The sequence below is a fragment of the Niveispirillum sp. GW835-FHT14G11 genome, assembly GCF_058793615.1.
The window spans coordinates 55,998-112,443 of sequence record NZ_JBXAFZ010000011.1; the positions used below are offsets into that span (position 1 = coordinate 55,998).

At 64.5% G+C, this 56,446-nt stretch carries 53 protein-coding genes (2 of these 53 only partly in view); 27 read left to right on the top strand and 26 right to left on the bottom strand.

Features of this window, described 5'->3' with window-relative positions:
- Both trxC and AC1Q7F_RS20105 read right to left on the bottom strand, forming a co-directional pair.
- Positions 1–409 carry the 5' portion of a thioredoxin TrxC gene (gene trxC / locus AC1Q7F_RS20100; protein WP_492510156.1) on the bottom strand. 38 nt of this gene lie to the left of the window's left edge, so only the first 409 of its 447 coding nucleotides appear in the window; it begins with the start codon at positions 407–409; the stop codon falls past the left edge of the window.
- Positions 410–414: 5 nt separating this feature from the next.
- On the bottom strand, positions 415–1,689 hold the full coding sequence (locus tag AC1Q7F_RS20105; protein WP_492510158.1) for an NAD(P)/FAD-dependent oxidoreductase: 1,275 nt from the start codon (positions 1,687–1,689) through the stop codon (positions 415–417).
- Positions 1,690–1,921: 232 nt separating this feature from the next.
- Between AC1Q7F_RS20105 and AC1Q7F_RS20110 the strand changes: the two genes are divergently transcribed.
- The 10 genes from AC1Q7F_RS20110 (at position 1,922) to AC1Q7F_RS20155 (ending at position 10,556) form a co-directional block, all read left to right on the top strand.
- Positions 1,922–2,269, top strand: coding sequence for a rhodanese-like domain-containing protein (locus AC1Q7F_RS20110; RefSeq protein ID WP_492510160.1), 348 nt, complete (start codon positions 1,922–1,924; stop codon positions 2,267–2,269).
- Positions 2,270–2,280: 11 nt separating this feature from the next.
- Positions 2,281–3,273 (top strand): efflux RND transporter periplasmic adaptor subunit, encoded by a 993-nt coding sequence (locus AC1Q7F_RS20115; protein WP_492510162.1) that lies wholly within the window; start codon positions 2,281–2,283, stop codon positions 3,271–3,273.
- Positions 3,270–6,485, top strand: coding sequence for an efflux RND transporter permease subunit (locus tag AC1Q7F_RS20120; RefSeq protein WP_492510164.1), 3,216 nt, complete (start codon positions 3,270–3,272; stop codon positions 6,483–6,485). Before AC1Q7F_RS20115 ends, AC1Q7F_RS20120 begins: the two co-directional genes overlap by 4 nt.
- Before the next feature lie 52 nt (positions 6,486–6,537).
- The gene (locus AC1Q7F_RS20125) at positions 6,538–6,849 is read left to right on the top strand and encodes an ArsR/SmtB family transcription factor (protein ID WP_492510166.1); all 312 of its coding nucleotides are present in this window, start codon (positions 6,538–6,540) and stop codon (positions 6,847–6,849) included.
- A 40-nt stretch (positions 6,850–6,889) separates the two neighbouring features.
- The gene (locus AC1Q7F_RS20130; RefSeq protein WP_492510168.1) at positions 6,890–7,063 is read left to right on the top strand and encodes a hypothetical protein; all 174 of its coding nucleotides are present in this window, start codon (positions 6,890–6,892) and stop codon (positions 7,061–7,063) included.
- Positions 7,064–7,426: 363 nt separating this feature from the next.
- Positions 7,427–7,654, top strand: a complete 228-nt coding sequence (locus AC1Q7F_RS20135) for a hypothetical protein (protein WP_492510170.1) — start codon at positions 7,427–7,429, stop codon at positions 7,652–7,654.
- 124 nt (positions 7,655–7,778) lie between these two features.
- Positions 7,779–8,444 carry an ABC transporter ATP-binding protein gene (locus tag AC1Q7F_RS20140; protein ID WP_492510172.1) on the top strand — a complete coding sequence of 222 codons (666 nt, stop codon included), beginning with the start codon at positions 7,779–7,781 and terminating at the stop codon, positions 8,442–8,444.
- On the top strand, positions 8,441–9,733 hold the full coding sequence (locus tag AC1Q7F_RS20145) for an FtsX-like permease family protein (protein WP_492510174.1): 1,293 nt from the start codon (positions 8,441–8,443) through the stop codon (positions 9,731–9,733). Before AC1Q7F_RS20140 ends, AC1Q7F_RS20145 begins: the two co-directional genes overlap by 4 nt.
- Before the next feature lie 3 nt (positions 9,734–9,736).
- Positions 9,737–10,240: a DUF3299 domain-containing protein gene (locus AC1Q7F_RS20150; protein WP_492510176.1), complete on the top strand. Its 504-nt coding sequence runs from the start codon at positions 9,737–9,739 to the stop codon at positions 10,238–10,240.
- Positions 10,221–10,556, top strand: a complete 336-nt coding sequence (locus AC1Q7F_RS20155) for a hypothetical protein (RefSeq protein ID WP_492510178.1) — start codon at positions 10,221–10,223, stop codon at positions 10,554–10,556. Before AC1Q7F_RS20150 ends, AC1Q7F_RS20155 begins: the two co-directional genes overlap by 20 nt.
- 7 nt (positions 10,557–10,563) lie before the next feature.
- On the opposite strand, the gene AC1Q7F_RS20160 is transcribed toward AC1Q7F_RS20155, so the two are convergent.
- The 6 genes from AC1Q7F_RS20160 to AC1Q7F_RS20185 all read right to left on the bottom strand — a co-directional run bounded on the left by AC1Q7F_RS20160 (position 10,564) and on the right by AC1Q7F_RS20185 (position 16,648).
- Complete coding sequence (locus tag AC1Q7F_RS20160) at positions 10,564–11,208, bottom strand: DUF1826 domain-containing protein (RefSeq protein WP_492510180.1); 645 nt, start codon at positions 11,206–11,208, stop codon at positions 10,564–10,566.
- 1 nt (position 11,209) lies between these two features.
- On the bottom strand, positions 11,210–12,427 hold the full coding sequence (gene zigA, locus AC1Q7F_RS20165; RefSeq protein ID WP_492510182.1) for a zinc metallochaperone GTPase ZigA: 1,218 nt from the start codon (positions 12,425–12,427) through the stop codon (positions 11,210–11,212).
- Positions 12,428–12,530: 103 nt separating this feature from the next.
- The gene (locus AC1Q7F_RS20170) at positions 12,531–13,244 is read right to left on the bottom strand and encodes an ABC transporter ATP-binding protein (RefSeq protein WP_492510184.1); all 714 of its coding nucleotides are present in this window, start codon (positions 13,242–13,244) and stop codon (positions 12,531–12,533) included.
- A 10-nt stretch (positions 13,245–13,254) separates the two neighbouring features.
- Positions 13,255–14,646, bottom strand: a complete 1,392-nt coding sequence (locus AC1Q7F_RS20175) for an ABC transporter permease subunit (RefSeq protein ID WP_492510186.1) — start codon at positions 14,644–14,646, stop codon at positions 13,255–13,257.
- Entirely contained in the window at positions 14,643–16,061 is a 1,419-nt protein-coding gene (locus AC1Q7F_RS20180; RefSeq protein WP_492510188.1) for a DUF3526 domain-containing protein, read from the bottom strand. The genes AC1Q7F_RS20175 and AC1Q7F_RS20180 overlap by 4 nt, the downstream gene beginning before the upstream one ends.
- Positions 16,061–16,648 (bottom strand): TonB-dependent receptor domain-containing protein, encoded by a 588-nt coding sequence (locus tag AC1Q7F_RS20185; protein ID WP_492510190.1) that lies wholly within the window; start codon positions 16,646–16,648, stop codon positions 16,061–16,063. The genes AC1Q7F_RS20180 and AC1Q7F_RS20185 overlap by 1 nt, the downstream gene beginning before the upstream one ends.
- Between AC1Q7F_RS20185 and AC1Q7F_RS20190 the strand changes: the two genes are divergently transcribed.
- From AC1Q7F_RS20190 to AC1Q7F_RS20200, 3 genes are all read left to right on the top strand, one after another.
- Positions 16,632–18,539, top strand: coding sequence for an nSTAND1 domain-containing NTPase (locus AC1Q7F_RS20190; RefSeq protein ID WP_492510192.1), 1,908 nt, complete (start codon positions 16,632–16,634; stop codon positions 18,537–18,539). The two genes, AC1Q7F_RS20185 and AC1Q7F_RS20190, sit on opposite strands and share 17 nt — an antisense overlap.
- 5 nt (positions 18,540–18,544) lie before the next feature.
- Positions 18,545–19,015 carry a hypothetical protein gene (locus AC1Q7F_RS20195; protein ID WP_492510194.1) on the top strand — a complete coding sequence of 157 codons (471 nt, stop codon included), beginning with the start codon at positions 18,545–18,547 and terminating at the stop codon, positions 19,013–19,015.
- Positions 19,016–19,503: 488 nt separating this feature from the next.
- Entirely contained in the window at positions 19,504–19,944 is a 441-nt protein-coding gene (locus AC1Q7F_RS20200) for a response regulator transcription factor (RefSeq protein WP_492510196.1), read from the top strand.
- Between the two features lie 205 nt (positions 19,945–20,149).
- Here the strand turns inward: AC1Q7F_RS20200 and AC1Q7F_RS20205 are convergent, their stop codons facing one another.
- Both AC1Q7F_RS20205 and AC1Q7F_RS20210 read right to left on the bottom strand, forming a co-directional pair.
- Positions 20,150–21,382 carry an NAD(P)/FAD-dependent oxidoreductase gene (locus AC1Q7F_RS20205; protein WP_492510198.1) on the bottom strand — a complete coding sequence of 411 codons (1,233 nt, stop codon included), beginning with the start codon at positions 21,380–21,382 and terminating at the stop codon, positions 20,150–20,152.
- Positions 21,383–21,719: 337 nt separating this feature from the next.
- Entirely contained in the window at positions 21,720–22,574 is an 855-nt protein-coding gene (locus AC1Q7F_RS20210) for an IclR family transcriptional regulator (RefSeq protein WP_492510200.1), read from the bottom strand.
- A gap of 138 nt (positions 22,575–22,712) precedes the next feature.
- On the opposite strand from AC1Q7F_RS20210, the gene AC1Q7F_RS20215 reads away from it, so the two are divergent.
- Complete coding sequence (locus AC1Q7F_RS20215; protein ID WP_492510202.1) at positions 22,713–23,996, top strand: Rieske 2Fe-2S domain-containing protein; 1,284 nt, start codon at positions 22,713–22,715, stop codon at positions 23,994–23,996.
- On the opposite strand, the gene AC1Q7F_RS20220 is transcribed toward AC1Q7F_RS20215, so the two are convergent.
- A complete protein-coding gene (locus tag AC1Q7F_RS20220; RefSeq protein ID WP_492510204.1) occupies positions 23,993–24,442 on the bottom strand; it encodes a MarR family winged helix-turn-helix transcriptional regulator in 450 nt (149 codons plus the stop codon). The two genes, AC1Q7F_RS20215 and AC1Q7F_RS20220, sit on opposite strands and share 4 nt — an antisense overlap.
- A gap of 109 nt (positions 24,443–24,551) precedes the next feature.
- On the opposite strand from AC1Q7F_RS20220, the gene AC1Q7F_RS20225 reads away from it, so the two are divergent.
- The 3 genes from AC1Q7F_RS20225 to AC1Q7F_RS20235 are packed head-to-tail and all read left to right on the top strand — an operon-like array spanning position 24,552 to position 27,938.
- Entirely contained in the window at positions 24,552–25,514 is a 963-nt protein-coding gene (locus AC1Q7F_RS20225; RefSeq protein ID WP_492510206.1) for a fumarylacetoacetate hydrolase family protein, read from the top strand.
- Positions 25,515–25,524: 10 nt separating this feature from the next.
- Positions 25,525–26,511: an amidohydrolase family protein gene (locus tag AC1Q7F_RS20230; RefSeq protein ID WP_492510208.1), complete on the top strand. Its 987-nt coding sequence runs from the start codon at positions 25,525–25,527 to the stop codon at positions 26,509–26,511.
- A 14-nt stretch (positions 26,512–26,525) separates the two neighbouring features.
- Positions 26,526–27,938: an aldehyde dehydrogenase family protein gene (locus AC1Q7F_RS20235; protein ID WP_492510210.1), complete on the top strand. Its 1,413-nt coding sequence runs from the start codon at positions 26,526–26,528 to the stop codon at positions 27,936–27,938.
- A 10-nt stretch (positions 27,939–27,948) separates the two neighbouring features.
- Here the strand turns inward: AC1Q7F_RS20235 and AC1Q7F_RS20240 are convergent, their stop codons facing one another.
- Positions 27,949–28,914, bottom strand: a complete 966-nt coding sequence (locus AC1Q7F_RS20240) for a fumarylacetoacetate hydrolase family protein (RefSeq protein ID WP_492510212.1) — start codon at positions 28,912–28,914, stop codon at positions 27,949–27,951.
- Between the two features lie 78 nt (positions 28,915–28,992).
- Between AC1Q7F_RS20240 and AC1Q7F_RS20245 the strand changes: the two genes are divergently transcribed.
- The 4 genes from AC1Q7F_RS20245 (at position 28,993) to AC1Q7F_RS20260 (ending at position 34,238) form a co-directional block, all read left to right on the top strand.
- A complete protein-coding gene (locus AC1Q7F_RS20245) occupies positions 28,993–30,021 on the top strand; it encodes a DODA-type extradiol aromatic ring-opening family dioxygenase (RefSeq protein WP_492510214.1) in 1,029 nt (342 codons plus the stop codon).
- Between the two features lie 115 nt (positions 30,022–30,136).
- On the top strand, positions 30,137–30,889 hold the full coding sequence (locus AC1Q7F_RS20250) for an IclR family transcriptional regulator (protein WP_492510216.1): 753 nt from the start codon (positions 30,137–30,139) through the stop codon (positions 30,887–30,889).
- A 261-nt stretch (positions 30,890–31,150) separates the two neighbouring features.
- Positions 31,151–33,328 (top strand): TonB-dependent receptor, encoded by a 2,178-nt coding sequence (locus AC1Q7F_RS20255; RefSeq protein WP_492510218.1) that lies wholly within the window; start codon positions 31,151–31,153, stop codon positions 33,326–33,328.
- Positions 33,329–33,392: 64 nt separating this feature from the next.
- Entirely contained in the window at positions 33,393–34,238 is an 846-nt protein-coding gene (locus AC1Q7F_RS20260; RefSeq protein ID WP_492510220.1) for a DJ-1/PfpI family protein, read from the top strand.
- 180 nt (positions 34,239–34,418) lie between these two features.
- Here AC1Q7F_RS20260 and argE read toward each other — a convergent pair whose 3' ends face one another.
- The 4 genes from argE to AC1Q7F_RS20280 form a co-directional block, all read right to left on the bottom strand.
- The gene (argE, locus tag AC1Q7F_RS20265) at positions 34,419–35,606 is read right to left on the bottom strand and encodes an acetylornithine deacetylase (RefSeq protein WP_492510222.1); all 1,188 of its coding nucleotides are present in this window, start codon (positions 35,604–35,606) and stop codon (positions 34,419–34,421) included.
- Positions 35,607–35,610: 4 nt separating this feature from the next.
- On the bottom strand, positions 35,611–37,284 hold the full coding sequence (locus AC1Q7F_RS20270; protein ID WP_492510224.1) for a thiamine pyrophosphate-binding protein: 1,674 nt from the start codon (positions 37,282–37,284) through the stop codon (positions 35,611–35,613).
- 129 nt (positions 37,285–37,413) lie between these two features.
- The gene (locus AC1Q7F_RS20275; RefSeq protein WP_492510226.1) at positions 37,414–37,917 is read right to left on the bottom strand and encodes a RidA family protein; all 504 of its coding nucleotides are present in this window, start codon (positions 37,915–37,917) and stop codon (positions 37,414–37,416) included.
- Between the two features lie 6 nt (positions 37,918–37,923).
- A complete protein-coding gene (locus AC1Q7F_RS20280; RefSeq protein ID WP_492510228.1) occupies positions 37,924–39,168 on the bottom strand; it encodes an MFS transporter in 1,245 nt (414 codons plus the stop codon).
- A 150-nt stretch (positions 39,169–39,318) separates the two neighbouring features.
- On the opposite strand from AC1Q7F_RS20280, the gene AC1Q7F_RS20285 reads away from it, so the two are divergent.
- The 5 genes from AC1Q7F_RS20285 (at position 39,319) to AC1Q7F_RS20305 (ending at position 43,711) form a co-directional block, all read left to right on the top strand.
- Positions 39,319–40,509 carry an amino acid aminotransferase gene (locus AC1Q7F_RS20285; protein WP_492510230.1) on the top strand — a complete coding sequence of 397 codons (1,191 nt, stop codon included), beginning with the start codon at positions 39,319–39,321 and terminating at the stop codon, positions 40,507–40,509.
- Positions 40,510–40,644: 135 nt separating this feature from the next.
- Entirely contained in the window at positions 40,645–41,604 is a 960-nt protein-coding gene (locus tag AC1Q7F_RS20290) for an MBL fold metallo-hydrolase (RefSeq protein ID WP_492510232.1), read from the top strand.
- 3 nt (positions 41,605–41,607) lie between these two features.
- A complete protein-coding gene (locus AC1Q7F_RS20295; RefSeq protein WP_492510234.1) occupies positions 41,608–43,185 on the top strand; it encodes an FAD-dependent oxidoreductase in 1,578 nt (525 codons plus the stop codon).
- Entirely contained in the window at positions 43,182–43,406 is a 225-nt protein-coding gene (locus tag AC1Q7F_RS20300; protein WP_492510236.1) for a DUF2783 domain-containing protein, read from the top strand. The genes AC1Q7F_RS20295 and AC1Q7F_RS20300 overlap by 4 nt, the downstream gene beginning before the upstream one ends.
- Positions 43,391–43,711, top strand: coding sequence for a 2Fe-2S iron-sulfur cluster-binding protein (locus AC1Q7F_RS20305; protein ID WP_492510238.1), 321 nt, complete (start codon positions 43,391–43,393; stop codon positions 43,709–43,711). The genes AC1Q7F_RS20300 and AC1Q7F_RS20305 overlap by 16 nt, the downstream gene beginning before the upstream one ends.
- Before the next feature lie 200 nt (positions 43,712–43,911).
- Here the strand turns inward: AC1Q7F_RS20305 and AC1Q7F_RS20310 are convergent, their stop codons facing one another.
- The 8 genes from AC1Q7F_RS20310 to AC1Q7F_RS20345 form a co-directional block, all read right to left on the bottom strand.
- On the bottom strand, positions 43,912–46,170 hold the full coding sequence (locus tag AC1Q7F_RS20310) for a TonB-dependent receptor (RefSeq protein WP_492510240.1): 2,259 nt from the start codon (positions 46,168–46,170) through the stop codon (positions 43,912–43,914).
- Positions 46,171–46,285: 115 nt separating this feature from the next.
- On the bottom strand, positions 46,286–47,167 hold the full coding sequence (locus AC1Q7F_RS20315) for an alpha/beta fold hydrolase (RefSeq protein WP_492510242.1): 882 nt from the start codon (positions 47,165–47,167) through the stop codon (positions 46,286–46,288).
- Positions 47,164–48,117, bottom strand: a complete 954-nt coding sequence (locus AC1Q7F_RS20320; RefSeq protein WP_492510244.1) for a dipeptide epimerase — start codon at positions 48,115–48,117, stop codon at positions 47,164–47,166. Before AC1Q7F_RS20320 ends, AC1Q7F_RS20315 begins: the two co-directional genes overlap by 4 nt.
- Before the next feature lie 75 nt (positions 48,118–48,192).
- A complete protein-coding gene (locus AC1Q7F_RS20325) occupies positions 48,193–49,728 on the bottom strand; it encodes an N-acyl-D-amino-acid deacylase family protein (protein ID WP_492510246.1) in 1,536 nt (511 codons plus the stop codon).
- Between the two features lie 3 nt (positions 49,729–49,731).
- Positions 49,732–50,826, bottom strand: coding sequence for a YkvI family membrane protein (locus tag AC1Q7F_RS20330; protein WP_492510248.1), 1,095 nt, complete (start codon positions 50,824–50,826; stop codon positions 49,732–49,734).
- A 121-nt stretch (positions 50,827–50,947) separates the two neighbouring features.
- Positions 50,948–51,625, bottom strand: a complete 678-nt coding sequence (locus AC1Q7F_RS20335) for a M24 family metallopeptidase (protein ID WP_492510250.1) — start codon at positions 51,623–51,625, stop codon at positions 50,948–50,950.
- Positions 51,618–52,703, bottom strand: coding sequence for a helix-turn-helix domain-containing protein (locus tag AC1Q7F_RS20340; RefSeq protein WP_492510252.1), 1,086 nt, complete (start codon positions 52,701–52,703; stop codon positions 51,618–51,620). Before AC1Q7F_RS20340 ends, AC1Q7F_RS20335 begins: the two co-directional genes overlap by 8 nt.
- Before the next feature lie 45 nt (positions 52,704–52,748).
- Positions 52,749–54,182 carry an amidase family protein gene (locus AC1Q7F_RS20345; protein WP_492510254.1) on the bottom strand — a complete coding sequence of 478 codons (1,434 nt, stop codon included), beginning with the start codon at positions 54,180–54,182 and terminating at the stop codon, positions 52,749–52,751.
- Between the two features lie 226 nt (positions 54,183–54,408).
- Here AC1Q7F_RS20345 and dgcN point away from each other — a divergent pair, with 226 nt between their 5' ends.
- Positions 54,409–55,401, top strand: coding sequence for an N-acetyltransferase DgcN (dgcN, locus tag AC1Q7F_RS20350; RefSeq protein ID WP_492510256.1), 993 nt, complete (start codon positions 54,409–54,411; stop codon positions 55,399–55,401).
- Between the two features lie 91 nt (positions 55,402–55,492).
- On the opposite strand, the gene arsH is transcribed toward dgcN, so the two are convergent.
- Together arsH and arsB are read right to left on the bottom strand one after the other, a co-directional pair.
- Entirely contained in the window at positions 55,493–56,272 is a 780-nt protein-coding gene (arsH, locus tag AC1Q7F_RS20355; RefSeq protein ID WP_492510258.1) for an arsenical resistance protein ArsH, read from the bottom strand.
- Between the two features lie 5 nt (positions 56,273–56,277).
- On the bottom strand, positions 56,278–56,446 hold the end of the coding sequence (gene arsB / locus AC1Q7F_RS20360) for an ACR3 family arsenite efflux transporter (RefSeq protein WP_492510260.1). 893 nt of this gene lie beyond the right edge of the window; only the last 169 of its 1,062 coding nucleotides appear in the window; its start codon lies beyond the right edge, outside the window; the stop codon is at positions 56,278–56,280.

Below are 56,446 nucleotides of genomic sequence, written 5' to 3' on the forward strand. Positions count from 1 at the left end.
CGATCTGGTCGGCACTCATCACTCCTGATTGCCGGGCCAGCAGACGCCCGCCCCGCAGCAGCGCCAGGGTGGGGATGCCTTGCACCGACAGTCGGGCAGGCCAATCCGGCTGCTCATCGACATTCAGCTTCACCAGCCTCACATCGGGTTCCAGCCGGGCGGCGGCCATATCGAATTGCGGACCCATCTGCCGGCAGGGGCCGCACCAGGGTGCCCAGAAATCGACCAGCACCGGCAAATCGCCCTTTCCCAGATGCTTGTCGAGTGTGGCGGTGGTGACGGCGACGGGGTGACCGGTGAACAAGGGCGCGTGACAGGCACCGCAATGGGCCTGTGCGGCCGGCCGATCGACCGGCACGCGGTTGATGGCCTGGCAGGAGGGACAGACCAGATGACGGCTGGCAGACATCGATCTCACTCCTCCTTCACCTTGCGGATGTTGAGACGTTCCATCAGGAAATGCTCGTAGAAGGGTTCGGACGTGCCACGTCGGATCTTGTGCAGGAAATATTTCTCGAATCCGACCTTGGCATAATGCACCCAGGTGCCGCGCGCCGACCAGTTGACATTGCGCGGCGGGATCTGTGGCTGAGCGACGAAGGCCACGCCGCCATCGCCAAAGTCAGCCAGACAGACGGCGTTCAGCGTCGGGCTGCGGGTCGGCTTGCCGCCGCGCAGGAGCGCGCCGATATTCAGCGCCGTGGCCGTCACCATGGATTCGATCATGAACCCGGTCTTGGGCACGCCTACCGGCACCGGCGTTGGCCCCATGGGCGGGATGGCGACGCAGACGCCGATGGCGAAGACATTGGGGAAGGTTGGATTGCGCTGATACTTGTCGGTCAGCACGAAACCGCGCGCATTGGTCAACCCCTCCACCCCGCGCAGGGCCGGCACGCCGCGGAAGGCCGGCAGCAGCATGGAAAACGCGAAGGGCAGATCATGGCTGCGCAGGAGATTGCCGCCATCGGCCATTTCTTCCACTTGCATGCGGCCGGGTTGGATATCCTTGACGCGGGCATTGGTCACCCATTTGATGTGCCGCTGTCGCAGCTCGCTCTCCATCATGGATTTGGTGTCACCCACACCATCCAGGCCGAGATGGCCGATATAGGGTTCCGGCGTCACCAGGGTCATCGGCACCCGGTCGCGGATGCCGCGTTTGCGCAACTCGGTATCGAGGATGAAGGCGAACTCATAGGCCGGGCCGAAGCAGGACGCCCCCTGCGCGGCACCCACCACGATGGGGCCGGGATCGGCACAGAATTTTTCGAATGCCGCAAAGGCATCAGCGGCATGCGCTGTCTGGCAGATGGAGTGGGTATGAGCTGCCGGTCCCAACCCCGGCACCTCGTCAAAGGCCAGATCGGGACCGGTGGCAATCACCAGATAATCATAGGCCAGGGAGGTGCCGTCGGCGATATCCAGGCGGTTTTCCCGCGGATGCACGCGTGTGGCCCCGGCATTGATGAAATGGATGTCCTTGCGGGCCAGGATCGGCGTGAGGTCGATCTCGATATCCTTGCGCTCCCGCCAGCCGACGGCGACCCAGGGGTTGGAGGGTGTGAACTGGAACTGCCCGCTCTGTCCGACCAGGGTCAGTCGGTCACCCGGCTGCAATTGCGGCAGCAATTCATAGGCCATCAGCGTTCCGCCCAACCCGGCGCCCAGTACGACAATCTCGGCCATCAGAACCTCCCTGGCTTGATTTTCCGGTTCCGCCTTGGCAGCGGCGTGCCGGCGCATTGCGGCATCAGTGCTAGTTCAATTACGCATAAAATCATATATTCGTAAATATGAATATATGATGAAAGCTGGGGGCTGCCCCATGCTTCCTGGGCATGCGTCGCCGGATTGACGTCGCCTTTAGACTTATGTACCTTCATACATCTGAATATAACTAAATATGGATCATCCCGCCATGTTGCAGGAACATTCCCCCGCCGCCGTGCATGATATGGTGGCCGACCGGTCCATCCTGTTGGTGGATGTACGCGAGCCGCAGGAATATGCGGCGGCCCGCATTCACGGTGCTGTGCTGTTTCCGCTGTCCAGCTTCGATCCTACGACGCTGCCACCGCCCGACAAGGTGCGGGTGGTGTTCCATTGCGGGTCGGGCAAGCGCTCGGCCATGGCCGTGGCGCGATGCGAACAGGCCGGAATCGGCCATGCTGCGCACATGGCAGGCGGCATCCAGGCCTGGATGGCGGCCCGCCTGCCCCTCGTCACGCTGGACCCGGCCAGCGGCGGCGTCATCGACCGCCGGTGAGGAGTGTTCCCATGCGCGCCCTGCTGCTGCCGGTCCTGACCCTGTTGCTGCTGTCGTCCCCGGTTGGGGCGGCGGAGGGGGACTTCCCGGTCGTCCTGACCTTGCTGCCGGATGAGAAATCGGTCTTCGCCACGGTGGAGACGGTGAATGAAGTGGCCGCCCGCGTGCGCACGGGCGGCACCGTCACCGGCATTTCGGTGCGCGAAGGCGACGCGGTGACGGCGGGCCAGGTGATCGCCAGCATCGGCGATCAGAAGCTGGCCTTCCAGCAAGGTGCGCTGGACGCGCAGATCGCGGCGGCGCGCGCGCAGATGGACCAGGCGCAGGGTGATCTGCAGCGTGGTGAGGCCTTGTCGAAGAACGGCTTTGTCACCCGGCAGCGGCTGGACGAACTGCGCACCGCCGCCAATGTCGCCGCCAACAACCTGAAATCCCGTATGGCTGATCGCGCCGTGCTGGGCCAGCAGATGAACGAGGGGCAGGTGCTCGCCCCCACCGCCGGCCGGGTGCTAAGCGTGCCGGTAACGCCGGGCACCGTGGTCATGCCGGGCGAAACGGTGGCGATGATCGCCGAGCGCGACTATGTGCTGCGCCTGTCGGTGCCGGAACGCCATGCCGCCAGCCTGAAGGCCGGTGACCCGGTCCGCCTGGATGGCGATGATCTGGCCCCAGATGCGGGGGATGGGCAGGGTGCCGTCACCCTGGTCTATCCGCGCATCCGCGACGGCCGCGTGCAGGCCGATGCCCGCGTCACGGGCCTGGGCGATTATTTCGTGGGTCAGCGGGTACGGGTATGGGTGCCGACCGGCCGGCGGCCCGTGATCATCGTGCCGGCTTCGTACCTGACCACACGCTTCGGCATGGATTTCGCCTATCTGCGCCAGGGTGAGGTCAGCGTGGCCGTGCCGGTGCAGCGTGGGCAGAAGCGGCCCCGCCCCGATCTGCCCGACGGTGTGGAAATCCTGTCAGGCCTGGGCAATGGCGACATTCTGGTGCGGCCATGAAACTGGGACTTTCCGGCCGGCTGACGCAGGCCAGCATCCGTTCCCCCCTGACGCCCCTGTTCCTGCTGGCCTCGCTGATCGCCGGGCTGCTGGCCCTGGCCCTGATCGCGCGCGAGGAGGAGCCGCAGATCAGCGTGCCCATGGTCGATATCCTGGTCGATGCCGACGGGCTGAAGGCTCCCGACGCGGCCGAACTGGTGACCAAGCCGCTGGAAGCCATCGTCAAGGGTGTCAGTGGCGTCGATCATGTCTATAGCCAGACAGAGGATGACCGCGTCATGGTGACGGCGCGGTTCAAGGTCGGCACCAGCGAGGATGACGCCATCCTGCGCGTCCATGCCAAGGTTCGCGCCCATCTGGGTGAAATCCCCACCGGCATCCCGGAACCTGCCATCATCGGTCGCGGCATCAATGACGTGGCCATCGTCACCTTGACCCTGTCGGCGGCACCCGGCCGGGCCGACCGCTGGACCGACCGCGATGTCGGTACGCTTGCGGAAAAGCTGCGGACCGAGCTGATCAAGGTGCCGGATATCGGTGCTACGTATCTGTCGGGCCGGGTCGGCGACCAGGTGCGGGTGGAGCCGGACCCGGAGAAGCTGGCCTTGTTCGGCATCACTCTGGAACAATTGCAGGCCAAGCTGCAAGGCGCCAACCGGTCCTTCCTGGCCGGAAGGCTGACCGATGGCGGGCGCAGTGTCACCGTGGCTGCCGGCCAGACGCTGGGCGGTGTGCCCGATATCGGCCTGTTGCTGATCACCAGCCGTGATGGGCGCCCCGTCTATGTCCGCGATGTCGCGACTGTCCGGCTGGACAGCGCGCCCCTGGACCAGGCGGCCTGGACGCAGGTGCGCAACGGCAAGGATGGCTGGACCCGCATGCCGGCCGTGACCGTGGCGCTGGCCAAGCGCGCCGGCGCCAATGCCGTCACGGTCGCCGACGCGATTCTGGAACGGGTGGAGACCTTGCGCGGCAGCCTGATCCCCCACGGGGTGATGGTGGAGGTGACGCGCGATTACGGACAGACGGCGTCGGAAAAGGCCGATGAGCTGCTGTTCCATCTGGGTCTGGCGACCCTGTCCATCGTTGCGCTGATCTGGGTGGCGATTGGCCGGCGCGAGGCACTGGTGACGCTGATCGTCATCCCCGTCACCATCCTGATGACGCTGTTCGCCGCCTATATCATGGGCTACACGGTCAATCGCGTCAGCCTGTTCGCCCTGATATTCTCCATTGGCATCCTGGTCGACGACGCCATCGTGGTCGTGGAGAATATTGCCCGCCACTGGGCCATGGCCGACGGTCGGACCCGCTTGGACGCCGCTGTGGAAGCGGTGGCGGAGGTGGGCAACCCCACCGTGGTTGCCACCCTGACCGTCATCGCCGCCTTGCTGCCGATGCTGTTCGTGTCGGGCATGATGGGGCCCTATATGGCGCCCATCCCGGTCAATGCCTCGGCCGCCATGTTGTTCAGCTTCTTCGCTGCCATGGTGCTGGCGCCGTGGCTGATGTTGAAGCTGACACCGGCGGGGGCGGTGAATGCGCAAGACGGGCACCCTGCCGCCCATGATGGCGGACGACTGGGCCGGCTTTACCGCCGCGTGGCGGCCCCGATCCTGTCTTCCCGGCGCCGGGCCGGCTGGTTTCTGACGATCGTTAGCATCGCCACCCTTGCGGCCTTGGGCCTGTTCGCCACCAAAGGCGTGACGGTGAAGCTGTTGCCGTTCGACAACAAGTCGGAACTCGCCATTCAGTTGAACCTGCCGCGCGGGGCCAGCCTGGAGGATACCCAGCGCCTGCTGTTCGCCGCCACCGACATTGCGGCCACCTTGCCGGAAGTGCGGTCGGCGCAGATCTATGCCGGCACGGCTGCACCCTTCAATTTCAACGGACTGGTCCGTCACAGCTTTCTGCGTGCCAGCCCTGACCTGGGCGAGGTGCAGATCAACCTGGCGCCCAAAGGTGAGCGCGCCCGCGCCAGCCATGCCATCGCCCTGGAGCTGCGGGCCCGGCTGCTGGCCGGATTGACGCTGCCGTCGGGCACCAGCCTGAAGGTCGTGGAGGTGCCGCCCGGCCCACCCGTGCTGGCGACATTGCTGGCGGAGATCTATGGCCCCGACGCCGTTACCCGGCGTGCGGTAGCAACGGAGTTGCGGAAGATTTTCGCCGCCATCCCCTTCATCACCGATATCGACGACAGTTTCGGCATGGCCCAGCCACGCCTGCGCCTGTCGATTGACCAGGACCGGCTGGAATATTTCGGCGTGGAGCAGGCGGCTGTTCATGACGCCATCCGCACAATCCTGGGTGCCAGCCCGATCGGCTATTCCCACCGTGGGGCCGAACGCTATCCGGTGGATATCGTCCTGGCCTTGCCGAAGCAGGACCGGGCCTGGACCGAACGGCTGGCCAGTACGCCGGTGCCCGCCAATGCCATCCCCGGTTCCAACAAGGTTGTGGAACTGGGTGAACTGGTGCGGGTGACGCGGGAAGAGGGATCGCCCGTGCTGTTCCGCCGCGACGGCTATTTCACCGACATGGTGACGGCCGAACTGGCCGGCCGGTTCGAGGCGCCGATCTATGGCATGGGGGCCGTGTCCGATGCCATCGACGCTCATGACTGGGGCAGCCTGCCCGAGCCCACCATCCGTCTGGCCGGACAGCCGGCGGATGAAAGCGTGCCCACCTTGCTGTGGGATGGGGAATGGGAGGTCACCTATGTCACCTTCCGCGACATGGGGGCGGCGTTTGGCGTGGCTATCCTGGGCATCTATGTGCTGGTCGTGGCGCAGTTCCGCAGTTTCCGGCTGCCGCTGGTCATCCTGACGCCCATTCCGCTGACGTTGCTGGGCATCATGCTGGGCCATTGGCTGCTGAATGCCGCCTTCACCGCCACGTCGATGATCGGCTTCATCGCGCTGGCCGGCATCATCGTGCGCAATTCCATCCTGCTGGTGGATTTCATCCGGCACGGGGTGGGCCAGGGCTTGACCCTGCGCGAGGTGCTGCTGCAGGCCGGCGCCGTACGGTTCAAGCCCATTGCCCTGACGGCCCTGTCGGCGATGATCGGGGCGGCCACTATCCTGGTCGATCCGATCTTCCAGGGGCTGGCCGTGTCGCTGCTGTTTGGTCTGGCATCGTCCACCCTGCTGACGGTGCTGGTCATCCCGGCCCTTTATATCGTGCTGCGCGACGGGGAGGCGGTGGCGTGACGGGGTGCCCATTGACGAGGGTGATTTTCCCTTTTATCCCAGGGGAATGAACATGCAGGACATGCAAGCCAATGCCGACCGTGCGGTCGATCTGTTAAAGGCGCTGGGCAATCGCTCGCGCCTGATGATCCTGTGCCAGTTGATCCAGGGCGAACGGTCCGTGGGCGACCTGGCGCAGCGCATCGCCATGCGCGACACGGCCGTCTCACAGCAATTGACCCTGCTGCGCAAGGACGGCCTTGTCCGCGCCCGACGCGACGGCCAGACCATCTATTACACGCTTTCCAGCGAAGAGGCGGCGCGTGTCATCCGCACGCTGTATGAGATTTATTGTCCCGACGACGCGGACGAGGACTGTTCCTGATCGTGCCCCGGCCGGATCGATAATCGCGGCTGGCGGCGGGTTGTCGTTCCAGGCGGTGCGGCGGCATCTGACCGACCCGCGCCGGGTGGTGCTGATGGTGGTGGCCGGCCCGCTGGCTGAACAGGTGTTGATTTCCACTTTGCGTGATGGCTTCGCGCTTGGCGATGACCCTGGGGGTCGGCACTTCACTGCGGGGGCGAAGGTCCGGTTTTAGTCGGTCAGGTTGGGTCTTGTTGGCCTGTTGACGAAGTGCCGCATATTCAACGTGATACCATGCAAGTCCGCAGAACCCATCCAAAATTAAGCCGCTGATTCTCAATATGAATCAGCGGCTTTTGTGTGTGGACACTACTTGGAATTTTACTGGGGATGAGTGGGCCCCAGTGCCTTCTCCGACGCGGCTGAGCGGATTGATCCCTCTTGATCACGCGCCTGTTTGATCATAAATGTTATAACATCACATTATGATCGTGATTGACTGATGCCCCTAAACGATACGATCCACGGCGCATGTTCCTGGCGGTCCGCCCGTCAGGCTGTTCGTCATCACGCCTTCCATACCGGATTTGTCGAAGCCATGTCGGGCAAGCCGTTCGACTATGCCGCTCTGGATGCGATGACCGAATATGAACAGCACCGGTACGAGAATGGCCGGGAGCTGGCCTGGGAATGCCGCCAGGCACAATTGACCATCCGCTGGACACGCCGGGACGCCATTCCCCGTGCGTTGCGCGACTTTATCACCAGCCGCGCCTTGCGGCGACGCGCCGGCCTGCCAAGGACCGATCCCTATCGGGCCCGGTAGGGACCTGACCGTTCGGGCAGGCAGCGCCGGTTCACATGACGGCGAATTCATCGTTCGACAGATGCAAAATATGCATCTGTAATGTTATATCGTATTTGTAACCTTGCTTTGATGCGTGAACGCGATGCTCGCTGCCAATCTGATTGACCTGGATAATGTGGTCCACCGTGCCGGTGGCCATCCCATTTTGCGTGTGGAGCATCTGAGCCTGCCGCCGGGCCGGCACGGCCTGTTATTGGGACCCAGCGGCAGTGGCAAGACGACCTTGCTGCATATGCTGGCGGGCTTGATGATGCCGGACCAGGGAAGCCTGTCGCTGCTGGGCCATGATCTGCGCGCCATTGGCGATGCGGGGCGTGACCGGTTGCGCGCCGATCATGTGGGGATCGTCTTTCAGCAGCTGCACCTGATCGCCGCGGTCAGTGTTGCCGACAATCTGCGCCTGGCCCGGCGGCTGGCCGGGAGTGCACCGGACGAGAAAGGGCTTATGGACCTGCTGGCGCGTGTCGGGTTGGCCGAGCGCGCGCGGGACCTTCCGTCCAACCTGTCACAGGGGGAACGGCAGCGCGTGGCCGTGGCCCGGGCGCTGGTCAACCGCCCGGCGCTGCTGCTGGCGGACGAGCCGACCAGTGCCCTGGACGATGCCAATTGCGATGCCGTGATCGATCTGCTGCTGGAACAGGCGGAATTGAGCGAGGCCACCTTGTTGGTGGCCACCCATGATCGGCGGCTGATGCCCCGATTGCCGGTGTTGCTGGAATTGGCCAAGCCGATGGAGCGGGCGGTATGAACATGCTGGGACTGAGCCTTGCCTATCTGCGCCGCCGGCCCCTGACCACGGGATTGAACCTGCTGCTGCTGGCGCTGGGCGTCGCCTTGATCGCGTTCCTATTGCTGCTGGAACGCGGGTTGGAGAACCGGCTGTCGCGTGACGTCGCCGGCATCGATATGGTGGTGGGGGCCAAGGGCAGCCCGTTGCAACTGGTCTTGTCGGCCGTGCTGCAGGTGGATGTGCCCACGGGCAATGTGCCGCTGGCCGCCGTGGAGGATTTGCGGCGCAATCCCCTGGTCAGGGAGGCCGTGCCCGTCGCCATGGGGGACAGTTTCGGCAGCTACCGCATCCTGGGCACCGAACCGGCCTATATCGACCATTATGGCGGACGGCCGGCTGCAGGCCGGATGTTTGAAGGGCCGATGGAGGCCGTGTTGGGGGCGGAGGTCGCGGCCGCGTCCGGTCTTGGCTTGGACAGCCCCCTGGTCGGCAGCCATGGGCTGACCGTGGGTGGAGAAGCCCATGCCGATACGCCTTACCGCGTGGTCGGAATCCTGGCGCGTACCGGCACGGTGCTGGACCGTCTGGTCCTGACGCCCGTGGCCAGTGTCTGGGCTGTGCATGACCATCACCACCATCATGAAGACAAGGCGGAGGAGACTGCTGACGACCATGTCCATGGCAAAGACCATGATCATGGGGCCGAGGAGGGGCACGACCATGATCACGACCATGACGCCGCTGACGATGCTGTCGATCATGACCGGGAAGTGACGGCGATCCTGGTCCGCTATGCCACCCCGCTGGCCGCCGCCCGTCTGCCGCGCGAGATCAACAGCCAGACCAGCATGCAGGCGGCCAGCCCGGCGGCAGAGATGCTGCGCTTGCGCGCGCTGATGGGGGTCGGGCTGGATGCCATGCGGCTGCTGGGTCTGGTGCTGGTGTTGGCGGCAGGCCTGTCCACCTTCGTAGCGTTGGCCAACGCCTTGCAGGAGCGCCAATATGATCTGGCGGTGATGCGGGCGCTGGGTGCTGGCCGTGGTCGAATCATGGGACAGATTCTGACGGAAGCGATGGTGGTGGCGCTGGGTGGCGCTGTGCTGGGTATTGCCCTGGCCCATGCCGGCGTCGCGGCCCTGTCCGCCCTTTCCGCCCGTGCCCGCGATCTGGGACTGTCGGCGGGGCAATTTGTGGCGGGGGAGGGGTGGTTGTTGTTACTTTCCCTGCTCGTGGCCTTGCTGGCCGCCGCCTTGCCCGCGATCCGGGCCTATCGGACGGATGTCAGCCGGCTTCTGGCGAAGGGATAGTGCATGAAGACCGTGAAGATCGCCCTGCTCCTTGCCGCCATGGCAAGCGCCGTGCCGGCCTTGGCTTTCAAGCAGGTTCAGGATCCGGCTCTGGCCGCCCAGGCGGTGCCGCATGACCCGCGCGCCGTACCGCGCGCCACCTTGGGCTGGGACAAACTGGCTGATACCAAGGAAACGCAAAGGCGGGTCCAGGATGTGGACCGTCCTGTCGCGGTCTTCGGACCGGGGGTGGAGGCGATGGACGGCCAGACCTTCACCGTGGCCGGTTTCTTCCTGCCGCTCGATACGGGGGAGACCAGCCGGTCCTTCCTGCTCTCCTCCCTGGCGCCCACCTGTCCCTTCTGTCCGCCGCCGGGGCCGGCCGACCTGATCCAGGTCAGTGCTGCCGAGCCAGTGACGGCGACACTGGATCAGGTGAAGTTGGAGGGCACCTTGCGCCTGTCGGCGGAGGACGTGAATGGTATCTATTTCCATCTGGAGAACGCCCGTGTCGTGCCGAAATCATAAGGCGCTGATGATTGCCGCCTTCCTGTTGCTGCTGACCGGTCCGGCCCTGGCGCAGGAAAGCTGCGGGAAGCTGTACCAGAACCAGGATTGCGGCACCGCCGAGTATGAAAAGGCTTTGGCCGGCCAGAAGGAAGCTGAGGCCAAGCTGAAACAGCAGGCGGCGCCCGAGGCGCCCGTACCGGGTGGCAGTGCGGAGGCCGATACCAGGAATATGCGCCAACGGGCCTTGGACCTTTACCGGGCCCGCGCCGCCGTCATGGCCAATTCGCTCCAATGCTGCCATCCCGGCGTGGACGGCACGCTTTGGTGCCACTGACACCCGGTCACGGTTCCCAGAGCCGGGGCGACGTGTCAGAGGGCAGGTTCAGGCAGAGCAGGGACCGGACGATTCCCATGCCTGCGATAGGCGGGGAGCGATGGACCACGCCCGTGTCGGGGCCCGCCTGGCTGCCCTTGAACAGGGCGACCGCCCCGTCGGGCAGATCCAGCAGCGGGCCGCGATAGGCGCGCTGGTCGCGCAGTGCCTCCTGTGCATACGCCTGCGGCACGATCTGCGTGGCTGGCCCGCGATAGGTCGTCAACAGGCGCAGACGCACCTGATCGCGGTGGAACTTCCAGCAGGCATCATGCCGTAGCCGGTCCAGCCGGATATCGACGATATCGGTGCCGGCGATGGCGGCAAAGTGCCTGACCGGCATCAGCATATCGTCCAGCAGAGCCCGGCCCAGCACCGTGGCGCCAATCGGCGTTTCAGCCACGATACTGGTCAGTGCAGCCGACACATCCGGCAACCAGACCAGTACCCGTCCCTGTGGCAGATGGGCGGGACAAAGCCCCGCCATCCCGTCCAGCAGGGTGCGCGTGGCCGGTCGCTCCCAGATGGCAAGGCTGACATCCGGCTGCAGGATGGTAGACAGAACGGTTTCATCCGCACCGCTGACCATCGGGTTGATCAAGGCGACCGCCACCTCACGCCTCCCCTTGCCGTTTCCAGCGGGGGAAGGGGTCGGGCAGACGCTTCCAGGCATTGACCTGCATCTCTCGGGCGTTCATGTCGCCGACCAATGCGCTGTCCAGACGACGACGGATCGCCGCCTCGTCCATGCCGGTGCCGATGAACACCAGTTCCTGGCGCCGGTCGCCATAGACCGGGTGCCAGTTCTGGCGGATCGCCTGCCGGTATTCATCACTCTCGGGCCAGCGGTTCTTGGGCACGGCCGCCCACCAGAAACCCATGGCCTCATGTCGGACCAGGGCACCTGCCTGGCTGACCTCGCCCACCCAATCGGGACGGGTGGCCAACCAGAAATGCCCTTTGGCGCGGATGACACCGGGCCATTCCTCCTGAAAGAACTGATACAGCTTCTCGGGATGGAAGGGCCGGCGGGCGCGATAGACGAAGGAGAAGACGCCATATTCCTCCGTTTCCGGCTTGTGGTCCTTGAACCCGTGCAGTTCCTTGAACCAGAGCGGGTGTTCCTGCGCCTTCTCATAATCAAAGCGGCCGGTTTCCAGCACCCTGTCCAGAGGCACGCGGCTTTGCGCCGTTTCGATCAGGTCGGCATCTTGGTTCAGCGACCGGATGATCTTGCGCGCCGTATCCGCCTGTTCCGGGGTGGCGGTATCGAGCTTGTTCAGCAAGTTGACATCGGCGAACTCGATCTGATCGACCAGCAGATCGACCAGGGTGCGATTGTCATCATCGCCCCAGGATTCCCCCCGGTCGCGCAGGAAATCGGTGGAGGCATAGTCGCGCAGCAGGTTCACGGCATCCACCACCGTCACCATCGTGTCCAGCCGCGCCACATCCGACAGGCTTTGCCCTTCCTCGTCGCGGAAGTCGAAAGTGGCGGCGATGGGCAGGGGTTCGGCGATGCCGGTACTTTCGATCAGCAGGTAATCGAACCGCCCGGCCGCTGCCAGCCGCCGCACCTCCTGCAACAGGTCGTCGCGCAGGGTGCAGCAGATGCAGCCATTGCTCATCTCGACCAGCTTCTCATCCGTGCGCGACAGGTCGCTGCCGCCGGCGCGGATCAGGTCGGCATCGATATTTACCTCGCTCATGTCATTCACGATGACGGCGACGCGCCGGCCCTCGCGATTGTTCAGGACATGGTTCAACAAGGTGGTCTTGCCGGCACCCAGGAAGCCGGACAGGACGGTGACGGGTAGGCGGGCATCGGGCATGGGGCGCATCTTGAGTTGGAGGTTATCCATCAATAAGTAATGTTATAACGTTACTTATTGATGGATAACTGCAAGCTCCGACTTCCGCCGCCGGGGCCGGGAATCAGGCATCCTCCACCGCCATTTCCTCTAGATAAAGTGCTTCCAAATCCTGGGTGGTCACCGAGGATGCGGCCAGCGTGCGGCGCAGCCGGCCCGCGCGCATCAGGCCGATGGAGGTGCCGACCTCCCGCGCGCGGAACAGGTCGTGGGTGGCCATCAGGATGGCGGCACCGCGGTCACGCTGGCGGTTCAGCAAGTCATGGAATTCGGCCGATGCCTTGGGGTCGAGGCCGGATGTCGGCTCGTCCAGCAGCAGGGCGTTGGCTTCCTTGGCGAGCGCCAGCGCGATGCCCACCTTCTGCCGCATGCCCTTGGAATAGCCCACGACCCGCTGATCAAAGGCCGCCTGCTGCAACCCCGCTTCTGCCAGACATTGCCGCAATCGGGCCGGCGACCGATCGGGCACCTGGCAGAGGCTGGCGAAATAGGCCAGGTTTTCCATCCCCGTCAACTCGTCATAGAGGGCGACCATTTCCGGGATATAGAGCATGCGACCGCGCGCGGCACGCGGGTCGCGGGCTACGTCGATGCCATCCACGGTGGCCGCACCCGCCGTCGGGTGCAACAGCCCCAGGAACAGCTTGATGGTGGTCGATTTGCCGGCGCCATTGGCGCCCAGCAGACAGTAAATCTCCCCCGGCTGCACGTTCAGGTGAAGGTCGTCCAGCGCGGTATGGGCGCCATACTGTTTGGAAAGACCGGTTGCGGTCAGCATGGATCGGGTCCTAAAGGTCGGTGGCGGCGCGGCGGCCGAGAATGATGGCAGCACCCAGCAGCAGGCAGGCGGCCAGAAGGGCTGTAAGATCGGCCAGCATCTTTGCCTGGAACGGGCCTGCCGCAGGCTCCTGAAAGTGGAATTTCGGAACAAGATCATAATCTTGCGACGTCATCAGCAGATCGCGGTCCAGCCGGTCGGCCAGCCAGCGCTCCAACTCCTCCTTGAATTCCATGGCCTGCTGCTGGAAGGACAGGGCGCGGTCGGCATCGGAACCAGCGATGCGGTCCAGGGCATCCTGTGCCGCCACGGCCGGCAGAAACAGGCGTAACCCGTTCAGGATGGCGTGGCGGCGGGCCAGCGCGTCGCCATAGGCTGTGACCATGGGCGCCAGTTTCGCATCCTCCACCGCGCGTTCGGCCATGAAGATGCGGATACGGTCGGGGATGTTGGGGGCCGGTGTGCGGATCACCTCCGGCCCCTGCGCTTCCCGCGCCAGCCGCTGGTCGCGGCGGATGGTCAGGCTTGCGGCCCGGTAGTCATTGGCGAACTGCAACTGGGACGGCGCGGGCGCAAGGATGTCGGCAGTGGCCAGCGCCAGGGCCGGCCCCAGCACGACGATCAGCAGCCATACCGCCCCGCCCGCCAAGGCGGCATCGGTGGAGCGTCTGGCGAAGACATTGATCAATGTGGCCAGAAGGATCCAGAACAGGCCATAGGCACCAACGGTCAGGGCCGTGGCGATCAGCCCGCCCGGATCATCGGCCCCCACCAGCAGCAGGGCTCCCAAGGTCACGATAATGGTGGGTGGCAACAGCGCCAGGGCGCGGGCCAGGGCCTTGCCGGCCAAAAGGCTGGTAATGGGTACCGGCTGCGACAGGACCAGGGCGGCCACGCCGCGCTCCCGCTCCCGTGACCACAGGTCAAAGCTGCCGGCCAGCAGCAGCAGCGGCAACATGGCGATGATGACGAAGGCCAGATCGAACCGCCCCGCCGCCCGCACGGTGGGATTGTCCACATCAGCCCGGAAAGCGTCGAACATGGTGATATTCGACAAGGGTTGCGTGCGGGCCGCATAGGGATAGGCCTCCGCCTGACCGATGGACAGCGGCGCCATGCCGCCAGGCACCAGAACGGGGCGGAAGGGGGTCACCTGCGGTGTGGCGAAGAACATGTTGGCGCCGGGCTTCGCCTCGGCCAGTTGCTTGCGTTTCAGGGCGACGATCGTATTGGCCTCATTGGCGACGACCTGCCCGGCCGCGGTGCGGGCATCGGCCCATTCGGCACCACTCCAGGCGCCATAGGCGGCGAACGCCATGAACAGCAGCATCAGCCAGGGCAGGGCCCGGTCACGCCGCATCCGCCGCAACTCATGCCCGATGATGGGGACAAGGGTGCTCATGCCTGGCGCTCCAATCGTGTGGCGGCCCAACGTGCGAAGGCCAGACAGGCGGCCAGCCAGGCGGCGAGGATGGCCAGGCTGGGCGCCTGATCGCGCCAGGCGTCGGCGGTGGTGGCTAGGCGGGGGGAGAAGCGCACACCTTCGGCGATGGCCGACACGTCGGTGCGATAGATGCCGCCATCCTTGGGCTTGTTGCGCCTTATATCGTCGTTCAGCGCCTGGATCAGGGCGAAGCGGTATTCCTCCGCGTCGTGCAGGAACAGGCGGTGGGCGGCGACATCGGTGCCGGCTAGGGCGCGCGACCAGGGGATCATGGCCAGGGTGGGGGACAGGATCGTGAACAGACGCTGCGTTTGATCCTGCCGGTGATATGTCGCGAACAGGGCATCATAGTGGCGGTTATAGGTCTGGCTGGTATTGCCCTCGCCAAACTGCAGCGCCACGCCCTCGAAATTGAAGGGTAGATCCTCGATGCGGGTGACGCCATGCTGCTGCATCAGGTCGACCTTCACGGCGTTCAGGCGCGCATCATAGGGATCATGGCCGCTGACGCCGTTCTTGGCCTCTTCGGTCACGGCATTTTCAAACGCCGGAGCACTGGGCGTGGGGTACAGGCGTTCGGCCGTCGCAGGCGCGATGCGCGGCAGCAGCAGGGTCGTACACGCCCAGAAGCCCAGCAGCACGACCAGGGCCGCCCGTGCCGATGGCAGCAGGGCGGAGATGCTGACGGTCAGGCCGGCATGGACCAGCAGATAGAGCGCATATCCTCCACCCATGGCCAGCAGGGCCAGAAAGGCGTCCGCCGTCGTGCCGATGCTCAGCAAGGCCACGATCCCGGCGGCCACGAAGATCGAAAGCAGCCCCATCGTCGCCATGCCCAGGCCGATGAAGCGGCCGAACAGCAGGGCAGGGCCGCTGGCCCCGGCCCCCAACTCCTGCCGCAGCCTTTCGCGCGCCCGCTCCCCGGAAAAGATAGTGAAGCCGCTGAGGATGATCAGCAGCGGGACCACCACCTGCAAAGCCCAGGCGGGGCTGAAACCGGCGAAGCGGGTGATGGAAGCGCCGCCTTCCATCGGGCGGTCCCGCGCGGGGTTCCTGGCATGCGCCTCCGCCCGGACCGACGATCCCAGGTAGTTGGACAGGCCCGGATCGAAGGCGGCAAGCGGGGAGAGCGGGGCATAGAGATCGCGGCCCGTATGGGCGGCCCCGTGTGGGTTGACAGGGCCCAGCGCGTCCCAGGTCTGCTCATCCGCGACGGCAGCGGCCTGCCGCTCGGCAGTCTGCGCCTGCTGCCGGGCCGCACCCGTGACCAGGCTGGCGACCGCCAGCATCAGCAGCGCCAGACACAGCCAGCGCAGCCTGGTGTCGCGCCGCATCAGCAGCAATTGGTTTCGGGCGATGGCCAGGACCGGCATCAGAACCTCGTCCGCATCGACAGGGTGACGTTCCGGGGATCGCCGAAGGTGTTGTAGGTGTTGGGACCACCGACGCGGGCGTAATAGACCTTGTCGAACAGGTTGTTCACCGAGACGGACAGCGCGGTATTGGCGGTCAGGGCGTAGCCGCCATGCAGGCTGAACACCGCATAGGGCTCCTGCTCGCGCACATCAGCCACGCCGCCGCCCAGCAGCGTGCTTTGCGCCTGCACGCCGATGGCGCCCCAGGCCCGGTCCCAGCCCGGCGCGGTCGGCCGGTACTTGGCGAAGAATTTCAGGCTGTGCTTGGGCTCCCAGGTGTCGAAAGCCTGTCCGACCAGACTGGCCGTGGAATTCTTCAGATATTGGGTCTGGATGAAGGAATAGCCGATGGAAAGATCGAGCCCCGGATAGGGGCGGCCCGTCAGTTCAGCATCCACGCCTTCCACTTCCACCTCACCCAATTGCAGGAAGAAGCCGGGATGGGCCGTGTCGGTGAAGGAGCGGTTGACGTCGCGGGTATTATAGGCGGCCAGCGACGCCATCAGCGCCTCGTCCAGGAAGGCGCCCTTGATCCCGACTTCCATCTGCTTGCCGACGCGCGGGTCCAGCGGGGTGCCGCCGCTGGTGGAGGAACGGCTGTTCGTCAGCGATATCAGTGATCGTGAACCGGTGTTCGGCGTGGCGCACGAGGCGCTGTTGCGGCAATGGCCACGGGCCGTCGCCTGGATTGAGGAGCACCGGCATGCGCTGGCGGCCCGCGCGCGGCTGGAGGCGCAGGCCCAGCAATGGCTGGCGGAAGGGCGCCGCGCCGACCGGCTGCTGCGCCCCGGCCGGCCGCTGGGGGAGGCCCGCGAGCTGCTGGACCATGCCGTGGTGCCGTTGGGCGCGGATATCCAGGCCCTGATCCGCGCATCGATCCGGCAGGCGCGGCGGACGGAGCGGTTTCGCCTTGGCGCCCTGGCCGGTTTCGCCCTGATCGCCCTGGCCGCCATCTTCCTGGGGGTGCGCGCGCGGGAGGCGGAGAAGGCGGCGGCCCTGCGCTTGGCCGAGGCCGAGGATCTGATGGATTACATGCTGGGTGATTTCGCGGAGAAGCTGCGGCCCCTGGGGCGCCTGGACCTGCTGGACGGGGTGGCCCAGAAGGCGATGGGGTACCTGACGGCGGAGGATGCCGGGCGGGTTCCCCACACCCTGCGCGCCCAACAGGCCAAGGCGCTGCTGACCCTGGCGGAGGTGGAACGGGCGCGCGGCCATGCCGAGCCGGCCACCCGCGCCCTGACCCAGGCCGACGCCCTGTTGCGCGCCAGCCTGGCCGAGGGCGGCGATGACCGCGCCCTGTTCAAGAGCCTGGGCGCCATCGCCTTCTGGTTCGGCCAGATCGCCCTGGACCAGGGGCGCCTGGACGCCGCCGGGCGGCATTTCGGCGAATACCGGGATTTCGCCCGGCAACTGTCCGATCTGGACCCCGACGATCCCGATGGCTGGATCGAACTGTCATATGCGCTGAGCAGTGTCGGCAGCCTGCAACTGCGCCGGGGCGAGCTGGATGAGGCGGCGCAGAACTTCGACGCCTCCGTCCTGCTGAAACGTCGGGCTGTTGCACAGCGGCCCGATGACCGGTCCCTGGCCGCCGAACTGGCGGACAGCCTGTCCTGGCAAGCCAATGCGGAGGCACAGCGTGGCCGCTTGACCGAAGCCTGGCATCTGTATGACCAGCAGCGGCAGGTGCTGCTGGAACTGCGGCGTCAGGAACCGGATATCCCGCTCTGGACCTATCGCATCGCCTTGGCCGATCGGCTGCGGGCGGCGCTGTCTGTAGCACTGGGCCGCCCGGATGAGGCACAGGCGGTCCTGGACGATGCCGCGGCGGGGCTGGAGGCCATTCTGCGTCAGGAACTGACCAACCAGCTCTGGCAGGGAATCCGCTTTGATATCCTGCTCTACAGCGCCCGCACCGCCCTTGCTTCGGGCCGGCTGGACGTAGCGAAGGCGACCTTGGCACGGATAGGCGGGGCCATCGATCAGGCATACGCGGTGAGCCCGACCGATGATCTGATGCGCCGCAATCAAATCCAGGCCTCCCTGCTGCGGGCGGGTTTACTGCTGCGCGATGGCCGAGCTGACCTTGCCGATGCCGAGGCTGCCAAGGCGGAAAGCCTTGTCCGCACAAATGAGGCGCCGCAAATCACGGACAAACTCAAGGCGATACTGCTTGCCAACATATTGCTGTTGCGGTCGCAGATCAGCCACCGACAAGGGGCTGACGCTGCCGCCATGCTTGCCTGCCGGGGGGTGATCGATGCGCTGCGTGCCTTCGCGTCCGCCGGCGTGGATTTCCGCGTCCTCGACCCCTGGGTTCGTGCCCATGGATGCATCGAGGACCGGGAACCGGTCGCGACGGCCATCGCCGCGCTGCAGCGGATGGGCTATCGCGATCCGGACTATGTCCAGTTCAACACATCATGGAAGGAATAGGGAACATGACACAGGAAAAGACAGGCCAGCCATTGGTCGTTCAAGTTCATATCGATGTGGCGCTGACGGAACTGCCGCCCAGCAATACGACGGATCAGCAGAAGATCGGCAAGCTGACGTGGTATTACAATGGCCTGTGCGGCAAGCAGCTGGAACTGCGTGTGCCCAGCGGGCATCAAGGCATTGAATTCCGTCTGTCTGCGGAATCAGCCCGGCAATTCATTTTCAAGGACCCGACCATCACCCGGAACAAGCGGGCCGGGACCGAGGAATATCCCGACCTGAATGGCGAGTTTGACCGCCAGGATGGTCATGTCCTCATCACCGACCTGATGATCAATACCGCCCATGCCAAGGTTGGGAAAATCGAGCTGGCGGTTGATCTGCGTCCCGATGCTCTATTGGACGGGGTTCTGTACGATCCCGATACGTTCAGATCCGATCCGCAGGTGACGAATACCGGCAGCAACACCTGATCCTGGCCGGAACTATAGCGATTGAACCGGGGTGGGCATCATTGCCCACCCCGCCGATTTTTCCCGGCACAATGGGGCGGACCCCATGCGTCCAACCGATCAACGCGGGGTGCAATTTATGGGTTGAAAACATGTGTTATTGAGCTAATATTTTAAACGCATGATGATCATATGGAGTAAAAAACATGTTCTTCTGGGGTGAATTGCTCTCCATATTCGGGATCAGCTTCGTATCGCTGGTCCCTGAGGTCACGAACACCGGCAGCAATAACTGATCCTGGTGATCCTGTGGCGAGGGCGGCGGGGTGGGCATCTGTGCCGCCCCGCCATCATCGCCACAGCGAGGGCTGCGAGAAATTTATTAAGCCATAACAGTGACTTGATTTACGGAAGAAGATCAGAAGAAAACATTCTTCCGATTGCTGGCAGGGTTTGGCCGCCGCTGATGGGACGCATCGGGGGCCGGAATCCATGAAAGGCCAGCCGCCATGTCGAACTTCACCACACGCGAATTTCAGGTCCTGGACCTGACCGGCCAGGGCTTGGCGTGCATGCAGATTGCCGACCGGCTGGGCGTGTCGGAACTGACCATCCGCAAACATCGTTCCAGCATCATGCGCAAGGCCGGGCTGCAATCCACGGCCAGCCTTATTGCCTTTGCCCGTGAGGCGGCCACCCCTGCCGGGGAAGCCCCGGCAGCCGACCCGCTGGACTGGACCCGGCTGCGCCCGCGCGAGGCCGAAATCATCCGCCATGTCATCGCCGGCCGGACCAGCAAGGAAATCGCGCGGCTTCTGGATATCAGCCCGCTTACCGTGCGCAAGCACCGTGAGCGCACGCGTGACAAGCTGGGGGTGCATTCGCTTAGCGAACTAATCACACGGGGGCATGTCGCTGTGGCGGCCTCTGGGCGTTTGATGCCGGACTGAAATTCTTCACCGACCGCGAAGGCGGGTGGAACATGTCAGCGCCGACAATATGGAGCCGGTCCGCGGCTATATCGCCGATTGGGTGGCGGACCGGTTTGCGGAAATGGCGACATGAGGCAACGGCAGAAAATGGCCTACGCTAAGTGTCATCGTCCGCGATGGGGTGCGGACGGCGTCAGCGAGGATGCCAATGTGTCGCCACGCTTCACCCGGCGTTGGCAAGGTCCTTCAGCGCGATGTCCGCATTGGCGATCAGCGCGCGGTCGATCCGGGCGCGGGCTTCCACCAGTTTGCGGCCCTGGACATAGTCGCGGGTCATGTTCACGCAATCCAGCGCCGCCACCTGTCCGTTGCGGAAATAGACGACGGAGAAGCTGCGCGTGGCCGGGTCGCCGCGGACCACCAGATCATCATGGCCGGTGGAGAGACCCATGGTCTGCAGACGCAGATCATACTGGTTCGACCAGAACCAGGGGGTGGCGGCATAAGGTACGGGCGTGCCCAGGATGGATTTGACCGCGGTGGCGGCCTGATCATTGGCGTTCTGGACCGATTCCAGCCGGATGCGTTGTCCGTCCAGATGGCTGTTGCCATGCGCGGCACAGTCGCCGATGGCATAGATGTCGGGCAGCGAGGTCCGGCAGAAGGCATCGACATCGACGCCGTTGGTTCCGACCGCGCCCGCCGCCATCAAGGGCTCCACCGCCGGCACGATCCCGATCCCGACGATCACCAATTGGCAGGGGATGATCTCGCCATCGGCCATCCGGGCGCCCGTGACGTGCCCGTTTTCGCCGACGAAATGATCCAACTGGGCATTCAGGCGGATATCGACACCATGGGCCCGGTGCTCGGCCTCATAGAAACGGGACAGGGGCTCACCCGCGACACGCGCCAGCACACGGGGCAGGGCTTCCAGCACCGTCACCTTCTTGCCGGCCTTGGACAGCATGGCGGCGGCCTCAAGCCCGATATAGCCACCACCCACGATAACGGCGGCCCCGATATCCCCGAGTGCCGCCTTTATCGCATCAGCATCAGCCTTGGTCCGTACCGTCATGACGCCGGCCAGATCATGCCCCGCGCAGGTCAGTCGGCGCGGTTTGCCACCCGTTGCCCAGATCAGATGCCCATAGCCGATGGCTTCCCCGTTAGCGGTTACTGTATGGGCGCCCGCATCGACGGCCGTTACGCGCAGGCCGGTCAACAGATCGATGCCGCGCTCGGCCCAGAAGGCCTCCGGCCGCAACAGGATGCGCGCAAAGCTCCGTTCCCCCGACAGATATTCCTTCGACAGGGGCGGGCGTTCATAAGGCGGTTCAGGTTCATCCCCGATGATGGCGACGCTGCCCGTGAAGCCGTTCTGGCGCAGCAATGAAGCCGCTTGGGCCCCACCATGGCCTCCACCGACGATCACAACATCAAAGGCGCGGTCCATCCTTAATCCTCCGGACAATGGTCACCTTGGCCACCCGCCGGGCCTTTTCGAGGCCGGTACGCGACGGAAAGGGGCGCAGTTTGGCGGGCGGTCACCGGCCTTGTCCAGAAATTGCGCCTCCTTGCCGATGCATGGGAGGCAGAAGCGATGACCATCGGCCGGCTACACGCGTCTTGCATCCGCGGTATATCAGCCGGAACGATCACGGCCCCGCCATCTGGGGGGCCAGTGCCAGCAGGATCAGCAACCGCCCGCGTGTGCCCCGTCGTTACGCGGCAATCCGCGTCAACGGACCCGGCATGGGGCGGATGGCCCCGATGACGCGCCGCGCGGCGATTCAGCCGTGGTCGTGTCCAGCAAGGGGAAGTTTGGCACGGGCGTTTTGGGGAAAGCGCATTTTCGACCCCAGCTGGTAGCTGGCCTCCTGGCAGCGTTGCAGTAACGCGTCGATCAAGGCCGGCGGCGGTGTCGGGCCGGCCAGTTCCTCGCTGGGCATGATCAGGGCGATGATGGCGACCAGAGCTTCGTCCTGGCCGAAGACGGGGGCGGCGATGGCGCCATAGCCGACATTGTACTTGTTGCTGTCCCAGCAATAATAGAGGCGATGGATGTCCGCGATCTGGCGGGTGAAAATCTCCTCATTCTCCACTCGGAAATCCGGCTCCCGCTGTTTCAGGTGGGCCAGCATCTCACGGCGCCATTCGCGCGGCTGGAACGCATAGGCGATGCGGGCTGTGGGCGAATGCGGCAGGGACAGGACCAGCCCGACGCTGACATCGATGCGGATGGCCGTGGTGGCCGGCAGGCATTTGGCGACAATGGCGTCGCCGCCGGCTGGCGCACACAACAGTACCGTCCGCCCCGTTTCGCGGTTGAGCGCCTGAAGCACCGGGTCCAACAGGGCCGACAGGTTCTGCCGGCCGGCCCCGATCTGCCCCCAGCGGACAACGCGCCAGCCCAGCTTGAACCCCCGCCCCTGTGCCAGGCGCGAGACCAGCCCCAGCGCCTCCAGGTTCGCCATATGGCGCGACACCCGCGATTTGGTCATGCCCAGCGCATCGGCGATCTGCTGTACGCCCTGCGGCTGTTCCGCTTCGGCCAGGAAATCGATGATGGCCGAAGCCGTCGCCACGGCTTCGATCTTGGGTGGAGCGGATTGCGGGGCGCGTCGGCGCGGGTCACGGTCGATCATGACGAAAGCCTATCCAGCAGTTGCGGCCACTGCAACAGCGGCCGGTGCCATGTTGCGGCTGGCAGTACGCGGAGCCTAGGGTCCAACCATCTGCCCGGGCACCTGTTGGCAAGCAAAACCGGCGAGAGAGGCGATAACATGGTCAGTGCCGCAACGAATGAACGTCTGGTCCGGGTCGGTCCCGGCACCCCCATGGGCGCGTTGCTGCGCCGCTACTGGCATCCCGTGGCGGCCATGTCGGAACTGGAGGATAATCCCATCAAGCCTTTGCGGTTGCTGGGCGAGGATCTTGTCCTGTTCCGCAATGCCGATGGCAGCCACGGGTTGGTCGATCGCCATTGCCCGCACCGGGGGGCCGACATGTCGTATGGCATCCTGGAGGAAGACGGTCTACGCTGTTCCTACCACGGCTGGTGCTTTGGCAAGTCCGGCCAGTGCACGGAACAGCCGTTCGAGGATATCGCCAATCCCCGTGCCCGTTTCCGCGACAAGATCCGCATCAAGGCCTACAAGGTGGAAAAGCGCGCCGGGATGCTCTGGGCCTATCTGGGGCCGGAGCCGGCCCCCTTGGTGCCCAACTGGGAACCCTTCACCTGGGAGAACGGCTTCACCCAGGTGGTGTTCGCCGACATCCCCTGCAACTGGTTCCAGTGCCAGGAGAATAGCTGCGATCCCGTGCATTTCGAATGGATGCACCGCAACTGGTCCTCGCGCCTGTTCGGCAATGGCTCCTACGGCCCCACGCATCTGGAACTGAAATTCGATGAGTTCGAATTCGGCCATATCTATCGCCGGGTGCGCGAGGATACGGATAAGGACAATCAGCATTGGACAGTGGGTGCCACAGCCCTGTGGCCCAACGCCTTCTTCCTGGGTGACCATATCGAATGGCGCGTGCCGGTGGATGACGAGACCACCCTGTCCGTCACCTGGATGTTCCACCGCGTGCCCAAGGACCGCGAACCCTTTGTCCAGAAACGCGTGCCCTGGTGGAAGGGGCCGATCAAGGAGGCGGATGGCCGTTGGATTGTCTCCCACGTCATGAACCAGGATATCGTGGCCTGGGTGGGGCAGGGCACCATCGCCGACCGCACGGCCGAACATCTGGGGCAGAGCGATCTGGGCATCATCATGATGCGCCGCTGTTTCGAGCGGAACATGAAGCTGGTGGAGGAAGGGCAGGAGCCGATGGGCCTGGTGCGTGATCCGGAACGCAACCGCTGCATCGAACTGCCCATCAAGCACCGCGAACTGTTCACCCAGTCCATGACGCTGGAGGAGAGCCGCGCCTTGTCGCGCAAGCTGGCCTACAACCTGAACCAACCGCATTACCAGCATCAGACGGGCCAGCCCGAAGCGGTGAAGCGCGAATACCAGATTGCCATGGGCATGATCGCCGAGGATGCAACGGAGACGCTTTAATCCAACCGGTCGAGATGCGCCTGGATACGGTCGAGGATGTCATGGAACAGGGCCAACTCACCGGCGGACATCAGGGAAGCGATCATGGCGTTTTCGTCCGCCCGCATGGGCAGGATGTCGTCATGGATTTCCTTGCCTGCCGCCGTCAGTTCGAAATGGATGGTGCGGCGGTCCGCCGGGTCGGGCAGGGCGCTGACCAGCCCCTTGTCCAGCAAGGTGGCGGTGGCGCGGCTGATCTGGCCCTTGTCGGAGCAGGTGCGGGCGGAAATGGCCTGCACGCTGGTGGCCCGGCCGGCCGCGATCTGCGCCAGGGCCCGCCATTCAGCCAGGGTCAGGGCATGCTTTTCCGTGAAATATCGCGTGGATCGCCGGTTGATCAGCCGCGAAACGATGGACAGCCGGTAGGACAGGAAGGTTTCGATATCCGCGGGTTCGGGGCTCGTCATGGCTCTGCTGTCGTGGCTGGGTGGTTCCGCAAGGGCTTACTGCGCCCATGTGGTTGATAAGTCAACAATGTATCGGTGGCGAGGCTGCCGGCGAATGGAGGGTCAAGGCATGAAACTGGGCACGATCCGGCTGAATGGAAAGCCGCAGGTGATCGCACGTGTATCGGATGACAAGGGCGTGGCACTGCCCTTCACCTGGATGGAAGATCTGATCCTGGCCGGGGACGCAGGGCTGGACACGGCGGCCGATGCCATCGCCAAGGCTGTCGCCGGCGGCCTTCCCGTCATCGACCTGACGCAGGCCGACTGGATGGCACCCAACCCGCGCCCTTCGAAGATCCTGGGCTGTGCGGTCAATAACAACAATCTGAACAGCAAGGCCTATAAGCCGATGACGGCCCCGATGTTCTTCATCAAGGGCCGCAATGCCCTGACGGGCCACAACAAGACCATCGACATCCTGAAGGAACATGGCCAATCGATTCCGGAACCGGAACCCGTGATCGTGTTCGGCAAGGTAGCCAAGAATATCGAACCGGAGGAGGCGCTGGATTACGTGTTTGGCTATACGTTGACCAACGACGTTACGGCCAGCGGCGTGAAGTTCAGCCAGGACGCCATCGCCCTGAAGCAGACGCCCGATCTGGTGAAGCCCCACCATCTGGCCTGGCGCGAAACGTTCGGGCCGGAGGACACCTATCTCTACTTCATCTACCACGCCAAGTCGAAGGCGGCCGACACGTTCGCGGCCATGGGTCCCTGGCTGACCACCAAGGACGAAATCAAGGACCCGAACAAGCTGTCGGTGCGCGGCTATATCGATGGGGAATGCTATACCGACGACAGCACGGCCAATTACTTCTTCCCCATTGAGCGGGTGATCGCCGAGGCGTCGAAATGGTTCACCATGGAACCGGGCGACTGTATCCATCCCGGTACGGCCTCCAAGGGCACGGCAAAGCACCCCAAGGGCAATGTCGGCACCTATCTGGGCCTCTATGATGGCAAGCTGACCGATGTGGAGATCGAAGGGCTGGGCCGCCTGACCAACCGCGTCAACCTGGTGAAGTGAGGGACGGACGATGAGCGTGATCGACGTCCATACCCATATGATCGGGGCCGAATGGCTGGAGATGCTGCGCCGCCATGGCGCCCCGAAATATGAAGTGAAAAACACCAAGGCCGGGCAGGAGAGCATTTTTCTCCACGGCGCGCCCTTCATGACCCTGTTCCCGGAGATGCTGGATTTTGATCTGCGCATCCGCAACATGGACCGGGCCGGGGTTGATCTGGCCATCGTGTCGCTGACCTGCCCCAGCGCCTATTGGGGCGGGGAGGCGGTCAGCGCGCAGGCGGCCCGCATCATGAACAGCCTGATGGAGGAACAGCAGGACCGGTATCCCAACCGGCTGCGCTGGTTCGCGACCTTGCCCTGGCAATATGCCGGTGCTGCCGTCGCGGAACTGGACCGGGCCGTGGTGGCCGGGGCGGCGGGCGTCTTCGTGACCGCCAATGTTGATGAGCGCAACCTGACCGATCCGCAATTCGCCCCCATCTGGGATGCCATCGACCGCCACGGCCTGCCTGTGCTGGTGCATCCCACCGCCCCGCAAGGCGCGGCCCAGATGGGTATGGATGAATATGGGCTGGTGCCGCCCGTGGGGTTCATGTTCGACACGACGCTGGCCATATCCCGCATGATCTTCGACGGGTTCTTCGAACGGTACAGAAACCTGAAAATCATCGCCGCCCATGGCGGCGGCACCTTGCCCTATCTGGCCGGGCGCCTGGACCGCTGTCATGAGCGGATCCCGGCTTGTGCGGAGAAGATCACGCTGCCGCCCAGCCATTACCTGCGCCAGATCTATTATGACGCGGTGGTGTATGAGAAGGCGGCGCTGGACCTGTGCGTGCATGTGGCGGGCGGGCCGGAGCGGGTGATGTATGGCTCCGACTATCCGCACAATATCGGTGACATGGCCGGTTGCCTGGACCGGGTGAACGCCATGGGCGGGTCGGTGGCCCGCAAGATCAAGGGCGAGACGGCAGAAAAGCTGTTCGGCTTGTGAGCAAGGGGGACATGATGACGGTTGAACCACGCTTGATCATCGACGGACAGGCCCGCATGACGGCGGCGCGGTTCGACGTCATCAACCCGGCCACCGGGGTGGCCTTCGCCACCTGCCCGCAGGCGGGACCGGCGGACCTTGACGACGCGGTCGCGGCCGCCCGACGGGCCTTTCCGGCTTGGGCGGCGTTATCGGTTGATGATCGCGCCGCCCGCCTGCTGGCCATTGCCGATGCCCTGGAAACACACAAGGCGGATATCATCCGGCTTCTGTCCACCGAACAGGGCAAGCCCATGGCGGGCGGTGCCGCCGGAGAAGTGGGGGCTGCCATCATGTGGACCCGCTTCACGGCGGGCCTGCGGCCGGAGGTCGAATTGATCCAGGACGACGCATCGGCCCGCATCGAACTGCACCGCCGGCCGCTGGGGGTGGTGGCCTCGATCACGCCCTGGAACCATCCCGTCCTGATCGCCGTCTGGCACATCATGCCGGCCTTGCTGGCCGGCAATTGCGTGGTGATCAAGCCGTCGTCCTACACGCCACTGTCCACCCTGCTGCTGGTGGATATCACGGCCGCCCTGTTGCCGCCCGGTGTGCTGAACGCCGTGACGGGGGAGGGGGCGATGGGACAGGCCATCAGTGGTCATCCCGGTATCGACAAGATCGTCTTCACCGGTTCCACCCCCACCGGACGGCGGATCATGGCCAACGCGGCCGGCAATCTGAAGCGCCTGACCCTGGAACTGGGCGGCAACGACGCGGCCATTATCCTGCCCGACGCCGATGTGGATGCCATCGCGCCCAAGATCTTCGCCAAGGCCTTTGGGAACAGTGGCCAGACCTGCGCGGCGCTGAAGCGGCTTTATGTCCATGACAGTTTGCATGACGCGCTGGCCGGAAAGCTGGCGGACCTGGCGCGGGCGGCCAGGATGGGACCGGGCGACGATCCGCAAAGCCAGTTCGGGCCTGTGCAGAACCGGGCACAGTTCGACCGTGTCTGTGAATTGGCCGCCGATGCCAGGGCACAGGGCGGGCGGTTCCTGACGGGGGGCGAGCCGCTGCCCGGCCCCGGCTATTTCTTCCCGCTGTCCGTCGTGGTCGACGTAACGGACGGGATGCGGGTGGTGGATGAGGAACAGTTCGGCCCCATCCTGCCCCTCATCCGCTATCACGATGTCGAGGATGCGCTGGCCTGCGCCAATGCGGGGGAGAATGGGTTGGGCGGGTCGGTCTGGTCGTCCGACGTGGCGGCGGCGACCCTGCTGGCGCAGCGGCTGATCTGCGGCACGGCCTGGGTCAATGACCATGCCAGCCTGTCGCCCGCCGCCCCCTTTGGCGGGGCCAAGCAGTCGGGCATCGGCGTGGAATTCGGCCTTCACGGCCTGCAGGAATATCAGCAGGTGCAGGTGCTGCGGGTGGCGAGGTAGGGAGATGACCCTACCGCCGCTCCCCGATCACATTGCGCAGGGTGCCGATGCCGTCGATCTCGATCTCCACGACATCGCCCGGCTCCAGATAGCGGCCGGTCTCGAACCCGCAGCCATTGCCCATGGTGCCCGACCCCAGCACATCGCCGGGATACAGCGTCTCGTCCCGGCTGATGAAGGCGATACAGGCTTCGAACCGGTGCTGCATGTCGCCCGACCGGCCCACGCCCTGCGTTTCGCCATTGATGCGGCAGCGCATGGTGAGCGCATAGGGATCGGGTATTTCGTCGCGGGTCACGATCCAGGGGCCCATGGCGTTGCCCGTGTCGAAATCCTTGCCCTTGCTGGGGCCCATGCGGAACTGCTGGTCGCGGACCTGTTCGTCCCGCGCGCTGAAATCGTTATAGATCGTGTAGCCGAAAATATGGTCGCGTGCGCGGTCGGCCGCTATGTCCACGCCTTTGCGGCCGATGATGGCGGCGAATTCAACTTCATAATCCATGGTCCGGCTGAAGCGCGGCCATTGGATGGTGCTGCCATGGCCGGAACAGGTCATGCGGTTGCCCTTGAAATAGAAGGGTCGCTCGTACCAGATCGCTGGCAGCGCATAGGCACCGCTGGCCTTGTAGGAAAGATATGCTGTCTCCGGGTCGGGCTGCGTGGCCGCCCGCATGCGCATGCTGGTTTCCAGCGCCTGCAAACAATGCAGCTCGAAATTCGCGAAGTCGCGGATGGAATTGGGCACCGGCAGCGGCGCCAGGAAGCGCACCGCGTCGGGCGACAGCAGATGGTCGCCCCGGTTGCGGGCCAAAAGGTCGGCGATAGCCGGAAGGCTGCGTTCCTCCGCCTCGATGATGGCCTGCATGCTGGCCAGGAAGGGGGCGGCATCGGCCGCCGTCAGGTCCAGCAGCAGCCCGTCCGCCGTCACGGCAGCGGTGCGGATGCGGCCCTCATGTTCGATCGTCGCCAGCTTCATGGAACGGTCCCTCATCCTTGCTTGCTGGCCAAGGCTTAAACCTGATACCGTTGACTTGTCAACCAATGGAGTTTCGACATGGCGGAAATCGTTCTGGGCATCGGCTGCGCCCACACGCCGCAACTGCACACACTGGCCCGCGACTGGGATATTCGTGCGGCCCGCGACCGGCAGGATGGCGTGCCCTTCTGGTACAAGGGCCGCAAACTGCCCTATGCGGAGCTGGAGGCGCTGCGCCGGCATGAGGATATCGCCAGCCAGCTTTCCATGCCGATCCGGGAAAAGGCGTTGGAGAAGAGCTTTGCAGCCATGGACCGGCTGCACGCGCTGTATCGGCAAGTGGACCCCGACGTGGTGGTCATTGTCGGCAATGACCAGAAGGAGATTTTCAGCGGCATCATTCCGGCCTTCGCCGTCATCGCTGCATCGACCATCGCCAACATGCCGCGCACGGCGGAACAGAATGCGCGCCTGCCGGCGGGGATCGAGATCGCCGACCATGGCCATCTGCCGGCCAGCCACACGGACTACCCCGGCCACCGTGAACTGGGCCTGCATCTGGCCGGGCATCTGGTGCGGGAGGGCGGCTTCGACGTGACCCTGTGCCATGAGAAGCCCACGGTCCATGGCGCGAATTCGCTGCTTTATGGCATGCCGCATGCCTATGGTTTCCTCTACAAGAACATCATGCGCGACCATGTGAAGCCGCATGTGCCCGTCGATGTGAATTGCTGGTATTACGAGAACAGCCCCACTGCCGCCCGCTGCTATGATTTCGGCGCGGGCTTGGCCCGGGCGATCCAGGCCTGGGACAGTGATGCACGCGTGGCCCTGTTCACCACGGGCGGCCTGACCCATTTCGTGGTGGATGAGGAATGGGACCGGCAGTTCCTGGCCGCCATGGCGTCGGGGGAGGCGGACTGGCTGCGCTCCATTCCGCAGAACGAATTGATGGCCGGCACGTCGGAATGCAAAAGCTGGATTGCCACGGCGGCGGCCATGAACGAGGCGGGTCTGAAGATGGAACTGGTGGATTATCAGCGCCTCTACCGGACGGAAGGGGGGACCGGTTCTTCCTGCGGCTTCACGGCCTGGTTACCCGCGTAGGAATGCAGGGCGAGACAGAATATCACAATACGTGACCAGCTAGCTTCACCCTCGCGCCAGCTTGTGTTAAGTCTGATGAAGGGCGCGTCCAGTCTGGACACGCGGGAGGAGCGCCATGTCAACGATGGACGAAGAACAGGAGGAGGGTAAATCCTCCTCCACGGTAAAGAGCGTCGAGGTCACGGTCCAGATCCTGGAAGCGATCACGGAGGCGACGGGCCCTGTGCGCGTTACCGATCTGGCCAAGCGCCTGGGCATGACCAAGGCGCGTGTTTCCCGCCACCTGCAGACCCTGACGGCGCTGGGCCTTGTGGACCGGGCGCGGGAGGGTGAAGGCTATGTCTTTGGCCGCAAGCTGCTGAAATTCGGCCGCGCCGCCGTCTATCGCAGCAATATCGTGGAGATATCGCGGCCGTTCCTGACCGACCTGCGCGTTTCCACAGGACACACGGCCATCCTGACCACGCCCACGCGCGGCGGGGCCATGGTGGTGGCGGCCGTGCCCAATCCGTTCGAACCCGGCGTGATGGTCCATCCCGGCATGGTCCTGTCCCTGCCGGCATCGCCCGCCGCCCGCCTGATCCATTATTTCGAACGGTTGAAGCCCACGCCGCCGCGCGTGGAGGAGAATCTGCGCAAATATGGCGTCGATTTCGAGGCCAATGCCAGCGGCAATGGGCTGGGCGGCATTGCGGCCCCGATCTTTGAGCCCGATGGCCTGATCTCTTCGACCGTGGGCGTCATCCTCTCCTCCTCCCTGCTGCTGCCGGAACCCGATCCGGCGCTGTTCGGGCCGATCAAGGCCATCGCCCAGGAAATCCAGGCCCATTATGCCGAGGGTGCGACCTCTCCCCTGATGCCGCGCTGACCAACCGGCAGGGCCACCCGATCCTTATTTCCAAAAGACGCGGCCCCTGACGGTGCCGCGTTTTTTTTAGCATTGATGGGGAGTTGCGCTGTGCGAGACTGTGGCTCGTGAAATGGAATTGCTCGCGGGTCGCATCGTTGACAATGCAATCAATTTAGTCTCGTATAGCGTTACAACGTCACGTAAAATGCATCACGCCGCTATGTGGCCTGCGCGTGCGGGCACCGGGAACGGGGTGAGCCGAGATCAGGGGGTCTGAGCATGTCGAAGAGTGAAGGATCGCGTCGCCTGCGATGGTCGGTGGCGTCAACAGCCTTGCTGTTGGTCGCCGGTGCCCTGTCCGCCACGGCACAGGAACTGCTTCAGTTGGAGGAGATCATCGTCACGGCCCGGCGCATGGAGGAAAGCCTGCAGCGCACGCCCGTGGCGGTCACGGCCGTGTCGGAGGCCGACCTGCGCGACAAGAATATCGAGAGCCTGCTGGATATCGGTGCTGTCGCGCCCAACGTCATGGTCGGCAGCCAGTCGGCCAATGGCGGGCTGAATGGTGGCTTCTTCATCCGTGGCATAGGCCAGGACCGGTCGGGCATCGGCTTCGACCAGGGCGTGGGCATCTATGTCGATGATATCTATCAGAGCCGCAGCGACAATTCCCTGATCGACATCGTGGACGTGGAACGGGTGGAGGTTCTGCGCGGCCCCCAGGGCACGCTGTTCGGCAAGAACACGATCGGCGGCGCCATCCGCTACATCACCAAATCGCCCAGCAACAAGGCCGGCGGCTATGTCGATGCCACCGTCGGTTCCTACGACCGGGCCGATATCAAGGCCAGCGTCAATGTCCCGCTGACGGAGACGTTGTTCGTCAAGGCCACGGTAGGTTCACTGAACCGCGACGGCTATATCAAGCATGTGGTCGACAAGGACCGCGACGGGGACCAGGATACGCAGGTTGGGCAGCTGCAGGTGCGCGCACACTTGTCGGAGCGGCTGACGGTCGACCTTTCCGCGGCCAAGACGCGCAGCAAGAATAGCGGCCGTGCCTATATTGTCGATTATATCGATGCTGCCGACACGTTTCCCACGCGCTTTCGCACCAAGACGGGCCTGCCTTTCGACAACCGCTTCGCCAGCACCGATCCCTATACACGCTATGGCGGGGACGATACCTCCTATTCCTATGACGGCTATACCCTGTCCGGCGTCATCAATTTCGATGTGACGGACGATATCAGCCTGAAATCCATCACCGGCTATATGCAGGCCGACATCATGTCGGCCAATGATTGGGACGGGACGCAATATCAGGTCTATGACATCGTCAATGACCGCAAGATCGATCAGTTCTCACAGGAATTCCAATTGTCGGGGGCGGGCTTCGACAACCGTTTCCATTATGTCGGCGGTCTCTACTATCTGACCGAAAGCCCGGTAGACAATGCCACCGTCTATACCGCCTTCGACGCCCAGTTTCCGGCCCCGCGCCTGACCAGCCAGAGCCAGACGGTGGACAGCTATGCCGCGTTCGCCCAGGGCACCTTCTCGCTGACCGAGCAATTGTCTGTGACGGGTGGCCTGCGCTACAGCCGTGACGACAAGTCGGCCAAGGGATCGCGCGTCGATACGCGGTTCAGCGGGACGGGGGAGGGCAGCTGGGACGATGTCTCCTCGCGCGCCTCCATCGAATATCAGTGGAACGACGATGTGATGACCTATGCTGCTGTCACCAAGGGCTTCCGCAGCGGCGGCATCAATATCGGTACGGCGGCCCCGGTGGTTTTCACCAAATATGATCCGGAGAAGGTGTGGAACTATGAGGCGGGCATCCGTTCTGACCTGCTGGACCGCCGCCTGCGCTTGAACATCACCGGCTTCCATATGGATTACACGGATCAGCAGCTGACAGCGCTGAACCAGGCGACCAACACCATCTTCATGCAGAATGTCGGCTCCTCCCACCGCACGGGCCTGGAGGTCGAAACCCAGGCTTTGGTGACCGAGGGCTGGCGCCTGGAAGGCACGTTCGGGTATCTGGAGGCCGAGTATGATGATGTCGGGACGGCCACCGGCATCACCAAGAACAGCCGGGTGCTGCGCTCGCCCAAATATACCTACACGCTGGGCACCAGTTATACTGTGCCCGTGGGCGATGGGACGGTGACGGGCAACCTGAACTATAATTACCGGTCCAAGCAGTCCACCACCTCCACCGATACCAATTCGGTGCTGCTGAACAGTTACGGCCTGCTGAATGCCCGTATCCAGTATGACGCACCGGACGAGGCCTGGTCCGTGGCCCTGCTGGCCACCAATCTGGCCGACAAGGTCTATTATATCGGTGGCATTGACTTCGCCCGCAAGGAAACGCTGACCGGTGTCAGCCAGTTGGATGTCGGACGGCCGCGCGAATTCGCGGTAAATTTCCGGTACCGGTTCTAAGGACAGGCTTGCGGTTGGGGGCGGGGAGGTGATCTCCGCCCCTTTCCGCTTTCAGGGGGACAGGATGGAAGAGCAAATTGTGGGCGGCGAGCCGGTCAAGGACCGCCGCCGGTTTCTGATGGGGATGGCCATGACGGCAGCAGGAACGATTTCAGGCCCGGCCCTGGCGCAATCGGCCGGTGCAACCCCGGATACGCAACCGGGCAACAAGATGCCGCCGCCACCCGATACGCCGGTCATGGCCCTGCTGGTCCATCCCAAGATGGTGATGCAGGATCTGATCGGCCCGCTGACCGTGTTCAACCTGATGCGTGGATCGCAGATCCATCTGGTCTGGAAGGACAAGCAGCCGGTGACGACCGAGCTGGGAATCGCTGTCACGCCGACCACGACATTCGCTGACTGTCCCAAGGATGTGGATGTGCTGTTCGTGCCCGGCGGGCTGGACGGCACCATCGCCCTGATGGATGATCCGGAAGTGCTGGGCTTCCTGGCTGACCGGGGTTCGCGGGCGAAATATGTCACGGCCGATTGCACGGGCTCCCTGTTGCTGGGGGCGGCCGGGCTGCTGCGCGGCTACAAGGCCACGTCGCACTGGATGGTGCGGGACGAATTGCGCGCTTTGGGGGCCATTCCCGTGCATGAGCGTGTGGTCATCGACCGCAACCGCATCACGGGCGGCGGGGTGACGGCCGGCATCGATTTCGGCCTGACCATCTGTGCCCTGATGCGGGGCGAAGCGGCGGCGCAGAATATCCAACTGGTCATCGAATATGCCCCGGCCCCGCCTTTCAATGCCGGCACACCGGAAACGGCCCCGCCAGAGATCGTCAGCACCCTGCTGTCCCGGCGCAGCGGCACCATCGAACGCGCCCGCGCCAAGGCCATTGCCGCCGGTGCGAAGTTCTGACAGGGCTTTTTACACAGGCGTACTACCGTAACCCCTTGCACCCACATGCTTTCCCCGCGAAAGCGGGGATCCAGGGGCTACAAGAAACCCCATCTCGGTGCCCTTGGCCCCTGGACCCCCGCATTCGCGGGGGAGGCACCGTTGTGATGCCTCCCGGTTCGGTGCCCCAACAAGGTGGCGTCACACCACCGCCAGTGCCGTCACCGCCAGCCGGTCCAGGAAATCCTCACACAGGGCCAATTGCTCCAGCGCCACATATTCATCCGGCTTGTGCGCCTGGCTGATGGAGCCGGGGCCGCAGATGATGGCCGGAATGCCCGCCTGCTGGAACAGGCCGGCCTCCGATCCGAAGGTGACATAGGCAGGGGCGGCGTTGGACTGCGCCAGGCGCTGCACATGCCGGGTCAGGGGGGCATCCACGTCCAGCGCGAAGCCCGGCACCCGGCCCTTGCGGGTCATGGTGATGCCCGCACCCGGATGCACAAGGCGCATTTCCGGCACCAGCACATCATCGATATAGGCCTGGATCTCGGCGACCAGGGCATCGCTGTCGGTCCAGGGCAAGGCCCTGATGTCGAAGCGCAGGGTGCAGGAGCGGGGCACGATATTGGCAGCAAATCCACCCTGGATGACGCCGGTCTGCAGGGTGGTGTAGGGCACTTCGTACCCTTCATGCCAGCGCTCCGTCCCCTTCAGGCGCTGCCCCACCTCCCAGATCTTCATGACGATCCGGGCGGCATATTCGACGGCATTCACGCCCTGCGGCGCCAGGGAGGAATGCACCTCCAGCCCTTCCACCTCCACATTGTAGACCGACCCCTCCTTATGCCCGATGACCGCGCGCATGCTGGTGGGCTCACCCACGATGCAGGCGGCTGAGCGGATGCCGGCCTGTTGCAGATCGGCCAGAAGATGCGGGATGCCAAGGCATCCCACCTCCTCGTCGAAAGACAGGGCCAGATGCAGGGGCTGCGGGCGTTTTGCCTGGAGGAAGGAAGGCACCCTGGCCAGCGCCACGGCCAGGAACCCCTTCATGTCGCAGGTCCCGCGCCCGTACATCAGCCCGTCCCGTTCCGTCAGGGTGAACGGATCGCTGCTCCAGTCCTGACCGTCCACGGGCACGACATCGGTATGGCCGGACAGGACGATACCGCCATCGCCGGTGCCGATGCTGGCAAACAGGTTGGCCTTGCGGCGGTCGGCGCTGTAGGTCAGCCGGCTTTCAATCCCGAAGCCGGCCAGATAATCATAGACCCAACCGATCAGGTCCAGATTGCCATCACGGCTGACGGTCGGGAATCCCACCAGCGTCCTTAGGATGTCGATGGTGGCGGCATTGGGCCGGCGTGTCGTTTCGGCTTCCATCATGTCTTCAACGCACCTTGCGTCCATGCACATGCTTCCAGGGCGATGCCGTCTTATCCAGGTCGAACGGTACCGCGATCAGCACGGGGCCGTCATGGTCCTTGGTGTCGGCCAGGGCCTTTGCCAGTCCCGCCGGCCCGTCGGCCAGAATGCCCCGCACGCCGAAGCTTTCCGCCAGTTTCACGAAATCCGGATTGTGCAGTTCCGATGCGATCAGGCGGCCCTGATACTTGTTCTGCTGGATGCGCCGCACATTGCCGAAATTGCCGTCGAAGAACACGATGGCCGTCAGCTTGATGTTGTGCAGCATGGCCGTGGCCAGCTCCGGCATCGTATAGAGGAAGCCGCCATCGCCATTGACGGAGATGGTGCGCCGCTTGCCGGCCCCCACCTGCGCGCCCAGCGCCGTGGCAAAGCCATAGCCCAACGTGCCCTGGTAGCTGGAATTGACATAAGTGCGCGGCGTGTGGATGGGCAGGCCGTAACGGCTGGCATAGCCGACCTGGGTCATTTCATCCACGAACACGTCATCATCGGCCATGGCGGCGCGGATGACGTCGAGATAGGAGATTTGCGGCTGGATATCGCGGGCAATCTCCTCCCGAAACGCCTGTTTGATGGCGCGGAATTCCGCCCGCCGGTCGGGGCGGGAAGTGCCGATCGCATCCAGGGCCGCGACCAGTGCGGCCGTGCCGTCGGCCGCGTCGCCGAAGAGGGCGACGGTGGGGGCTACCACCCGCTGCATTTCCGCCTGATCCAGATCGATGCGGATGATCCGCAGCTTCTCGTCATGGCCCCATTCGCGCAGCTGCTGCAGGCGGGTGCCGATGCCGATCACCAGATCGATATCGGCCCAGTGGGGCAGGGCGGCGGCGGCGGGCAGGGCGTAATCATCATCGTCACGCAACGTGCCGCGGCCCATATGGCGACTGACCACCGGCGCCTGCAGCCGTTCGGCCAGGGCGCGAATTTCGTCACGCGCACCCAAGGCGCCGCTGCCGACCACGATCATGGGATTGCGGGCAGTCGCGGCCAGCTTTGCAGCCTGTTCCACCGCGACCGGATCAATGGCGGGCCTGTCCAGCGATGGCAGGGCCGTATCAAAGCGGATCATCGCCACCTGGGCCAGGATGTCGGGCGGCACTTCCAGCGCCACCGGCTGCGGCCGGCCGGTCAGCAACTGGCGGAACGCCTCATCCAGCAGACGCGGAATATCGCTGGCGTGGCTGGCGCGGGCGCTCCATTTCGTCAGGTTGCGCAGCAGGCCCGTCTGGTCATTGATCTCATGCAGGGCGCCGTGGCGGCGGTCCAGCAGCGCGCTGTTGACCGTGCTGGTCAGGCACAGGACGCGGGCATTGCAGGCATAGGCGGTGGACAGGGCCGCCCCGGCATTCAGCACGCCCGGTCCCGGCACCACCGCACACACGCCCGGCCGGCCCGTCACCATGGCATAGCCCAGGGCCATATAGGCGGCCCCCTGTTCATTGCGCGTGTGGATCAGCCGGATGCCGTCATGGTTGCGGTACAGCCCGTCGAAAAATTCGTCCAGCTGCACACCTGGCACGCCGAACACCGTATCCACGCCCCAGCGGTGCAGCCCGGCCACCAGGGCATCGCCCCCCGTCATCCGGGTGGCGGCGCCCGCGACCAATGTCTGGCTGTCCATCATGCTGCCCATCATCCTGTCCTTCTCTCAGATCATTGCTTGCGGCATCGTTCTTCCGCCCGGCAATGCTGCCATCGTCGATCGAAATATGTAATGTATTGCGAGACAATGTTTCGCATAGCGATACTATTTCGTCGCTCATCATCAAGGGCGCGGCGCCCCCCGCCCATCACCGTCCGCCGTCACCTCGAACGTCGCCTCCACCATGGTGGCGAAGTTGAAGGGCAGCATGGAGACGCCGATGGAACTGCGCGTGTGCCGCCCGCGATCCCCGAACAGCCGCACCATCAGCGACGATGCCCCGCCCATGACCCGTGCCTGTCCGTCGAACGGCTCCACGGAATTGACGAAGCCCCCCAGCCGCTGGCAACGGATCACCCGATCTGCGTCGTCATCTACGGCCTGGGCCAACCACATCAGGATATTCAGGGCCGACAGTTCCGCCGCCTTGATCCCGTCTTCCAGCGACAAGTCCCGGCCAACCTTGCCGACATACCGGCGTTCGCCCTGCCATTGGCAAACCTGTCCGGAAATATGCAGCAGGGTGCCGCATTGCTGCCAGGGCATGAAATCGGCGTGGGGGATGCGCGGGCTGGGCAGTTCCAATCCCAGGCCCCGCACCAGGGCGGTGATGCTGTTGCCTGTCATCTGTCCTCATCCCTTGTTCTTGAACGCCGCGTGGAAGCGCGGGTTCAGCGTCAGGGTCAGCACGCCCGACGCCAATGCGGCCAGCGTAAACAGCAGGAAGGCGACGGTGTAGCTGCCCAGCAGGTCGTGCAGATATCCGGCCATGGCGGGACCGGCCGAACTGCCGGCCATGAAGACCGTGGTCAGCACGGCGATGGCGCGGGCCATGGCGCGGGGGCCGAAACAATGCTTGGCAATCACCGGCACGCTGATCAGCATGCCGCCTTGGGTCGGCCCATAGACCAGGGCAAAGGCGACCAGGGTCACGATGCCTTCGATGGGCAGGGTCATAAGCACGCCGACAGTGACCAGGAACCAGCAGGCCGCCACCCCCTTCAGCGAGAAGCGGTCGAACACCCAGCCATAGGCCAGCTTGCCGATATTGCTCATCACCATGACCACCGAGAAGCCGATGGCGGCCACGCTGGCGCCCAGATGCAGGTCCCGGTCGAAATAGATGACCAGATGCGCCGCCAGACCATGATCCACCGCACCGACCAGGAAGCAGATAAGCGCCGTCACGATGAAGGCACGGGTGAAGCGCACCTCCTGGAAGTTGGGGGCGGCGCCATGGGTGGCGGCGTCATGCTTGGCGGTGGCCGCCACCTGATCGCTGCTGCGTTCGCGCGCGCGCCAGATGAAGAAGGGCAGGGCCACCAGCCAGATCACCAGGCTCATCAGGGCGCAGGTCATGCGCCAGCCCACCGCCTGCGACAGGAGCGTCGTTGTATAAGGCACGATCACGCCGGCGCAACTGGTGCCCATCAGCGAGATACCGATGGCCAGCCCCTGGCGGCGGGAAAACCATTGCGAGACAAAGATCTTCATCGCCGTGGTCACACCCAGGGCACTGATCCCCAGCAGCGCGCCGACAACATAGAGCGTCCACAGGCTGTGGACCAGGGGCATCAGCAGCAGTGCGCAGCCGGATATGATTGCACAGGCGATGGTGACGGGACGCACACCAAACCGTTCCACCAGATGCCCGGTCAGATAGGCGGCGACCGCGCCCACCCCGAATTTGACGGAGGTCAGCAGCGCCACATCGCCGCGCGACCAGCCCGTCTCATCGATGATCGGCGCGTACAGCACCGGGATCATGATCGCCGGAATGCCCAATGTCGCAAAGAAGATCAGGAAGGCGCAGGCCACGTTCCAGCGCGCGTCCAGCATTTCCCGCCGATCCTCCGGCGGATACCCAGCCTCAGACATACCCAGCCATCTCCATGCCATGGCGCCGGCTCCCCCATGGGGTCGGCACCTTATTGTTGTTGCCGATTGGTTTTTGCACTGAAACACGTTAGGTTTGTCACGTCAATCAAGATAACGTCTCGTAATACGATACAAATGGAGGCTCGCGACATGTTTGCACATCTATCTGAACCGCCGCAGGACCCGATCCTGGGTCTGGCGCGATTGTTCGCTGCCGACCTCAGCCCACACAAGGTCGATCTGGGCATCGGCGTCTATAAGGACGGGCAGGGGCAGGTGGCCATCCTGCCCAGCGTCAAGGCGGCGGAGAGCTGGCTGCTGGCCAATCAGCAGAGCAAAAGCTACCTCTCCTCGGCCGGCAATGCCGACTATAACCGGCTGATCCGCGATCTGCTGTTCGGGGAAGCGACGGAGTTGACCGGGCGGGCGCGCACGGTTCAGGCGCCCGGTGGAACGGGTGCGCTGCGTCTGGCGGCGGAGTTCCTGCACCGGCTGCGGCCGGGTGGGCGGGTCTTCATTCCCGATCCGACCTGGGCCAACCATCGCGCCATCTTTACCGCCGCCGGGCACACGGTGGTGACATATCCCTATTATGACGTGGCGCGCGGGACCTTGCGTTTCGATGCCATGATGGAGACGCTGGCGGGGATGGATCGGGCCGATGTGCTGCTGCTGCACGGCTGCTGTCATAACCCGTCGGGTGCTGATCCCGATGCGGGGCAATGGGCGCAGATCGCCGACCTGCTGGCCCGGACCGGCGCCTTTCCGCTGATCGACCTTGCCTATCTGGGCTTTGCCGATGGGCTGGATGCCGATGCGGTGGGCATGCGTCTGCTGGCGGCCCGGCTGCCGGAAATGCTGGTCGCCAGTTCCTGCTCAAAGAATTTTGCGCTTTACCGGGAGCGGGTGGGGGCCCTGACGCTGGTCGGGGAAACGGCGGCGGCGGCCGACCTGGCGCAGGCCCATCTGATGCCGATCATTCGCACCAATTATTCCATGCCGCCTGATCATGGCGCCGCCATCGTGGCCCATATCTTGGGCGATGCGGCCCTGAAGGCGCAATGGCGGGAGGAGGTGCGCCAGATGCGCGGCCGCATCAATGGCATGCGCAGCCGACTGGTCGATCTGCTGGCCGACCGGTGCGAGCGTGATTTCGGTTTCCTGGGCCGCCAGCGCGGCATGTTCGCCTTGCTGGGCATCGGGCCGGACGCGGTGGCGCGCCTGCGGTCGGATCACCATGTGCATATCACCGGTACAGGACGGGCCAATGTCGCCGGCCTGACGGCGGATAATGTCGAGCGCGTTGCCGACGGCATCGCCGCTGTGTGCCGTCACGGATAGGCTGGTTGCGGCTGTCGCGACAGACCGCCTTGTGGGTTGCGCCAAACGATCTGAATGGATCAATCTGCTCCCCTGCAAGGCGGTCTGTGCCGATATGGTTGACTTGTCATCAATAAATCCGAGGGGGAGCTTGGTATGGCCAAGGCATTCGCATCATCCGCCGACCTGGGCGAGAAGCAGGAGACGCTGGAGGTGCTGGCCGACGGGGTCTATGCCCTGACGGCGGAAGGCGACCCCAATGTCGGCGCGGTGGAGGGGGAGGATTTCCTGATTGCCATCGATGCCCGCGCCACGCCGTCGGCGGCCCGTGACTGGCTGGCCAAGCTGCGCCAGCATACGGACAAGCCCGTGCGCTATCTGGTGCTGACCCATTACCATGCCGTGCGTGCCCTGGGTGCCGCCGGTTTCGGGGCGCAGATCGTGCTGGCCAGCGCGCCCACGCGCACCTTGATCCATGAACGCGGTCAGGCCGACTGGGACAGCGAACAGGGACGCATGCCCCGCCTGTTCAAGGGGGCCGAGGAAATACCGGGTCTGACCTTCCCCGACCTGTCCTTTGATCACGGCGTGGAGATCGATCTGGGCGGGTCGCGCGGCACGCTGGAACTGCGCTTCTGCGGGCGCGGCCATACGGCCGGCGACGTCGTCGCCTGGCACGGCACGTCCAAATCGCTGTTCGCGGGCGATCTGGTGGAGGCGCAGGCGGCCCTTTACACGGGCGATGCCTTCCATATGGAATGGGCGGCGGCCACGCTTGACCGGGTTAAGGCCTTCAACGCGGAAAGGCTGGTGGGCGGGCGCGGGGCCGTGGCCTGCGGGCGCGAGGCAGTGGATGCCGCCATCGAACAGACGCGCGGCTTCCTGACCGGCATGATTACCCAAGTCGGCCCGGTGCATGCGGCCGGCGGCACCCTGAAGCAGGCGTTCGAGGCGACGCACAGGGCGCTGTCCCCGCAATTCGGCCATTGGCCCATCTTCGAACATTGCCTGCCCTTCAATGTGCAGCGCCTGTGGGACGAGTTGGACGGCATCGACTGGCCCCGCATCTGGACCATGGAACGCGACCGCGCCGTCTGGGCGCAATTGCAGGGGTGAGCCATGGCTGCGCAAGGCAATATCCCCGTCTGGCGGCCTGTCGGCGCCAGCCCGATACCCGACCCCATTGAAGGGACGGTTCCCATCGTGATCGTGGGGGCCGGGCCGGTCGGTCTGGCCATGGCGCTGGATCTGGGCCGGCGCGGGCATCGGGTCGTGGTGCTGAACCGTCTGGATTTCATCCCGGCCGGATCCAAGGCCATCTGCTTTTCCAAGCGCTCGCTGGAGATTTTCGACCGGCTGGGCGTGGGCGACGCCATCACGGACAAGGGCGTGGTCTGGAATGTCGGCAAGGTGTTCCGCCATGGTGGCACCGAACCTCTCTACCAGTTCGACATGCTGCCCGTGAAAGGCCAGAAACGGCCAGGATTTGTGAATATCCAGCAATATCATGTGGAGGAATATCTGTGGCGGGCCGTTGCCGCCCTGCCCAATGTGGATATCCGCTGGGGCCATGCGGTCACGGGCGTGCGGCCCGACGATGACGGGGTGGAACTGAGCGTGGAGGCGGGGCAGGGGCCTTATACGCTGCGCACGCAATGGCTGATCGCCTGCGATGGCAGCCGGTCGCCGGTGCGGTCCCTGCTGGGCCTGGATTTCGAAGGGCGGGTGTTTGAGGATCATTTCCTGATCGCCGATATCCGCATGTCGGGCGACCGGCCAGCGGAACGCTGGTTCTGGTTCGACCCGCCCTTCAATCCCGGCCAGTCGGCCCTGCTGCACCGGCAGCCGGATGATGTCTGGCGGCTGGATTTCCAGCTGGGATGGAACATCGACCGGGACACGGCGCTGGACCCCGCCAATGTCCGCCGGCTGGTGACGGCGATGCTTGGCGATGATGTGGCCTATGACCTGGTCTGGAGCAGTCTCTATACGTTCCAATGTCGGCGCATGCAGCGGTTCCTGCATGGCCGCGTGGTCTTCGCCGGGGACAGCGCGCATCTGGTGTCGCCCTTCGGCGCGCGTGGTTGCAATGGCGGGCTGGCCGATATCGACAATCTGGGCTGGAAGCTGGACCTCGTGCTGGGCGGCCGGGCCGGACCAGGGCTGCTGGACAGCTATGATCACGAGGCCATCGTAACGGCGGATGAGAACATCCTGAATTCCAGCCGATCCACCGATTTCCTGACCCCGAAATCGCCGGTCAGCGCCCTGTTCCGCGAGGCGGTGCTGGACCTGGCGGGGCACTGTCCCTTCGCCCGGCCCATGGTGAATTCCGGCCGCCTGTCCACCCCGGTCAGCTACCCTGACGGGCCGCTGAACAGTGCCGACACCGATGACTGGAACGGCGGTGTGCCGCCGGGCAGCCCGGCCCTGGATGCGGCGCTGGGGGATGGGTGGCTGCTGGAAAGACTGGGCGGGGAATTCGTGCTGATGGCCGATGGCTGGGACGGGCCGCTACCCGATGGCGTGCGGCTTCTGTCTGTTGCCGCCGACAGTTCCGCCGGCCAGCGATACGGTATGATCCAGGGATCGGCCTACCTGTTCCGGCCCGACCAATATGTGGCGGCGCGCTGGCACCGCCCCTATGCCGCCGCCATCGCCGCCGCCCACCGCAAGGCCACAGGGTTTCACGCATGAGCAACCTGATCCTGACCCCCAATATCCCCGACGCCGACGGTTTCTATGCCGAATTGCTGGACGCGCATCAGGGCCGCAACGATGCCGACAGTCAGGCATTGAATGCGCGGCTGATCCTGATCCTGGCCAACCATGTCGGTGACCGCGCCGTGCTCCGCCAGGCGCTGGAAATCGCGGCGCGTTCCGGTGATGTAAAGGTGCAGCAATGTGTATTCGGCTGATCATCAAAGATACCGACGGTACCGTCATGCCGCTGGCAGGGACGGCCGGGCAGAGCCTGATGTCCGTCATCCGTGATGCCGGGGCGGTTGGGTTGCTGGCCATGTGCGGCGGCTGCTGTTCCTGCGCCACCTGTCATGTGGCGGTGACGGGGGGGCCTGTGGACGCCCTGTCACCGCCATCGGACGATGAACAGGATCTCCTGGCGGCCCTGCCCAACGTCACGCCGACATCCCGCCTGTCCTGCCAGGTGGCCTTGTCTCCGGCCCTGGACGGGCTGTGCGTCACTGTTATCGCCGAGGCATGACCGGCACATTGGCGATCCCATTCTCATCGTCCCGCCTGGCATTGTCCCTTGCGGTCAGTCTGTTCAAGAATGGGCGACGCGTTATTCCGTAACCTTCAATACCGTCGCAGCGGTGTTGCTCAACCACATTTTACGCTCTATTGCGCCGCCCCAATCGGGTTCTGACCCTGTACCTGATTGGGGCGGCGGTAAGCCGAGGATCAGAAATCCGCGCTGAGCGATACACCTATGGTTCGTGGCCTGACCGCAACATAGCGGGTGGACCCGTCGGTGAAGGTGGATGCTCGGCTGTTGAACAGATTGCGGGCGAACAAGGACGCGCTCCAGCCATCCGCCTTCACACCAAGCCGGCCGCCGAGAATGTGGTAGCTGCCAATCACCTTGTAGGTGGCCAGTGTTGGCCGGAAAGTGTTGGGGTAGTCGCCGGTATAGGAATAATCCAGCCGGGCCAGACCAGCCAGACTGCCAGTCAGCTCCCACTCATAGCTGGCGGACGCCGACCCGCTCCACCGCGGTATATAGGGGATGCGGTCGCCGGCCCGGCCGATGGAACTGGAGGGCAGGGAGCTGCTGTTCACCTGATCCTGCGTCAGCTCAGCGTCCGTGTAGTTCACCGTGGCCGTAAGGGTCAGGCCGGTCACGGGACGGGCGTTCATCTCCAACTCCACGCCACGCGTACGGGCGGCCCCGGCATTGGTGATGAAGGAGAAGACATTATCCGCCGTGCGGGTGGAAACCTGGATATTGTCCCAGTCGATCCAATACCCCGCCAGATTGGCGCTGAGCGCCTTGCCGAACCAGTCGGTCTTGATACCCGCCTCATAGTTCCAAAGGCTGTCGGACTCGTAGGTGACAAGGTCCGTGGGGATATTGGGCGTGTTGTTGGTCCCACCGGGCCGGAAACCTTGCGAGGCCGTGGCATAGAGCAGGATGTCGTCGGTCGCTTGGTAGCTGAGGCTGGCCTTGCCGATGGTGCCGCTTTCCGTCGTCTTGGTCTCGGTATAGGGGCTGGCCGACTGATAGCTGGGCCCGCCGGGCATCACGACTTCACCGGCCACCGTCTTCTCATAATGGTAATAGCGCAGGCCGCCGGTCAGTTTCAGGTCGGGCAGAACCTCCCATGTCGCCTCCCCAAAGGGCGCGACCTGGGTCATGTCCGTATTGACATAGCGATAGGAGGTGACGTCGATGGGCGTGACCAGTTCACCTGTCGACGCATCCGCCAGCACGAAATAGCTGTCCACATCGTCATTGCGCTTTTCATAGTAAAGGCCGGCCGTCCATTGGACCGGCCCCTTTCCCTGAGAGGTCAGGCGCGCCTCCTGCGTGATGACGCGGTTTTCCATCTCGGCATAGAACAGGGCCGGCGTCCGGGTGCGGGCATAGGTGACATAGCTGGCCAGCTGCGCCGAAGTGCAGGCCGTGGAAATGCCGAAATGAATGCGGCAGGGACTGGCCGGTGCCGCGATGGAGGCCAGCGCGGTTGCCGTGCCGTCTGTCGTGCGTTCGGTGCCGCTTTGCTGCCAGCCGCTCGCCAGCACCAGTTCGGCAAAACCCAGGTCTAGCCGCCCCTCGCCGCTGACCAGGGTGAAGTCCTCATCATAGTTGGTAAGGGTTGGGGCATTCGAATTGAACAGACCCAGCGAGCGCGTATAAAGCGCGCTGTCATCCACGCCGCTGTCCTGGCGCATGACGGTCAGCGTGTAGCTGAAATCCTCCCGTGGCGCCCATTTCAGCGCCGCCCGCAGGCTGGTCTGGTCGCTGTCGTTGGTGTTCTTGCGGTTCAGCGTCTCCTGGTCGATATAGCCTTCATTCTCCTGCCGGGACACCACGGCGCGCAGGGCCAGTGTTTCCGTCAGCGGCGTGTTCAGCATGGCTTGCAGGGCGTAATTGAAGCCGCCATCCTTGGTGAAGGATGCTTCGCTGCTGACGGAGGAGGCGACGCCGCGGGTCGATGGTTCTTTGAACAAGACGCGTATCGTGCCGCCCATTGAACTGGAACCGTACAGCGTGCCCTGCGGTCCGCGCAGCACCTCAATCTGTCGCACATCGAACAGGGCCAGGTCGCCCGTGCGACCACCGGGGTCGGATGCCGTGCCGTTCGATCCGATGATCGGCGTCTCACCATAATAAAGGCCCAACGTGGCCTCACCCTGGCTGCGGATGCCACGTACAGCGATGCGCCCGCGACCGCTACCGGTCTCCCCTTCCTGCACGACAAGACCAGGGACGGTACGGAAGAAATCATCCATCCCCTTTGCCCCCATCTCCTGCAACGTGGAGCCGGTGATCGCTGTAATCGCCACGGGCGTCTCCTGCAACAGGCTGGCGCGCTTGGTGGCGGTGACGATGATCTCCTCTAACTGGATGGGTGCTTCTTCCGGTGCGGCAAGAGCCGGTGCCGTCAGGGACAGTGAAAGCGACAGCAGCGGAATAGTGTGAAGAACCGTCTTCCTCATAAAGCTCATACCCTGTTCCCTTCATTATATGTTCTTAGCTGAAAGGCACCGTAACGGCAGGAAATAGCTTCATCTTCGCAGGCTGACCGTCGACTTCACACAAAAGTCATCAGGATCATTTTTCACAAGCCCGCCCCGGCACGCCAAGACGTGCGGGGTTGCCGCTGGCGGCGCGGAACGTGTCGGCGACTGTGGTAACGACAATGTCCGGCTTGTCGGTATGGACCATGTGTCCGGCGCCCCCCGCCAGGACCGCGCTGCCACCGGTCAGTGTCACCAGTTCACGATGGCCGGACCGCCAGCCCTCGACCACGCTCTGCGCCGTGCCTGGCCACACCTCGCCCGCCGTGATGACGGAAACGGGAATGCCGCAGACGGGCGGATAGGCGCGCATCGTCTCCTGCGTGCGCACCAGACCATGCGACAGGCGTAGGTTGGACAATTGATAGGGGGTGGGATCGGGCACATCGTTGGCCTTGATGCGGCCCTCCGCCAGCTTCGCCGCCCCGCCGATACCATCGATGCCCGTCACGGTGTTGGCATCGACATAGACCATCGCCTCCACATCACCGGGATAAAGGTTGGCATAGAGCTGGATCAGATAGCCGCCGTAGGAATGCCCCACCAGGGTCAGGTGACGGTCCCGGCCCAGGGCGTAAAGCCCTGCATGCAGCCGGCCCATCTCCTCATGGATATCATAGGGGGTGGACAGGCCGGGGCTGCTGCCCATGCCGCCACGGTCATAGGCGATGATGGTGGCCCCCGTCGCCTGAGCGATACGCGGCGCCACATCCTTCCATGTGTCCGCGCCCAGGCCGGAGCCGGATTCCAGCAGGATGGTCCGCGATCCGCCGGGATAGAGGCGGAAATGCATCGCCACGCCGCGCACATCGACCATCCGGTCCACAATTCCACCGTCCTCCGGCTTCGGCGGCGTGGCACAACCGGCCACCAGCACCAGGGCCGATGCGGCCACCATCCTCAAAGTCCTGTTCATCGAGCCCCTCCCCATACTTCATCCGGACAATGGACCAGACCATCCGCGTACCAGAGCGCCGGGGTGCGGTCGGATGCCAGGAAAGTTGGCCCATCCAGGTCGCAATAGTCGCACAACTGACCCAGCACGAAGGCCGGCGCCTGTGACCAGCTTGTCCCCGTCATGTTGCCGACCATGACCTGGAAGCCAAGTTCCCGCGCCATTCGTTCCATGGTCAGCGCATGGGTCAGCCCACCACATTTGTCCAGCTTGATGTTGACGATGTCGAACAGGCCGACCAGTCGCGGCAGGTCATCCGCAACCTGCACGCTTTCGTCCGCCGCGGTGGGAATGGCACCGTCCAGTCCCGCCATGTCGGCTTCGCACCCGATGGCCAGTGGCTGTTCCAGCAACCTGACCCCGGCGGCTTCCAGCATGGGCACCAGGGCATTGATGCTGTCGATGGTGAAGCCGCGATTGCCATCCACGGCCAGCCAGGCGTCGGGCCGGGCGGCGCGCACAGCGGCCACGCGGGCCCCATCCTCCCCGTCGCCCGACAGTTTCAGCTTGATGGCGCGGGCATGGCTCATGGCGCGCGCGCTGGCCGCCATCACATCCGGCGTGTCGATGCCGATGGTGAAAAAGCTGGGCAGTGGCACCGCCGCCTTCAGGCCGGCCAATGCCCAGACGGGCCGGCCGGCGCGCTTGGCTTCCATATCCCACAGCGCACAGTCGATGGCATTGCGGGCGCCACAGTCCGGCAGCAGGTCCTGCAAGGCGCTGCGGTCGGCGCCGGCGGCCACCGCATCACCCACGGACAAGGCCATCTCCAGCATCCGGTCCGGCCCGTCACCGCGATAATAGACGCCGCAGGCCTCGCCATGCCCGACCCGGTCACCGTCGCTGATATCGACGACCAGAATCTCTGCCGTATTGAATTCCTTGCCGGAGATGCGGAAAGGTGAACGCATGGGCCAGCGTTCCACCCTGGCGTCAAATCGCATGGTGGCTTCCTTCGCAAAGGAGAATTGGTGAGGGGGATGCGGTCAGCGGCCCTTCGGGACCCAGGGTGCATGAGGGGCCGCGGCCAAGAACCGGCCCGGATGGGCGCCCAGGGTACGGCCGTCGGCATAGACGGGCACGCCATTGACCCAAACCTGGGTGATGCCGGCGGAAAATGCTTTGCTGTCGGTCAGCGTGGCGCGGTCGGCGACCGTGTCGGGATCAAACAGGACGAGGTCGGCCGCCGCCCCTGGCCGCAACACGCCGCGATCCTTGATACCCAGATGCGCCGCCGTCAGGCCGGTCATCCTGTGCACAGCCTGCTCCAGCCCCAGCACATGCTTGTCACGGACATAATGGCCCAGGATGCGGGTAAAGGTGGCATAGCCACGCGGGTGACCGCCATCGAACCCGTCGGAGCAGATATTGGTATGCTGCCAGGCCAGGAAAATGGTCAGATCCTCCTCCGCCATGCTGAAGCCGACGATACGTTCCACCGGTTCCTTGTCGGGATGCTGCATCTGATAAGTGGCGGCCTCGGCCATCAGGTCCAGATAGGTCTTGACCGGATCTTCGCCACGGGCGGTCGCGATCTCGGTGATGCTGCGGCCCACCAGTGATGGATCGGCCAGAAAGGTCGTCAGGATCAGCTTGTCCGGCGGCGTCGTTTCCCGGAAATTGCGGGCCACGCCGGTCGGGTCGTTGAAATTCTTGTCCGGAAACAGCGCCGCCATGGTCGTCTGCCAATAGACGTAGGGATAGATGTCGGCCGTGACGTCGATCCCCTCGGCCCGCGCCTGCTCCAGACGTGCGAGGATGGCGGGTGCCTGCCCCCATTTCGATCTGATGGCGATCTTGATGTGCGACAGTTTCACGGGCATGCCCGTCGTCCGGCCGACCAGCAGGAATTCGTCGATGGCCTCGTCGATCTGGTCGGCCTCATTGCGGATATGGCTGATATAGCGGCCGCCATGGGCGGCGGCGACCTGGGCCAGTGCCAATACTTCCCGCGTGTCGGAGAATACCCCCGGCACATAGATCAGGCCCGTGGACAGGCCCATCGACCCGGCATCCATGTCGGCGGCCAGCAGCTTCTCCATGGCGGAAAGCTGCGCGTCGTCGGCCAGATCACGGGCGTCGCCCATGACGCGGCGACGCAGATCGTTATGGCCGGAATAGGTTCCGACATTGACGGCCACAGGGCGGCCCCCCAATCGCGCCTTCAGTTCCGCCGTCGGCAGCTCTGAATAGCCGTCCTGACCGATGATGATGGTCGTCACCCCCTGGTTCACCGCCCCCGGCACGTCGGGCGTGGCGAACATGGTGCGGTCCAGGTGACTGTGGCTGTCGATGAAGCCGGGGGCCAGGACCTGACCGCCGCCATCGACGATCTCATCTCCCGGCCGGCGCCCGACCTGTGGCCCCAGCGCCGCGATGAGCCCATCGGCAATGCGCAATTCTCCCGCCACGGCCGTGGCCCCGGTGCCGTCGACTAGGCGGACATTGGTGATGACACTGTCGGCCGCGGCCGGCAACGACAGGAACAGAGCGGTGGTGAGCAGCAGGGCATGCAGGCGCATGGCTCAATCTTCCTTCTGCTTGAACGCGCGCCAGGCGCCGATGGTGAACAGCGGAATGACCAGGACGGCGATATAGAACAGCGCCGAATAGCGGTAGCCGCTGCCGATCAGGTCAACCAGGCCGATGCGCGTCGCCGCCACGATGGCCACCAGCATGACGGCAAGCGCCACCAGCGGGCGCAGTCCGGCGTGCAGCGGCCGGTTCATGTCAGCGAAATGCCGAGCCAGCCGTTCGTTGAACCCGTGCAGCAGGCCGGCACCCGTTTTCACCAGCGCCCCCAGGACGACCAGTTGCAGCGCCAGCGACAGGCCCGGACTATCCAACCGGGCCAGCACGGTCTGCACCGGCAGGGTCGATTGGTTGATGTCCGGATAGAAGGCCGATAGCGTCAGCAGGAACGCAAAGCCCGGCAGCAGGATCAGCGGCCCGGCGATGGCACCGGCCAGCATGGCTTCCCGGCGCGTCTTGAAATTGCGGGCCACGAAGATCAGCACGGGCAGCAGCGGGATGTTATAGGCGGCATAGGAGATGGCATTCCAGGCCGTCTCCGCCGGCCGGAATGGCGCTGCCGTCAGGGAGGCGGCCATCTGGTCGCCGAACCGGTCCAGCACCAGAACGAACAGCAGACCGTAGGTCAGATAGAAGATGATCGACCAGGCGGAGATCACCTTCTCGATCACGCTGTTGCCAAAGAAGACCAGCCCCGCCACCGCCGCCATGAACACACAGGCGCTGAGCAGATGCGGCCAGCCCAACAGATCAAACAGCAGTTCACCGGCCGCCGCCGACACGATGGCCAGCACCAGCATCAGGCCGGCGAAATAGACGATCTCGAACAGAAATCGGCCTTTGCCCAACAGCAGGCCCATGAAACTGCGGTAATCATAGGCTTGGTCGCGGCGGGCCAGTTCGAAGCCGATCATCGACCCGACGCTGATGATGACTGCCGTCAACGCCATGCCGGCAAGGCCCGAGAGGGGCCCCATGGAAAGGAAGAATTCAACCAGTTCACGCCCGGTCGCGTATCCTCCGCCGACCAGCACCGCCTGGATGACAAGCCCGGGCACCAGATAGGTTTGCAGCGTCTTTATATTCATGAAGGTTCCTGCGGCATGGAGCGGCTTTTTCGATGAGCCTATCCAATCGCAGCCGGGCACGGCATGCTTCGCTGATCGGACGGAGGCTTCGCGCTTTGGCCGATGGGGCGTAACAGCCCCATCAGTCCAGCAGCATATCCTCATAAAAGGCAGAAAAGGGCCGTGTCGGGTGACGTATCTGGATCTCCAGCACCCAGGCCCCGGCCGACGGCGTATAATCGGCATCCATCAGGGCGCCCTTATGCTTGATCGCATGGGGAAAGTCCGACAGCCGGTGCCCCGACATCTCCAGGTTCAGCACCCAGCCCAACCGGGCCGCCTCCGCCTCGGCAAAGTGGTAGAGCGCCATGCCCGTGGCCCGCTCCCGACGCCAATGCCCATGGACGGCGTCGAAGACGGCACGCACATCGGTGGCGATGCGTTGCATGTCTGGGTCGCCGCCGACGACAAAGGTCGCCCCGCCATCGCCCTCATATCCCTGCCAGACGGGGCCGATATCGATGAAAAAGATGTCGTCATCGCCCAGCACAATTCCGGGCTCCGATGGCTCCCCGAAATTCTTCAGCGTGTTGGTCCCGAAACGGACATGAATGCCGTGCCAGCCACGCAGCATGCCCCCTTGCTTCAGCCGTGCCCGCGCGAATTCCAGCGCATCGGCCTCCGCCATGCCGGGGCGGACATGGGCGGCAATGTCGGCGATGGCCTGACGGGTATGGTGGCGTGCCTGCAAGAGCAGCGCGGGGTCGAAGGCAGGGCCATGGCGTTCTTCCAGGCGGCGCTTCTCGTCTGCGTCAATCATCCTCGGTCTCGGGTGCTGGTGGGTTGCGGCGAGTGTTCTTCACGCGCAGTTCGTCATGCGCCAGATAGCGCATCTGGATGGGGGAGACGCCGAAGGCGGCCTTGAAGGCACGGGTGAAACTGGCCGGATGCTCGTACCCCGTCTCCAGCGCGATCTCGATCATCGAGGTTTTGCTGTCACGGATCAGTTCCAGGGCCAGTTCCATGCGCATCTTGTCCCGGACACGGCCGACCGTGTCGCCATAGACCATGCGGAAACCCTGCTGCAGGCGCTGTCGGGTCAAGCCCACGACCTCTGCCATCTCGTGCACATTCAGGGGTTGGTCCAGGTTGGAACGGATAAGGCGCATGGCGTGCTGCAGGCGTCGGTGATCCTCGGCGGAAAACTGGCCCTCGTCCGCCTTCTCCACCTCCCGCGACAGATTGAACAGGATGTGACAGGCCAGTTCCAGGGCCTTGCCTGTCAGAAAGGCCCGACGGAAGCTGCCGGGAAACGGGGGCTCCAGCATCTGATGTGCGGCCAATGACGCCGCTCGCGTCAATGGCACCTTGCGGCAGGGCAGATTGCCACCATTCAGCACGAAATCCACAATCGATGGCGGCAGATCCCTGGCTGTCAGTCCGGTGACGTGGAACAAGGTCGTGCGTTCCAGATAGACGGTGACCCAGCGCAGATGGTCGCCCGGGGCATAGACCGTCTCAAGCTCATCACCCGCCAGCATGCTGTAGACGGTGCAAAAGCCGTTGGACAATTCCCCGCCGATGCCACCGCCGCCGGATAGGCGCAGATCACCATCCAGCACGGCGGTCAGGGTCAGATAGTCAGACGAACTGTACCGCCGCGGCATCGTCCGGTTGGCGACAAGGTCGATCAGGGCCACGCACATGCCGTTGCCCAAACGATAGAAATCAAAGCCGCCCTTGGCGAACTTCGCATCATATTCGTACCGATATCCAAGGCCGGCGCCAAGTTGGCGCCACCAGCCGTCCTCCGTGCGGACGACGCTGCACCCGCCGTCCGCCGGATCGTCGAGGCGGGACATCATGTCCGCCATGCTGCGCAACCGTTCATAGGTCATCCGCCTCGCCTCCCTGCCAGTGGTCCCCATTTCTGCGCACGCCGGTCAACCGGGCGTCGCGGCCGCTCTGGCCACCGAACAATCCGGCCAGCGATCCTTCCACGGACATGCCAGTTCCACCTCGTTGGCCATTTCCAGCAAAAGCTTCTCCTGCCCCCGTGCGGCCGCGAACATGCTGCCGATGGGCACGCCGTCGGTGCCCACGAACAGCGGTAGCGACAGGGCCGGATTGCCCGTCAGATTGTGCAGCTGCGTATAGGATACGTAATCGAACATCAGCGCCATCATTTCCTGAAAGTCACAGGTGGGCGCCAGATCGCCGATGGGCAGGGCCGGTCGGCGCAGCACTGGCGACAGGATCAGGTCGTAATCCTGGAAGAACCGCTCCATCCCGGCGGACGCGATCCCCACAGTGCGATAGAGATGGTCCACATCGTCGGCCGTCAACGCGTTGCTCCAGGTGGCCAGGTTCAGCGTCCATGGTTCCAGCAGCACCTCAGCCGCCGCGCGGCTGAGGCGGGCGGCCGTCGCGGTCACCGCCTCGCGCGCCATGTAACCCCAGATGATTTCAAAGGCCCGTGCGGCGGCCCGGCCATCGACAGGCAGGGACTTGCGTTCCACCATGTGCCCCAGGCCCGCGCAAAGCAACGCTGTGCGCTCGATCACCGACGCCACCTCCGGCATGGGAGGAAGGCCGTTCAGATTTTCCATGACGACGGCAATGCGCAGGCGGCGGCGGACCGGGCGCACGGGCATGGGGGGCTGGCCGGCTCCGACATCAAAGGCCCAGTCCACATCCCGCACTGATCGCGACAGCAGCACGTCACAGGCCAGCAGGTCTTCCATCACATGCTGGTCGCGGGCCCGCAGATTGGCCCCGCGCCCCGGCTTCAGCCCCACCAGGCCGCAGCAGCTTGCCGGGATGCGGATGGAGCCGCCGCCATCGGCCGCATGGGCGAGGGGAACCATGCCGGATGCGACAGCGGCAGCAGCCCCACCGGAAGACCCGCCCGGCGAACGGTCGGTGGCCCAGGGATTGCGGGTCGGACCATACAGCACAGGCTCGGTTGTGGGCAGCAGACCGAATTCCGGCGCGTTGGTCTTGCCCAGCGGGATCAGGCCGGCCGTGTCGAAGCCACGCGTGAAGGGGAAGTCGATGGAACCCGCGGCCGCATCGCGTCGCGAGCGTGACCCGCTGCGATTGGGCATGCCGGGATAGTCCAGCCCATCCTTCAACAGCCACGGCACACCCGCCATCGGACCGGTGGCCGCGGCCGCGCGGCGACGCGCCGCGTCATAGTCACGAAGGGTCATGACGTTCAGCAACGGGTCCAATGCCTCAATGCGGGCAATGGCGGCTTCCGTCAACTCGGCGGCCGACACCCCACCGGCGACGACCAGTGCCGCCTGATCATGGGCGTCCAGTCGGCCAAGGGCGAATGCGTCGGAACGGCTGGGGACGGATACGGAAAGGCTCATCTGCGGAAGGTTCCCTGACACGCGATCTGGCCGACAGTTTAGGAACGGCGCGACGGGGCGTCTTCGCCGTCTGATCGGTACCTTTCGCTAATCGGCCGGACTTTACGCAGCCGCCCCGAAAGGCGAAGCGCCGTCGCTTCCTGGCAAAGCGACGATGGCGGTACCGGCGCCACAATCCCCTCTATCAGGCGCTGTCGCGCCGGCATGCAGCAGATGGAGCTATCAATTGCGGACACCGTTTCTTTTGTTCCTTGGCGACGCGCGGGAATTCGGCGCCGCCAAGACCGCCGGCGGTATCCGCCAATGGCGCCCGGAGGTCAGCATCGGGCAGTTGCGGCTGCCCGGCTGTGGCGTTGATCTGGGCATCCCCGACATGAGCCCGGCCGAAGCGGCGGCCAAGGGTGTGGGCACCATGATCGTGGGCGTGGTCAATATCGGCGGTTTCATCCCGCCGCACTGGGTCGCCTCCATCGTTGCCGCTCTGGAAGCCGGTCTGGACGTGGCCGCCGGCATGCACCAGAGGCTGGCCGACATACCGGAGGTGGCGGCGACCGCCCGCCGTCTGGGGCGTACCATCCATGACGTGCGCCAGCCGACGCGCAGCTTCGTGCCGGGCAGCGGCGTCAAGCGCAGCGGCAAGCGGCTGCTGACGGTCGGCATCGACTGCGCCGTCGGCAAGAAATACACCGCCTTGGCCATCGAGAAGGCCATGCGCGCGCGGGGGCTGAAGGCCGACTTCCGCGCCACCGGCCAGACGGGCATCCTGATCACCGGGCATGGTGTAGCCATCGACGCCGTGGTCGCGGATTTCATCTCCGGGGCCGCCGAATGGCTGTCGCCCGACAATGACCCCGACCACTGGGACGTGATCGAGGGCCAGGGATCGCTGTTCCACCCGGCCTATGCCGGCGTGACCCTGGGCCTGATCCATGGCAGCCAGCCTGATGCCCTGGTCATCTGCCACGAACCCATCCGCACCCACCTGCTTGGGCTGGATTATCCGGTACCCGACCTCAAGACCTGTATCGACCGCAATGTGGAGGCCGCGCGCCTGACCAATCCCGCCGCCAGGGCCGTCGGCGTCAGTGCCAACACCAGCCGCATGGCCCCGGCCACCATCGACGATGCCATCCGGCGGATCGAGGATGAGACGGGATTGCCCTGCTGCGACCCCATCCGGCATGGTGCGGACCGCATCGTCGATTACCTGATCAAGTGATCCGGCAATGAAGAACGGGGGGATGGTCACCATCCCCCTCAGGCTGCTGGCGAACCCCGTCGAAATTCGGCAGGGTTTTGCTTTGGGGATTTCAGGTGGCGGCGATCCCAGACCGGGTGCGATCTGCTCCACCTCCGACGGCCAATGTTGCCAGATCGGTGGCTGGATTGAGGGGTTTGCCGGACTCCCGCCGTTCCGAATAGCGGTCGACCAGCTGGTTGGCGTGCGGCCGCAGCAGCACGGTGAAGCGGACCAGTTCCTCCATGACATCGACGATGCGGTCGTAATAGGCCGACGGCTTCATCCGGCCGGTATCATCGAACTCCTGGAAGGCCTTGGCAACGCTGGACTGGTTGGGGATGGTGACCATCCGCATCCAGCGGCCCAGGATGCGCAACGTATTGACAGCATTGAAGCTCTGCGATCCGCCGGATACCTGCATCACGGCCAGGGTGCGGCCCTGGGTGGGGCGGATGCCGCCCATGGAAAGCGGCAGATGGTCGATCTGCGCCTTCATGATGCCGGTGATCTGGCCATGGCGTTCGGGGCTGCACCAGACCTGGCCTTCCGACCAGATGGAATGGTCACGCAACTCCCGCACCGCTGGATGATCGTCGCCTTTCACCTGATCGGGCAAAGGCAGGTCGGACGGGTCGAAGATACGCGTTTCGGCCCCGAAATATTCCAGCAGACGTGCCGCTTCCTCTATCGCCAGCCGGGAGAAGGAACGTTCCCGTAACGACCCGTAGAGCAGCAGGATACGCGGTTTGTGGTCCAGCGGTCCCAGGCCATGGGCCGGCTGGCGGCGGGCATAGGCGGGATCGAGGGCCGGGAGGTGGGCCGGATCGGCCAAGGCACGCAGGCGGTTCATGGTTTTCACCCCTTGGCCGGTGCTGTGGCCGGATACCAGCGTCGGCCTAGCCACAGGGCCAGTTGTACCATCAGGATCAGCACCGGCACCTCCACCAGCGGGCCGATGACAGCGGCGAAGGCTACGGGGGAGGCCAGCCCGAAGGCGGCGATGGCCACCGCGATGGCCAACTCG

Bases quoted from the DNA above. Each gene is read 5' to 3' on its own strand.
- AC1Q7F_RS20105 (WP_492510158.1), bottom strand. From the start codon at position 1,689: ATGGCCGAGATTGTCGTACTGGGCGCCGGGTTGGGCGGAACGCTGATG.
- AC1Q7F_RS20110 (WP_492510160.1), top strand. From the start codon at position 1,922: ATGTTGCAGGAACATTCCCCCGCCGCCGTGCATGATATGGTGGCCGAC.
- AC1Q7F_RS20115 (WP_492510162.1), top strand. From the start codon at position 2,281: ATGCGCGCCCTGCTGCTGCCGGTCCTGACCCTGTTGCTGCTGTCGTCC.
- AC1Q7F_RS20120 (WP_492510164.1), top strand. From the start codon at position 3,270: ATGAAACTGGGACTTTCCGGCCGGCTGACGCAGGCCAGCATCCGTTCC.
- AC1Q7F_RS20125 (WP_492510166.1), top strand. From the start codon at position 6,538: ATGCAGGACATGCAAGCCAATGCCGACCGTGCGGTCGATCTGTTAAAG.
- AC1Q7F_RS20135 (WP_492510170.1), top strand. From the start codon at position 7,427: ATGTCGGGCAAGCCGTTCGACTATGCCGCTCTGGATGCGATGACCGAA.
- AC1Q7F_RS20140 (WP_492510172.1), top strand. From the start codon at position 7,779: ATGCTCGCTGCCAATCTGATTGACCTGGATAATGTGGTCCACCGTGCC.
- AC1Q7F_RS20145 (WP_492510174.1), top strand. From the start codon at position 8,441: ATGAACATGCTGGGACTGAGCCTTGCCTATCTGCGCCGCCGGCCCCTG.
- AC1Q7F_RS20150 (WP_492510176.1), top strand. From the start codon at position 9,737: ATGAAGACCGTGAAGATCGCCCTGCTCCTTGCCGCCATGGCAAGCGCC.
- zigA (WP_492510182.1), bottom strand. From the start codon at position 12,427: ATGCCCGATGCCCGCCTACCCGTCACCGTCCTGTCCGGCTTCCTGGGT.
- AC1Q7F_RS20170 (WP_492510184.1), bottom strand. From the start codon at position 13,244: ATGCTGACCGCAACCGGTCTTTCCAAACAGTATGGCGCCCATACCGCG.
- AC1Q7F_RS20175 (WP_492510186.1), bottom strand. From the start codon at position 14,646: ATGAGCACCCTTGTCCCCATCATCGGGCATGAGTTGCGGCGGATGCGG.
- AC1Q7F_RS20180 (WP_492510188.1), bottom strand. From the start codon at position 16,061: ATGCCGGTCCTGGCCATCGCCCGAAACCAATTGCTGCTGATGCGGCGC.
- AC1Q7F_RS20185 (WP_492510190.1), bottom strand. From the start codon at position 16,648: ATGGAAGTCGGGATCAAGGGCGCCTTCCTGGACGAGGCGCTGATGGCG.
- AC1Q7F_RS20195 (WP_492510194.1), top strand. From the start codon at position 18,545: ATGACACAGGAAAAGACAGGCCAGCCATTGGTCGTTCAAGTTCATATC.
- AC1Q7F_RS20200 (WP_492510196.1), top strand. From the start codon at position 19,504: ATGTCGAACTTCACCACACGCGAATTTCAGGTCCTGGACCTGACCGGC.
- AC1Q7F_RS20205 (WP_492510198.1), bottom strand. From the start codon at position 21,382: ATGGACCGCGCCTTTGATGTTGTGATCGTCGGTGGAGGCCATGGTGGG.
- AC1Q7F_RS20210 (WP_492510200.1), bottom strand. From the start codon at position 22,574: ATGATCGACCGTGACCCGCGCCGACGCGCCCCGCAATCCGCTCCACCC.
- AC1Q7F_RS20215 (WP_492510202.1), top strand. From the start codon at position 22,713: ATGGTCAGTGCCGCAACGAATGAACGTCTGGTCCGGGTCGGTCCCGGC.
- AC1Q7F_RS20220 (WP_492510204.1), bottom strand. From the start codon at position 24,442: ATGACGAGCCCCGAACCCGCGGATATCGAAACCTTCCTGTCCTACCGG.
- AC1Q7F_RS20225 (WP_492510206.1), top strand. From the start codon at position 24,552: ATGAAACTGGGCACGATCCGGCTGAATGGAAAGCCGCAGGTGATCGCA.
- AC1Q7F_RS20230 (WP_492510208.1), top strand. From the start codon at position 25,525: ATGAGCGTGATCGACGTCCATACCCATATGATCGGGGCCGAATGGCTG.
- AC1Q7F_RS20235 (WP_492510210.1), top strand. From the start codon at position 26,526: ATGACGGTTGAACCACGCTTGATCATCGACGGACAGGCCCGCATGACG.
- AC1Q7F_RS20240 (WP_492510212.1), bottom strand. From the start codon at position 28,914: ATGAAGCTGGCGACGATCGAACATGAGGGCCGCATCCGCACCGCTGCC.
- AC1Q7F_RS20245 (WP_492510214.1), top strand. From the start codon at position 28,993: ATGGCGGAAATCGTTCTGGGCATCGGCTGCGCCCACACGCCGCAACTG.
- AC1Q7F_RS20250 (WP_492510216.1), top strand. From the start codon at position 30,137: ATGTCAACGATGGACGAAGAACAGGAGGAGGGTAAATCCTCCTCCACG.
- AC1Q7F_RS20255 (WP_492510218.1), top strand. From the start codon at position 31,151: ATGTCGAAGAGTGAAGGATCGCGTCGCCTGCGATGGTCGGTGGCGTCA.
- AC1Q7F_RS20260 (WP_492510220.1), top strand. From the start codon at position 33,393: ATGGAAGAGCAAATTGTGGGCGGCGAGCCGGTCAAGGACCGCCGCCGG.
- argE (WP_492510222.1), bottom strand. From the start codon at position 35,606: ATGATGGAAGCCGAAACGACACGCCGGCCCAATGCCGCCACCATCGAC.
- AC1Q7F_RS20270 (WP_492510224.1), bottom strand. From the start codon at position 37,284: ATGATGGGCAGCATGATGGACAGCCAGACATTGGTCGCGGGCGCCGCC.
- AC1Q7F_RS20275 (WP_492510226.1), bottom strand. From the start codon at position 37,917: ATGACAGGCAACAGCATCACCGCCCTGGTGCGGGGCCTGGGATTGGAA.
- AC1Q7F_RS20280 (WP_492510228.1), bottom strand. From the start codon at position 39,168: ATGTCTGAGGCTGGGTATCCGCCGGAGGATCGGCGGGAAATGCTGGAC.
- AC1Q7F_RS20285 (WP_492510230.1), top strand. From the start codon at position 39,319: ATGTTTGCACATCTATCTGAACCGCCGCAGGACCCGATCCTGGGTCTG.
- AC1Q7F_RS20290 (WP_492510232.1), top strand. From the start codon at position 40,645: ATGGCCAAGGCATTCGCATCATCCGCCGACCTGGGCGAGAAGCAGGAG.
- AC1Q7F_RS20295 (WP_492510234.1), top strand. From the start codon at position 41,608: ATGGCTGCGCAAGGCAATATCCCCGTCTGGCGGCCTGTCGGCGCCAGC.
- AC1Q7F_RS20300 (WP_492510236.1), top strand. From the start codon at position 43,182: ATGAGCAACCTGATCCTGACCCCCAATATCCCCGACGCCGACGGTTTC.
- AC1Q7F_RS20305 (WP_492510238.1), top strand. From the start codon at position 43,391: ATGTGTATTCGGCTGATCATCAAAGATACCGACGGTACCGTCATGCCG.
- AC1Q7F_RS20310 (WP_492510240.1), bottom strand. From the start codon at position 46,170: ATGAGGAAGACGGTTCTTCACACTATTCCGCTGCTGTCGCTTTCACTG.
- AC1Q7F_RS20315 (WP_492510242.1), bottom strand. From the start codon at position 47,167: ATGAACAGGACTTTGAGGATGGTGGCCGCATCGGCCCTGGTGCTGGTG.
- AC1Q7F_RS20320 (WP_492510244.1), bottom strand. From the start codon at position 48,117: ATGCGTTCACCTTTCCGCATCTCCGGCAAGGAATTCAATACGGCAGAG.
- AC1Q7F_RS20325 (WP_492510246.1), bottom strand. From the start codon at position 49,728: ATGCGCCTGCATGCCCTGCTGCTCACCACCGCTCTGTTCCTGTCGTTG.
- AC1Q7F_RS20330 (WP_492510248.1), bottom strand. From the start codon at position 50,826: ATGAATATAAAGACGCTGCAAACCTATCTGGTGCCCGGGCTTGTCATC.
- AC1Q7F_RS20335 (WP_492510250.1), bottom strand. From the start codon at position 51,625: ATGATTGACGCAGACGAGAAGCGCCGCCTGGAAGAACGCCATGGCCCT.
- AC1Q7F_RS20340 (WP_492510252.1), bottom strand. From the start codon at position 52,703: ATGACCTATGAACGGTTGCGCAGCATGGCGGACATGATGTCCCGCCTC.
- AC1Q7F_RS20345 (WP_492510254.1), bottom strand. From the start codon at position 54,182: ATGAGCCTTTCCGTATCCGTCCCCAGCCGTTCCGACGCATTCGCCCTT.
- arsH (WP_492510258.1), bottom strand. From the start codon at position 56,272: ATGAACCGCCTGCGTGCCTTGGCCGATCCGGCCCACCTCCCGGCCCTC.